Below are 57671 nucleotides of genomic sequence, written 5' to 3' on the forward strand. Positions count from 1 at the left end.
AGTCCCACCAACCCCGCCCACCCCGTCCCCGTAAGGTGAGCCGGACACCCGTCAACCGTTGTCCACAGCCGTGTCCACCGGCGTTCCCGGGCCGCCGGGGGGCCGCCGTCGTGCGAGGAGAGCCGTACCGTCATGGACCACAACGAGGCGCCCGCCTACCCGGTCGGGCTGCGGCTGGCCGGGCGGCGGGTCGTCGTGCTCGGCGGTGGACAGGTGGCGCAGCGGCGGCTGCCCCCGCTGGTGGCGGCCGGCGCCGACGTGCTGCTGGTCGCGCCGTCGGTCACCCCGTCCGTCGAGGGCATGATCACCGCCGGCGAACTGCGCTGGGAGCAGCGCGGTTACCGGCCCGGGGACCTGGCAGGCGCCTGGTACGCGGTCGTGGCCACCGACGACCCGGCCGCCAACGCCGCGGCCTCGGCGGAGGCCGAGGAACGCCGGGTCTGGTGCGTGCGCAGCGACGACGCGGCGGCGGCCACCGCCTGGACACCGGCCACCGGGCGCGGCGACGGCGTGACGGTCGCGGTGCTGACCGGCGGCGACCCGCGCCGGTCGGCGGCGGTGCGCGACGCGGTCCTGGAGGGGCTGCGGGACGGCACGCTGGCGGCGCCCCGGCACCGGTCGCGTACCGCCGGGGTGGCCCTGGTCGGCGGCGGTCCCGGCGACCCGGACCTCATCACGGTGCGCGGCCGGCGGCTGCTGGCCGAGGCCGACGTGGTCATCGCCGACCGGCTCGGCCCGCGTTCCCTGCTGGACGAACTGCCGCCGCACGTCGAGGTGATCGACGCGGCGAAGCTGCCGTACGGCCGGGCCATGGCGCAGGAGGCCATCAATGCGGCGCTGGTCGAGCACGCCCGGGCCGGCAAGGCGGTCGTGCGGCTCAAGGGTGGCGACCCGTTCGTCTTCGGGCGGGGCATGGAGGAGGTGCTGGCGCTGGCCGAGGCGGGCATCGCGTGCACGGTCGTGCCGGGCATCAGCAGCTCCGTCGCGGTGCCGGCCGCCGCCGGTATCCCGGTGACGCACCGCGGGGTCGCGCACGAGTTCACCGTGGTCAGCGGCCACGTCGCGCCCGACGACCCGCGGTCGCTGGTGGACTGGGCGGCGCTGGCCCGTTCGCGCGGCACGCTGGTGCTGCTGATGGCGGTCGGCAACGCCGCCGCCATCGCCGCCGCCCTCATCGCCCACGGCCGCGACCCCGGCACCCCGGCCGCCGTCGTCCAGGACGGCACCACCGAGACCCAGCGCCGCGTCGACGCCACCCTGGCCACCCTCGGCGCCACCGTCACCGCCGAGGCCGTGCGCCCGCCGGCGATCATCGTCATCGGCGACGTGGTCACCGTGGCCGGCGCCCCGGCGGGGCCCACCGCATCGCAGGAGGACGACCGTTCCCGTGGCTGAGCCGATCACCGTCGACGACCCCGCCGACCCGCGCCTGCACGACTACACCGGCCTGACCGACGTCGAACTGCGCCGCCGCCGCGAACCGGCCGAAGGACTGTTCATCGCCGAGGGCGAGAAGGTCATCCGCCGCGCCGGGCAGGCCGGTTACCCGATGCGCTCCATGCTGCTGTCGGCCAAGTGGGCCGGGCCGATGCGCGACGTCATCGAGGCCTCGCCCGCGCCGGTCTACCTGGTCGACCCGCAGCTGGCCGAACACGTCACCGGCTACCACGTGCACCGCGGCGCCCTGGCCTCCATGGGCCGCAAACCGTTGCCGGCCCCCGCCGAGGTGCTGTCCGGCGCCCGGCGGGTGGCGGTCATGGAGGCGGTCAACGACCACACCAACATCGGCGCGATCTTCCGCAGCGCCGCCGCCCTCGGCATGGACGCCGTGCTGCTCTCCCCGGACTGCGCCGACCCGCTGTACCGGCGGTCGGTGAAGGTGTCGATGGGCGCGGTCTTCTCCGTCCCCTACGCCCGGCTCACCGACTGGCCGCACGGCCTGGCGACGGTGCGCGAGGCGGGCTTCGAGGTGCTGGCCCTCACCCCGGCGGCCGGCTCCGTCCCGCTCGACGAGGTCGCCGCGCACCGGACGGACCGCGTCGCGCTGCTGCTCGGCGCGGAGGGCGACGGCCTCACCGCCCGCGCCATCGCCGCCGCCGACCGCCCGGTGCGCATCCCGATGGCGCACGGCATCGACTCGCTCAACGTGGGCGCGGCGGCGGCCGTCGCCTTCTACGCGGTCACCACCGGCCGGCCACCGGCCTGAACCGGCGCCGCCCGGCAGCACGCTGCCCGACCGGCGGTACGCGTTGACCGCCGGCACGTCTCGGCCGACGGTACGCGTCGACGCCGGCACGTCTCGGTCGGCGATACGTCCCCGACCGGCGGTACGTCCCCGGCCGTACGCCTGATGAGCCGTACGGCCCTGCGAGGCGTACGGCCCGACGGAGGCGTACTGCTGGACGGTGCCGCACCGCGGGCGCCGGCCGTACCGCCCGGCGCCCTACCGCTCCCTTCGTCCGCCGGTTCGCCGGGTCACGACTCCGGCGCGGGCGGTGGCAGTCGGACCGCGGCGGCCAGCAGTGCCCGGTGCCGGCCGGGCGTGCCCAGTGCCAGCTCGTCGGCCTTGGCCCGCTTGAGGTACAGGTGGGCCGGGTGCTCCCACGTCATGCCGATGCCGCCGTGCAACTGGACGCACTCCTCGGCCGCGTGCACCGCCACCCGCGAGCAGTACGCCTGCGCGACGCTCACCGCGACCGGCGCGTCCGGCGAGGAGACGGCCAGCGCGTCGGCGGCCGCCCGCGCCGCGGCCCGTGCCGAGACCACCTCCTGCCACAGGTCCGCCAGCCGGTGCTTGACCGCCTGGAACGAACCGACCACCCGGGCGAACTGCCGCCGCTCACCGAGGTAGGCCACCGTCATCTCCAGGCACCGCTCGGCCACCCCCAGCTGTTCGGACGCCAGCAGCCCCGCACCGGCCAGCAACCCGGCCTCCAGCGCCCGCGCCGCCGTCCCCGCACCGGCCACCGCCCGGCCGGCCGCGCCGTCGAACACCACATGGGCGACCGGCCGGGTGAGGTCCAGCGACACCACCGGTTCCACCCGCACCCCGGCCGCGCCCACCGGCACCTCGAAGAGCCCGGGGCCGTCCGGGCCGGTCGCCGGCACCAGCAGCACGCCGTCCGCCGACACGTCGGCCACGCTCGTCACCCGCCCGGTCAGCGCGCCGTCCGCGCCGGCCCGTACTGCCGCCGGGAACGCCGCGCCCGGCGTGGTCGTCAACGGCACCGCCACCGCGGCCGGCAGCTCACCGGCGGCGATCCGCTTCAGCGTCTGCGGCGCGTCGGCCACCGCGAGCACCGCCGTCGCCATCGCCACGCCCAGGAACGGCACCGGCGCCACCGCGCGGCCCAGCTCCTCCATGACGACGGCCAGTTCACGCGCCGACGCACCCTGGCCGCCGGCCTGCTCCGGCACCGTCAGCCCGGCCAGGCCCAGGTCGGCCGCCAGCCTGCGGTACAGCGCCATGTCGTACGGCTGCGCGCTCTCGCAGCGCGCCAGCACCGCGGCCGGCGGGCAGTGGTCGGCCAGTACGTCCCGCACTGCGGCGCGCAGGTCGTCCTCGACGTCGGAATACAGCAGATCGGGGGAGCCGGTCATCGGGGCAGGTCCTTCCAGGCGACGTCCTTGTCGTTACGCGGCTCGGCGGGCAGGCCCAGCACCCGCTCGGCGATGATGTTGCGCAGGATCTCCGACGTGCCGCCCTCGATCGAATTCCCCTTGGCCCGCAGATAGCGGTAACCGGCGTCCCGCCCGTAGAAGTCGACCTTCTCCGGCCGGACCATCGTCCAGTCCTCGTACCGCAGCCCGTCCTCGCCCAGCAGCTCCACCTCGAAGCCGCTGATCCGCTGGTTGAGCCCGGCGAACGCCAGCTTCAGCCCCGAACCCTCCGGGCCCGGCGCGCCGACCGCCAGCTGCTGGCGCACCCGCTCCGCGCCGAGCCGGGCGACCTCGGCCTCCACCCACAGCTCCAGCAACCGGTCGTGCAGCTGGAGGGTGCGCAGCTCCGGGCGTTCCCGCCAGACGGCCGCCGCGCGGGCGATCATGCCGCCCTCCCGGGGCAGCGGATTGCCGCCGATCGCCACCCGCTCGTTCATCAGCGTGGCCTGCGCGACCCGCCATCCGTCGCCCTCGTCGCCCAGCCGGTGCGCGTCCGGGATCCGGACCCCGGTCAGGAAGACCTCGTTGAACTCCGCCTCACCGGTGATCTGCCGCAGCGGCCGCACCTCGACGCCCGGCGCGGTCATGTCGCACACGAAGTACGTGATGCCGCGGTGCTTCGGCACGTCCGGGTCGGTCCGCGCGATGAGGATCGCCCAGCGCGCGGTGTGCGCGCTGGAGGTCCACACCTTCTGCCCGTCGACCACCCAGGTGTCGCCGTCCCGCACCGCCCGGGTCCGCAGCGAGGCCAGGTCGGAGCCCGCGCCCGGCTCGCTGAACAGCTGGCACCAGACCTCCTCGCCGGTCCACAGCGGCCGCAGGAACCGCTCCTTCTGCTCCGGCGTGCCGTACCGCAGGATGGTCGGCGCGGCCATGCCCAGGCCGATCCCGATCCGCTGCGGATCGTTGTCCGGGGCGCCGGCCGCGGCCAGCTCGGCGTCCGCCACCGCCTGGAGCGAGCGCGGCGCGCCCAGTCCGCCCAGCCCCACCGGGAAGTGCGCCCACGCCAGCCCCGCGTCGAACCGGGCCCGCAGGAACTCCGTCCGCTCCGTCACCGCCGGATCGTGCGCGGCCAGGAACTCCCGCACCCGCTCCCGCACCTCGTCCGGTCCCCACCCCGCTGAACCCGGACCTGTACCGCCGTCGTCCGTCGTCATCGCCGCGTCTCCTCTCCGGCGCCCGTGTCACCGATATCTAAGCAAGCGCTTGGAAACGTATCGCGATCGACGCTGGACACGCCAGACCTCGAACGGGTGAACGGTTGGGCGACGGGTGAACGGAGCGGGAGACGAGCCCGGAGAAGCCGCGGACGAACGCGCGAAGGGGCGGTGTCCCGGGGGGCGGGGGTGCTGGCGGGGGAGGGAGGGCGCCCCGGCGAGGCCGAAGACCGCGTCCCGGCGGGGAATGCGCCCGCATCCCGGTGAGGGCCGCCCCGGCGTACGCCGTCCGGGCCGCCCCGCCGGACGCCGTCCGGGCCGGTGTCAGGCGGTGGCCGGGCCGGTGTCGGGCGGAGGTCAGCGTCAGGCGGTGGCCGGGCCCTCGGCCGGCGCCGGAGCGTCGAGCTGCCGGCCGACCGGGATGCGGCCCGGGTGGCCCAGACCGCGTGACGGGCCCTGGCAGCCCTGGGCGACCGCGATGCCGAGGGCGACCAGCAGCGTCACCGTGACGAAGACGATGATCCGCTGTCGCAGCAGCCGGCGGTTCGGCCCGGGGCCGGGGCGGCGGCCGGCCGCCGTGCGCGGTACCGGGGTCCGCGGCGCGGGCGGGCGGGCCGCGGAACGGGCGGGCGTGCGGCCCGACCGGGGAGCCGGGGTGCGCTGCGCCGTGCCGGACGGCGCGGCGCGGCCGGAGCCGGCCTCCTGCCCGGCCCGCTGCTCGGTGTGCTGCTCGACGTAGCGGGCGGCCCGCTGCCCGGTCGGACGCTCCGGGTGCGGCCCCGCCGCCTTGGGCAGCACCGGGCCCTCCCGGCGCAGCGGGTCGGTGCCGCGGGCCTCCCGGGCGGCGATCTCCGCCAGCCGTTCGGCCAGCCGGGCGGTGTCCGGACGGTCCTCCGGCTCCTTGGCCAGGCACGCGTACACCAGCGGCGCCAGCGAGTCCGGCACGCCGCGCAGGTCCGGCTCCTCGTGCACCACCCGGTAGAGCATGACCTCCGAACTGCCCTGTCCGAACGGCGAGTCGGCGGCCGCCGCGTACGCCAGCGTCGCGCCGAAGGCGAACACGTCCGTCGCCGGGGTGACCGCCGCGCCGCGCACCTGCTCCGGCGCCAGGAAGCCGGGGGAGCCGACCGCGGTGCCCACGTGGGTCAAGGTGCTCGCCCCGGTCGCCCACGCGATGCCGAAGTCGATGATCCGCGGGCCCTTCGGCGACAGCAGGATGTTCGACGGCTTGAGGTCCCGGTGCACCACGCCCGCGTCGTGCACCGCCACCAGCCCCTCGGCCAGCGCGGCGCCGATCGAGGCGACCTCGGCGGCCGGCAGCGGGCCGTCGGCGCCCACCCGGTCGTACAGCGAGGGCCCCGGTACGTACTGCGTGGCGAACCACGGCCGTTCGGTCTCCAGGTCGGCGGCGACCAGCCGTGCCGTGCAGCCGCCGCGGATGCGCCGCGCCGCCGACACCTCGCGGGCGAACCGCTGCCGGAACTCCTGGTCCTCGGCCAGCTCCGGCCGGATCACCTTCAGCGCCACCCGCTGGCCCCGTTTGTCCGACCCCAGGTACACCACGCCCATGCCGCCGGCGCCGAGCCGCCGGTGCAGCCGGAACGAGCCGACGACACGCGGGTCCTCGCGCCGGAGCCGCATCATCGTCATGTTCTTCCCCTGGTTCCGGGTCCCGTGCTCATCGGGGACACGCCCCTCGCCGCCCGCCCTCGTCCGACTGACCGTGCCACAGCTTACGTACTGACCGCCCGTCGCGCGGCGAGGCGGCGCCCGCGACCAACCGTCGATTGTCAGTGCCGGGTGAGATCCTGGACACGTGGGGAGATTCCGCCGTACGGCCGGGGCGGAGCCTGCCCGCACACCTCATGGTTCCGTCCTGACAGGGGGATTGACGGCGTGAAAGGTGATCGCGTGGAGATAGTGGTGGACGCGGGTGACACCACCCGCACCTACGACATGGTGGCCACTCGTGCCGGACGGCGCGTGGAGACCGCGGTACGCCGCGGTGTGGTCGAGGTCAGCGAGGTGACGCGCAACGGAACCCCGGTGCGCACCGCCCGATTCATGGCGACCCGGGTCCTGGCCCTGGTCGAGCAGCCGGTGCCCAGGACCGGTCCGGACGAGCAGAAGGGGGCCGGCGCCGCCGCCTGACCCGGGGGTCTGTCAGGGTCCGGACCCCCGCGTGTCCACCCAGGGGAGTAGACGGGGGCCCGGCACGTCATCCTCGGGGAGGCCGCCCAAGCGGTACGCGGGCATGACGACGCCGGGCGCCCGTGCGCCTACCGTGGTGATCGAGCGGTGGACGACGGTTCTCGTCCCGCCGCGAACTGACCTACGGGGAGCAGCACGATGGCGGGCAGCACGGCGGCGACGCGCACGGTCGAACGAGTACGCGTCCTGACCGCAGCGGTACTGCCCGGCCCGCGCCGCGACAGCACCCGGCATCCGCTGGTGGCCGCCGCGATGGCGGTTCCCGTCGCCCTGCTGCTCGCCGTCGCCTGCGGCGGCTGGCACGCCATGGCGGTACAAGCGTCGTCCGTGGCCGGTCTGATGGGGCGCTGACGCGTCCCTCCGGTCCCGGGAGAGCGGCCCGGGCCGGGGCACCGGTACGAGACCCCGTGGGGACGGGGGCCGTCGGACGGCACGAGGCCCGGACACCGATCAGGTGGCCGGGCCTCGCCACATTCCCCGCGCGGCGGCCTCGCGCACCGGCCGGCCGCCCCGGTGACGGAAAGGACCAGGGCCCCCGCATCCGCGCACTGCGCGGGCGTGGGGGCCCTGGTCACTCGTGGACGATACTGGGATTGAACCAGTGACCTCTTCCGTGTCAGGGAAGCGCTCTCCCGCTGAGCTAATCGTCCGGGAGGTGGGTCGCTCGGACCCGGGTGGTGTACGCGATACTGGGATTGAACCAGTGACCTCTTCCGTGTCAGGGAAGCGCTCTCCCGCTGAGCTAATCGCGCGGGAAGGTCCTCGCGGACCTCGTGGACGATACTGGGATTGAACCAGTGACCTCTTCCGTGTCAGGGAAGCGCTCTCCCGCTGAGCTAATCGTCCGAGGTGGAGACGGGATTTGAACCCGTGTAGACGGCTTTGCAGGCCGTTGCCTCGCCTCTCGGCCACTCCACCAGCGTGGTGGTCCGAAGACCTCCATCGAGCGGACGACGGGATTCGAACCCGCGACCCTCACCTTGGCAAGGTGATGCTCTACCAACTGAGCCACGTCCGCATGCGCCGTGCTCCGGAGCCTCGTTTGCCCCGGCGACGTGTTGAACTCTAGCGGAATTCCGCTCCAGCTCAAATTCGTTTCCGCAGCACGGCCGGGTGTCCCGCGCGGAAGTCCCGGCCCGAGCAGCGGTGATCGGAGAGGATGACCACACCGGAACGACCGACCAGGGGGCGGAGCGACGGAGGCAGGACACCATGATGATCTGGGTCAACGGACGACTGCGTGAGGCGGCGGAGGCCACGGTCTCGGCGCTCGACCACGGACTGACGGTGGGGGACGGGGTGTTCGAGACTGTCAAGACGGTCGACGGCCGGCCGTTCGCCCTGGACCGGCACGTCGAACGGCTGGCCCGGTCGGCCCGCGGGCTCGGACTGCCGGAGCCGGACGCCGCCGAGGTGCGCCGCGCGGTGGCCGAGATCACCGCCGGCGACCCGCCGCCGCTGGGCCGGCTGCGGATCACCTTCACCGGCGGTGTCTCGCCGCTCGGCTCCGAACGCGGCCGGGAGGGCCCCACCCTGCTCGTCGCGCACGACCGGACCACCCGCCGCCCGGACAGCGCCGCGGTGGTCACCGTGCCGTGGACGCGCAACGAGAACGGCGCGCTGACCGGCCTGAAGACCACCTCCTACGGTGAGAACGTGCTCGCCCTGGCCCATGCCCACGCCCGTGACGCCTCCGAGGCGCTGTTCGCCAACACCCGCGGACGGCTGTGCGAGGGCACCGGGTCCAACGTGTTCGTGGTCATCGACGGCGAGCTCCTCACCCCGCCGCTGGACTCCGGCTGCCTGGCCGGCATCACCCGCCGCCTGGTCCTGGAGTGGACCGGCGCCCGCGAGGCCGACCTGCCGCTGAAGGCGCTGCGCGAGGCCGACGAGGTCTTCCTGACCTCCACCCTGCGCGACGTGCAGGCCGTCCACCGCATCGACGACCACGAGCCGCCCGCCGCCCCCGGGCCCGTCACCACGCGGGCCATGACCACCTTCGCCGAACGCGCCGCCGCAGAGGAGAACCCGTGACGACGACCTTGCGCCCCGCCGCCCCCGAGGAGACCGGCCCGGACGGGGCGCGGGCGCGTTCCTTCGTGGTCCGCGTCAACGGCCGGGAGGCGGGCCGGGTCCGGCTCACCACCGACCCCCGGCACGGCCCGCGGGTGGGGGTGATCGACGTGCTGGAGATCGACGAACCCGACCGCAGGCGCGGACGCGGCGCGGTCGCCGCGCTGGCCGCCGAGGAGGTGCTGCGCGGCTGGGGGTGCCGGCGGGCCCGCGCCGAGGTGCCCGCCGGGTCGCGGTACGGCCTGCGGCTGGCGGCCGCGCTCGGCTACCGCGAGGTCAACCGCCGCATGGTCAAGGCGCTCACCGCCCCCGCGCCGCAGCCGCCCGGCGGACTCGCGATACGCACGATGTCCCCGCAGGACTACCGCGCCTGGTTCACCCGCACCCGCGCCGACATCGTGCGCAAGTGGGCCGACGAGGGGCTGTCCCCGCAGCAGGCGGTGGCGCTCGCCGACGCCGACTACGCCACGCTGCTCCCGGACGGCCCCGGCACCGAGGGCACCGCGCTGCGCGTGCTGTCGCGCGACGGTGTCGACCTGGGATGGCTGTGGCTGCGGATCGCGCTGCCCGGCGGCGGCGCGGTGCTCCCATGGGTCTACCTGATCGAGATCGCCGCCGGTCAGCGCGGCCACGGCCACGGCCGAACCCTGATGCGGGTCGCCGAGGCCGAGTGCCTCGGGGCCGGCGCCGACAGCCTCGGCCTCAACGTCTTCACCGACAACGTCCCGGCGATGAGCCTGTACGCGTCACTGGGCTACCGGCCGACGACGCACGTCATGGACAAGCCGCTGACCTGACGGCCGGCCCCGGAGCCGTCGGCCGCTCCCGCGTCGGCTTCCGCCCTCAGCCGCTCCCGCTCCGGTGACGAGCCGCCGTGCGGGCGTGGGTCCCGGCTCAGGCGCGGCCCAGCAGCCGGTCGGCGATCTCCTCGATCCGTTCGCGCAGTCCTTCCATGCTCTGCCCGCCGTCCAGCCGTACGCCGTCGATCACGTACGTCGGGGTGCCGGTCACGCCGATCGCCCGGCCCTCGGCCTCGTCGGCGTCGACGGTGAGCATGTGCCGCCCGTCCACCAGCGCGGTGTCCAACTCCTCGGCGTCCAGGCCGACTTCCTGCGCGATCTTGACCAGGAGGCGCTGCCCGCCGGACGCCAGCTCCTCGGCGCGCGACAGCACCGCCTCGGTGAAGGGCCAGCCGGCACCCTGGGTGAACGCCTCCTCGGCGGCCTCGGCGGCGGGGTAGGCCTGGGCGTGCTTGGCCAGCGGGAAGTGCCGCAGCCGGATGTCGAGGGCGTCGCCGTACCGGGCCCGCAGCGCGCGCAGGTCCTCCAGCGAGGCGCGGCAGTCGGTGCACTGGAGTTCGCACCAGAACTCCAGGACGGCGGGGGAGGCGGCGTCGTTGCGCGGCGCGTCGTTCATGGGACCAGTCTCTCAACACCCGCGACCCGGTCCGCGCCGGTGCCGTTCCTCCGCCCCGGGCAGGAGGCGCCCCGGAGATGTCCCTGAACCCGACCCGTAGGGCATGGCCGCGAAGCCCGCGGCGAGGCAGGATGGAAGCAGGCGGGAGAGCCGGGCCGGTTCCCCCGCCACCGAACGCGAGGGGAATGCGATGTCCGTGAACGCCATGACGGCGACGCCGAGCGTGGGGAGGCCGCCGTGCTGACCGCGGTGGTGTGTGTCGCGCTGTCCGGCGCCGGACTCGCGGTGTCGCTGCTGACCGCCTGGCGCCGCCGGTTCCGCCGCGCGGTGAAGCTGGCCGCCGTCTCCCTGCTCCCCGTCGGCCTCTACCTGGCCGGCCTCATCACCCTGGGCGGCAGGATCGGCTCCGCGGTCGGCGGCTGGGCGGCGGACCTGGTCCTCAGGCCCACCGTCTGGCTGGGCTTCGCCGTCATCGCGGTGGCCGTCGTGCTGTACCTGGCCTCCCGCATCGGCGCCAAGCGCTCCGGCGGCCGGGACACCGGCGAGGGCCGGGCGGCGGTCCGTGGCGGCGCCGACGGTGCCGTGGCGCCGCGCTCCAGCGGTGCGGCGATATCGGCCGGCGGGTCCCCGGCGGCGGCCGGTGAGGGCAGGCGCGGCAAGAAGACGGCCGGCGCCGGCGCGGAGTTCGACGACGTCGAGGCGATCCTGCGCAAGCACGGCATCTGACGGCGGTCCCGGCCCGCGGCGCACCCGCCCGGGGCCGCCGGGACCCGGCGTTCGGCACGTCTCGGCAGGTGAGACGTCCTACACGTGTGTCGCAAACCACCCCAACGAGTGCGCGTGTCAGCGTCGTGGTCCGGGTCGGCTGCGCGATGATTCGGCTCGGTCACCCGGCCAACTCCCCTGTCGCACGCGGTACTTGGCGTGCCGTCGGATGGGGACGGTTGTGCGAGGGGACCTTCTGTCGAGTGATCACGAGATCATGACCCGTTAGGCCACGCACCACATGAACCACGAGCGCCGCGGGTGCCTCTACGCGCTCTCCCAGCCGCCCCTGATGGTCTTCCTCGGGGTGATCGGCAGCCTGCTGTTCTTCGGAGCCTGCTACGACCTGTTCGGCCTGTGAGGGCCGGCCCGGGAGGTAGCCCACGAGGGAACCCGCGAAGAAGCCCGAGAAGGAGCCTGCGATGGCATCCGCGAAGAGCCCGCGCGGAACCCGCGAAGAAAAGGGACCGGACGCGAACCGCCACCGCCGTCGCACGTGAGGTGCGCCGGCGATACCGGTTCGCGTCCGGGCTCTGGGGCGTGTCTTGTGGGTCAGGGTGGATCAGGGAGCGGCGTCCGGTGCGGTACAGGGCAAGGCGCCGGAGCGTCCCGATAGTTGGTTTTACCGGGGCGTTTCGGCAACGCCGCGATGTGCTGTGCCAGGCGTCGCGAGCCCGCCGGGATCCACAAGACACGCCCTGAGGCCCGCGGCCGTCCCCCCGAGTCAGGACGGTCGCGGGCGTCCGGTGCGGCTAGCTCTCCGCGAGGATGTGCGACAACTCGGTGTCGAGGTCGAAGTGGCGGTGCTCGGTGCCCGGGGGCACCGCGGCGTCCGTCCGCTTCAGGAACGACTCCAGGGCACGGGCCGGCGCCTCCAGCAGCGCCTCGCCCTCCGGGGAACTCAGCGCGATGCAGACGACGCCCTGGCCGTGGCTCCTGGATGGCCAGACCCGGACGTCGCCCGTGCCGGTGGGCCGATGCAGCCCCTCGGCGAGCAGGTCGCGGGCGAACACCCATTCGACCGTCTCTTCGGCTCCGGTGTGGAAGGTGGCGTGCACGGCGTAGGGATCGGCCGTGTCGTACCGCAGGCCCGCTGGAACGGGCAGTGAGGATTCGCTCGACACAACGAGGCGCAGGTGCAGCTCGCAGCTGACCGTGGTGTTCATAAGCGCCAGGGCCTTTCGCTCAGTGTGCGCTCGGGGATTCGCACGTCGGCGAAATCGACATGCCACCTGCGAGGACGTTGTAAACCCCTCTGACCGGTTTGTGAAACTTCTGGTACTTCGTTCGGACCATTGTCGGCCAGTGCTGGTGGGCCGGGCCGGTGACGAAACATTTTTCGCTGGTTTAGGTGGGAAAACACGTTCCGTCACCACCGCTGGCGCTGGGAAACCAATGGCCAAGGATCTGGCTCGATCCCACCCGGTCCTCCGGCGCCGCCGAATCCCGCCCCATGAGATACGCGAAGCCGCGCGAGGGGGTCGGCGAGGGCGTTGGCGAGGGCGTTCAGGACGGTGGCGACCGTGGTCACGAGCAGCCGCCGGCTTGCGGTAACGTTCTCTGCGCGGCCGAGTGATCGGCAGGCACCCGGGCGATTAGCTCAGTGGAAGAGCGCTTCGTTCACACCGAAGAGGTCACTGGTTCGAGCCCAGTATCGCCCACTCGACGACAGGCGACCCCTGTCCGCGGAAAGCGCGGACAGCGGTCGCCTCGTTGCATTTCGGCTCGGCTTCGCCTCGCCTTTGCGGGGGGCTTCGCCCACCCGCACCCCCCGTCCGCGTCTGCCGTGGTCGGCGGAGGCGTCCTCGCGCCAGTGCGGTGGTCGCTCTGGCGTTCACCGTGGTCACCGGGGGCGTCCTCGCACCGGTGCCTTGGCTCCAGGCTCCGTCTGCCGGCTCACCGGTGCCTCCTCGCACCGGTTCCGTGGTTCCCCGGCGTTCACCGTGCGCGGCGGGGGCATCCCCGCACCGGTGCCTGGTCACTCTGGCGTCTGCCGGGCTTCGGGGGATCGTTCGCGCGGCGGTGCCGTGGTCGCCGTGGCGTCTGCCGGATCACCGGAGGTGTCCCCGCGCCGGTTCCTGGGTTGCCCAGCGTTCACCGTGCTCACCGGTGCCTCCCCGCACCGGGTGCCATCGGCCCCACCCCGCTTCCCCCGCCCCGGAACCGTCCCCGTAACGCCGTTCCGGGCTTCGTCGCGGGGTCCGGGGGAAGGCGCCGCGTATGGACTGGCACCGGTATCGATTCCACAGTGTCTGGCGGCTGGACGCGGCGCCCCGCGAGGTCTACGCGGCGCTGGAACGCGCCGAGGACTATCCGCGCTGGTGGCCGCAGGTCCGCGGCGTCGGCCCGGCCCCCGCCCCTGCCCCCGGCGGCCCCGACACCTCCGCCGACCCCGACCGTGCCGACCCCGCTCCCGACCCCGCCGCTGAGGCCGGCGCCTCCGACCCCCGCCGTGGAGCCGACGGAGTCATCCGGTTCCGGTCGGTTCTGCCGTACGAGCTGGTGGTCACCGCGCGGGAGGCGCGGCGTGATCCGGCGGCCGGCGTGCTGGAGATCTCGATGGCCGGGGACCTGGAGGGCTGGGCGCGCTGGACGGTGTGCGCCGACGGGGCGGCCGGCAGCCGTGCGGTCTTCGACCAGGACGTGGTGGTGCGCAAACCCCTGATGCGGCGTCTGGCGCTGCCCGGGCGGCCGCTCTTCCGTCTCAACCACGCGCTGATGATGCGCGCCGGCCGCCGTGGCCTGCGGTCGTCGCTCGCCGCGCACGGCCCGCTGCGAAACGGTTTGTGGCCGAAGTCCCCCGCCATGTATCGTTCACGTCGTCCGGGCGATTAGCTCAGTGGAAGAGCGCTTCGTTCACACCGAAGAGGTCACTGGTTCGAGCCCAGTATCGCCCACTCGACGACAGGCGACCCCCGTCCGCGGAAAGCGCGGACGGGGGTCGCCTCGTTGTATTGCGGCTCGGCTTCGCCTCGCCTTTGCGGGGGGCTTCGCCCACCCGCACCCCCCGTCCGCGCACGCGTGGACGGCGGGGCGTCCTCGACGTCCTGCTCACCGCGTAGCACCCCCCGTCGGCGCACGCGTGGACGAGGTCGCCTCGTCGCGTTCGCGGCCCGCCTCGGTCACCCGGTAGCGCCGGGCCGGGGCCGGGTGGGAAACGAACTTCGCCCGTGGGGGGCGGTCTCGGTACGATTCGAGCGTGCGGCGTCAGCTGCCCGGCTGCGGAACGTCCGCAGGACATGAGTCAGGAGCCCTCCCGTGTCAGACCTCCGTGTGATCATCAAACGCGATTCGGCCGAGCCGGAAGAGCGGCTGGTGACTACGGGGACCACGGCCGCGGACCTGTTCGACGGCGACCGTTCCGTGGTCGCCGCCCGGGTGGCGGGTGTGCTGCGCGACCTGGCGCACCCGCTCGCCGACGGCGACGACGTCGAGCCGGTCGTCGTCAGCAGCGAGGACGGCCTCAACATCCTGCGGCACTCCACCGCCCACGTCATGGCCCAGGCCGTCCAGGAGCTCTTCCCGGACGCCAAGCTCGGCATCGGCCCGCCGATCAAGGACGGCTTCTACTACGACTTCGACGTCGAGCAGCCGTTCAACCCGGAGGACCTGTCGCGGGTCGAGAAGAAGATGCAGGAGATCGTCAAGCGCGGCCAGCGCTTCTCCCGCCGCCCGGTCACCGACGAGGCCGCCCGTGAGGAACTGGCCGCCGAGCCGTACAAGCTGGAGCTGATCGGCCTCAAGGGGTCGGCGGCCGACGCCGCCGAGGGCGCGTCCGCCGAGGTGGGGGCCGGCGAGCTGACCATCTACGACAACCTCGACGCGAAGTCCGGCGACCTGTGCTGGAAGGACCTGTGCCGCGGCCCGCACCTGCCGACCACCCGGTTCATCCCGGCGTTCAAGCTGATGCGTTCGGCCGCCGCGTACTGGCGCGGCAGTGAGAAGAACAAGCAGCTCCAGCGCATCTACGGCACCGCGTGGCCGACCCGCGACGAGCTGAAGGCGCACCTGGAGTTCCTCGCCGAGGCCGAGAAGCGCGACCACCGCAAGCTCGGCGCCGAACTCGACCTGTTCTCCATCCCGGAGGAACTCGGCTCGGGCCTGGCGGTCTTCCACCCCAAGGGCGGCATCGTCCGCAAGGAGATGGAGAACTACTCGCGGCTGCGGCACGAGGAGGCGGACTACGAGTTCGTCTACACCCCGCACCTGTCGAAGGCCGGGCTGTTCGAGACCTCCGGCCACCTGCCGCACTACGCGGACGTGATGTTCCCGCCGCTGGAGTTCGAGGGCCAGGACTACCGCCTCAAGGCGATGAACTGCCCGATGCACAACCTGATCTTCCGGGCCCGCGGCCGCTCCTACCGCGAACTGCCCCTGCGGCTCTTCGAGTTCGGCACGGTCTACCGGTACGAGAAGTCCGGCGTCGTGCACGGCCTGACCCGCGCGCGCGGCTTCACGCAGGACGACAGCCACATCTACTGCACCAAGGAGCAGATGCCGGAGGAACTGGACAGCCTGCTGACCTTCGTCCTCAACCTGCTGCGCGACTACGGGCTGTCCGACTTCTACCTGGAGCTGTCCACCCGCGACGACTCGCCCAAGTTCATCGGCGAGGACGCGGAGTGGGAGGAGGCCACCGAAACGCTGCGCACGGCCGCCGGGAAGCAGGGCCTGGAGCTCGTCATGGACCCGGGCGGCGCCGCCTACTACGGGCCGAAGATCTCCGTGCAGGCCCGGGACGCCATCGGCCGCACCTGGCAGATGTCCACGATCCAGGTCGACTTCCAGCAGCCCAAGCGGTTCCAGCTGGAGTACACCGCGGCCGACGGCTCCCGCCAGCAGCCGGTGATGATCCACCGGGCGCTGTTCGGCTCCATCGAGCGGTTCTTCGCCGTCCTGCTGGAGCACTACGCGGGCGCGTTCCCGGCCTGGCTGGCACCGGTGCAGGCCGTCGGCATCCCGATCGGCGACGCCCACGTGCCGTACCTCGCCGAGTTCGGCCGCCAGGCCAAGGCGCGCGGCCTGCGGTTCGAGGTGGACTCCTCCTCCGACCGCATGCAGAAGAAGATCCGCAACGCGCAGAAGAGCAAGGTGCCGTTCATGGTCATCGCCGGCGACGACGACATCGCGGCCGGCGCGGTCAGCTTCCGCTACCGCGACGGCACCCAGAAGAACGGTGTGCCCGTCGAGGAGGCGCTCGCCGAGATCGCCGACGCCGTCGAGCGCCGCGTCCAGGTCTGACCCGTTCGCGCCGGCCGCACCGGCCGTCGTCCTCCCGGCCCCCGCCGTCCTCAGGTTGTCAGGACGGCGGGGGCCGGTCCTCGTCCGGGACCGGCCCGGTGGCCTGGCGGAAGCGGTTGACCAGCCAGGAGGAGAACGTGCCCATGACCGCCCCCAGCAGGCCCAGGCCGGTCAGCATCACCGCCACCCCGATCACCCGGCCCCGGGTCGTCACCGGGAAGACGTCGCCGTAGCCGACCGCGGTCAGCGTCGAGCAGGCCCACCACACCGCGTCGCCGTAGCTGCGGATGGTGGCCCCCGGCGCCGCGTGCTCGACCTGGTAGACCGCCAGGCTCGCGGCGAACCCCAGCAGCACGGTGGTCAGCCCGGTGTAGACGATGACCTGGGCCTCCAGCGTCAGCCGCGGCGGCCCACCGCGCCGTTCCCGGGCCCTGGCGTACGTCTGCACCACCCGCAGCGGGCGCAGCAGCGGCAACGCCAGCACCACCAGGTCCAGCCACCGCGACCGCGCGAACGCCGGCCGGTCCCGGCTGAGCGCCAGCCGGGTCAGGTAGTCCGCCGCGAACAGCGCCCAGGCGGCCAGCAGCACCGCCAGCACCGCCAGCCGCACGTCCCGCGGCACCCCGGTCGCCAGCACCAGCACCGCGTACGCGCCCAGGTAGAGCGCCGACAGGGTCAGCAGCGGCATCGCGGTGCGCCGTTCCCACGCGCGTACCCGCGGATCGGAGTCCATCGCCCCAGCATCGCCCGGCCCCGGCGGGCACCGCCCCGGCGACACGCCCGGCGCCGCCGAAGCCATATGCTGCACACCATGACGACCAAGCCGGAGCAGCAGTTCGGTGTCGGCACGCCCGACGCCTTCCAGCGGCTGTGGACCCCGCACCGCATGGCGTACATCCAGGGGGAGAACAAGCCGACCGGCCCGGACGGCGGCGACGGCTGCCCGTTCTGCGCGATCCCGGCCAAGTCCGACGAGGACGGCCTGGTCCTGGCGCGCGGTGAGTCGGTCTACGCGGTGCTCAACCTGTACCCGTACAACGGCGGCCACCTGATGGTCGTGCCCTACCGGCACGTCGCGGACTACACCGACCTCGACCTCGCCGAGACCGCCGAACTCGGCGAGCTGACCAAGCAGGCGATGACCGCGCTGCGGTCGGCCTCCGGCGCGCACGGGTTCAACATCGGCATGAACCAGGGCTCGGTGGCCGGCGCCGGGATCGCCGCCCACCTGCACCAGCACGTGGTGCCGCGCTGGGGCGGCGACACCAACTTCATGCCGGTCGTCGGCCACACCAAGGTGCTGCCCCAACTGCTCGCCGACACCCGCCGGATGCTCGCCGAGCACTGGCCGGCGTGACGTACGGCTGGCGCCGAACGTCCGGGTGACGCCCGGCGTGCCGACGTCCCGACATGCGACGGCCGGGACCCCCGCGGGGGTCCCGGCCGTCGTACGTGCGGGCGTCAGGCGCTGTAGTTGTCCGGGGTGCCGGGTTCGGCCGACTGGACCGCACCGCTGAGGCTCATCGCGCGGCTGGAGAACATCGTGGTGTCCACCCCGTTGTCGCGCAGCACCGCCAGCGTCGCCGCGTGCACCGCGTGCAGCACCGGCGTGGCGGTGCGCGTCACGTCGTCCGTCATGAAGCGGTGCTGCCACGGCTTGTCCGCCCAGGCGTGCCGCAGGCCGAACGGCTCCGGCAGCGACAGGCTGCCGCCCAGGTGCTCCAGGGGTTTGGGGAACCAGGTCAGCGGCGCGCGCGCGGCCAGCCGGACCACCTCGGTGGTGCTCATCAGCGGCAGCTTGACCGTGCGGGTCTCCCAGAACTTCACGCTCTTCTGCACCGACTTCGTCGGCGCGCTGGGCTTGGCCAGGAACGCGCCGTTGATCGGCCCGAGCGCGTAGCCGGACACCTCGACGCGCAGCGTGTTGGCCAGGATGCTCACCGAGGTCATCATCGTGATGATCAGCTGACCGTCCCACAGGGTGAACTGCACGCCCACGTAGTGCCGGTCACCCGAGCCCAACCCGTGCTCGTTGCATATCCGCTGTATCTCGTAGTCCTTGACCGTGAAGCCCTCGACGATGTCGCCGGTCGGACGGGTGACGGCGCCGGCGTTCTCGCCGACCGCGCGCACCACCCAGTGCCGCACCGCCGGCCGGGGGAAGCCGGGGGCGTGCAGCTGGCTGCGGTCCAGGTCGCGCAGCTTGTCGTGGATGTGGCGGGCCACGTCCCAGGGACGGAACCGGTTGAAGTCCTTGCCGTCGGCGGGCACCAACTGCTCCGCCATCTGCCACACGCCCCAGCGCGGGCCCATGCCGAGGATGCCCTTGGGGCCGGCGTAGAACACCACGTTGCTGGCCTGCTCACGGGCCAGTTCCACCAGCGACTGCCGCAGCGCGTCGGCCCGCTTGTCGGTGGGGTTGCGCGGCACCGCCTGCGGGATCTTCGCGCCCAGGTTGGGCCCCGACAGCGAGGAGGACCAGCGGTTCCGCAGGTCCAGCGCGGTCTTCTCGCAGATCTGCTTGGCGATGAACCAGCCGGCCACCGGCAGCAGCAGCAGCACCCGCAGGTACAGCGCCACCACCCCGGAGAACGGCGGATGCCACGCCAGCAGCGCCGCGAGACCGGCCACCACCGCCAGCACCGCGCCGCCCAGCAGCCCGTCCCACTGGCTCTTCTTGCGCGTCACCGTCTTGCGCAGCTGGAACGCCGCCAGCCACAGCAGCACCCCCGGCAGGAACAGCAGGCCGCACACCACCATCACCGTGGTGAGGCGGGCGTCGCGCTGCTTGCGGATCCGGCTGGCCGCCAGGCAGTGCTCCACCACGGTCTGCGGGTCCATGCCGAACGACTGCACCATCTGCTTGTGGCCGCCGCCGATCATCCGCTTTTCCAGCGCGTGGGAGAACGCCTCACCCAGGTCCGGCTCGAACAGCGACAGCCGGCCCGCCTTGACGCTGACGCCGGTCAACTTGTCGATCAGGGCGGTCATCGGACCGTCCCGGTACGCGGCCGACGACAACGCCTGGGTCGCCGCCGTCTCACCGTCCGAACCGGTCAGCGGCACCTGCGCGCCCGGGCTGAAGTCGAACTCCACGCCCGAGTAACCGGAAATCGACACTGACGCCCCCAACTCCTTCGGTTCACCGGGTGCACGGCCCGAACCGCCGTCCGGCCACCGTCCGATCGGGTAACCAGCGTATCCGGACGGTGACCGAACCGTCAGCGGTGCGTCGACAACTGGACAGCGCGGCAACCCGGTTGACGAGTCGTGCGTTCGAAGAAGGCGATACCCGGCCGAAGGGCCCCGGACTCCTCCCGCGACGTGCCGACCGCCCGCGGCGGCCCCGCAGCGCCGGCGCGCCCGCCCGTGTCCCGCTCTCCCCCCACGGCACGTCCCGTTCTCCACCGAACGGATGAACGGCGTCAACGGCCCGGTACCCGGCGCGCAACTCACCCACGCGATCCGCTTACCCCCGGCGCCACCCGCCGACCGCGCCGCCACCGTGTCCCACCGCCCCCGGGAACAGCCGCACCGGCCGCGGAACCGGCACCGCAGCAGCCACCGCACCGGCACCGCAGCAGCCACCGCACCGGGGCCGTGGGGCCGGCGGGCGGTGACGGCGGAGCCCGCGGGGCCGGGGCGTTCGTACGACGCCGCGCGGCCGCCCGTACGCCGTACCGGGCACGCCCGCCACGGCGCCCCGGCGGGCGTGACTACGATGGGGCGGCTGGGGGCCACCGGGGTCCTTGAGCGTCACCGACCCGTCGGGAAGGCCATGCTGAACAAGTACGCGCGTGCTTTTTTCACGCGTGTCCTCACACCGTTCGCCGCCATGCTGCTGCGGAAGGGGGTGAGTCCCGACGCGGTCACCCTGATCGGTACCGGAGGCGTGATCGCCGGCGCGCTGGTCTTCTACCCCTGGGGACACTTCTTCTGGGGCACCGTCGTCATCACGCTGTTCGTCTTCTCCGACCTGGTCGACGGCAACATGGCCCGCCAGGCCGGCCGCTCCAGCCGCTGGGGCGCGTTCTTGGACTCCACCCTCGACCGGGTGGCCGACGGTGCGATCTTCGGCGGCCTCGCCCTGTGGTACGCGGGCGGCGGTGACAGCCTCCTGATGTGCGCGGTCGCCATCTTCTGCCTCGCCAGCGGCCAGGTCGTCTCGTACACCAAGGCCCGCGGTGAGGCGATCGGCCTGCCGGTCGACGTCAACGGGCTGGTGGAACGGGCGGAACGGCTGGTCATCACCCTCGTGCTGTGCGGCTTCTCCGGCCTGCACATGTTCGGCGTGCCGTACATCGACATCCTGCTGCCCATCGGCCTGTGGGTGGTCGCCGTCGGCAGCGCGGTCACCCTGGTCCAGCGGGTCGTCACGGTGCGCCGCGAGTCCGCCGAGGCCGACGCCGCCGACCGTGACCGGGAGGGCCACCCCGCGTGAACGAGCGTCTGACCGACACCCTGTACGCGGCCGGCTGGGGCGCGGTCAAGCGCCTGCCGGAACCGGCCGCCACCGCCCTGGGCCGCGGCATCGCCGACACCGTCTGGCGCCGCCGCGGCAAGGGCGTGCTGCGCCTGGAGGCCAACCTGGCCCGGGTGGTGCCGGACGCCTCCCCGCAGCGGCTGGCCGAGCTGTCCCGGGCCGGCATGCGCTCCTACCTGCGGTACTGGATGGAGTCCTTCCGGCTGCCCACCTGGAGCAAGCAGCGGGTCCGCGACGGCTTCACCGCCGAGGGCCTGCACCACCTGACCGAGGGACTGGCCCGCGGCAAGGGCGTCGTACTGGCCCTGCCGCACATGGCCAACTGGGACCTGGCCGGCGCCTGGGTCACCACCAAGCTGGAGGTCCCGTTCACCACCGTCGCCGAACGCCTCAAGCCCGAGAGCCTCTACGACCGGTTCGTCGCCTACCGCGAGGGCCTGGGCATGGAGGTGGTGCCGCACACCGGCGGCTCGGCGTTCGGCGCGCTGGCCCGCCGCCTGCGGGCCGGCGGCCTGGTCTGCCTGGTCGCCGAACGCGACCTGTCCGCCACCGGCATCGAGGTCGACTTCTTCGGTGAACGCACCCGGATGCCGCCGGGACCTGCCCTGCTCGCGCTGCAGACCGGCGCGCTGCTGCTGCCGGCCACCCTGTGGTACGACGACTCGCCGGTCATGCACGGCCGCATCCACCCGGCCGTCGAGGTGCCCGCCGAGGGCACCCGGGCCGTGCGGGCCGCCGCCATGACCCAGGCGGTCGCCGACGTCTTCGCGCTCGGCATCGCCGAGCACCCGCAGGACTGGCACATGCTCCAGCGGCTGTGGCTGTCCGACCTGACCCCGCGCGAGGCGCGGGACGGCACGGCGCCGCCGGCGGGCTCCCCCGCGCCGCCGTCCGGCACCACCGGGCCGGCCGGATCGGAGACCGCGTGAGGATCGGGATCGTCTGCCCGTACTCCTGGGACGTGCCCGGCGGCGTCCAGTTCCACATCCGGGACCTCGCCGAACACCTCATCGCCCTCGGCCACGAACTGTCGGTCCTCGCCCCGGCCGACGACGACACCCCGCTGCCGCCGTACGTCGTCTCGGCCGGCCGCGCGGTGCCCGTGCCCTACAACGGCTCGGTGGCCCGGCTCAACTTCGGCTTCCTGTCCGCCGCCCGGGTGCGCCGCTGGCTGCACGACGGCGCGTTCGAGGTCATCCACATCCACGAGCCCGCCTCCCCGTCGCTCGGCCTGCTGGCCTGCTGGGCCGCGCAGGGGCCGATCGTGGCCACCTTCCACACCTCCAACCCGCGCTCGCGGGCCATGATCGCCGCCTACCCGATCCTCCAGCCCGCCCTGGAGAAGATCCGCGCCCGCGTCGCCGTCAGCGAGTACGCCCGGCGCACCCTCGTCGAACACCTCGGCGGCGACGCCGTCGTCATCCCCAACGGGGTCGACGTCGGCTTCTTCGCCGGCGCCGCCCCCGAGCCCCGCTGGCAGGGCACCGCGGACGCGCCGACCATCGGGTTCATCGGCCGCATCGACGAACCCCGCAAGGGCCTGCCCGTCCTGATGCGCGCCCTGCCGCGGATACTCGCCGCCCGCCCCGGCGCCCGGCTGCTGGTGGCCGGCCGCGGCGACACCGAGGAGGCGCTGTCCGGCCTGCCCCGGCAGCTGCACGGCCAGGTCGAGTTCCTCGGCATGGTCAGCGACGAGGACAAGGCCCGCCTGCTGCGCAGCGTCGACGTCTACGCCGCGCCCAACACCGGCGGCGAGAGCTTCGGCATCATCCTCGTCGAGGCCATGTCGGCCGGCGCACCGGTGCTCGCCAGCGACCTCGACGCGTTCCGCCAGGTCCTCGACCAGGGCGCGGCCGGCGAACTGTTCCCGGTCGAGGACGCCGACGCGCTGGCCGACGCCTGCCTGCGGCTGCTCGGCGACCCCGACCGGCTCGCGGCGCTGCGCGAGACCGGCAGCCGCCACGTGCGGCGGTTCGACTGGTCGGTGGTCGGCGCCGAGATCCTGTCGGTCTACGAGACCGTGACCGACGGCGCCTCCCGGGTCGCCGCCGACGAGCGCACCGGCCTGCGGGCCCGTTTCGGCGGAGCGCGGCCATGACGGCCCGGGCCCGCCGGTAGCGTTGCCCCCCGTGACGTTCACTCTGCTGTGGATCGCGGCCGCCCTCGTCCTGCTCGGGATCTACCTGAGCTGGACGGCGGGCCGCCTGGACCGGCTGCACGCCCGGATCGACGCCGCGCGCGCCGCGCTGGACGCCCAGTTGCTGCGCCGGGCCTCGGTCGCCCAGGAACTGGCCACCTCCGGGGTGCTGGACCCGGCCGCGTCCATCGTGCTGTACCAGACCGCGCACGCCGCCCGGCAGGCCGAGGACGAGCAGCGCGAGGTCGCCGAGAGCGAACTGAGCCAGACGCTGCGCGCGGTCTTCGCCGAGCCCGGCACCGTCGGGGCGGTCCAGGACGCCCCCGGCGGCCCGGAGGCCATCGGCGAGCTGACCTCCGCGGTCCGCCGCACCCCGATGGCCCGGCGGTTCCACAACGACGCGGTGCGCGCCGCCCGGGCCGTCCGGCGGCACCGCGTGGTGCGCTGGTTCCGGCTGGCCGGCCACGCGCCGTTCCCGCTGGCGTTCGAGATGGACGACGAGCCCCCCACCACCCTCACCGCCGACGGCACCCCGCGCTGACCTGCGCGGGGACCGGGCCCCGGGCGGCGGGCAGCGGTTCGCGGCGCCGGGCGCCACCGGCCGCGGGACCTGGCCGCACCGGCGCTGAGCCGCACCGGCACCGGCCGCACCCTCCGCCGCACCGGCACCGGCCGCACCGGCGCCCGGCCGAACCCTCCGCCGACCTCCGCCGCACCGGCGCCCAACCGCACCGGCACCCCCAAAACCCCCGCCCCGCCCCGCCCGCACCCGGAGCCGATCGGTCCACTCGATGCCGATTGGCCCTTGCCCGGTCGGCGGTGCGTCGGGTTTCGTCAGGTACGACAGCGCGGACCGGTACGGACCGTTCGCTGACCGGCGAGGCCCCTGGGGCACGACCCGGGGCACGGCCCGAGGGGGACGACCCGAGCGGCCCTGCCGGGCTTCGCCGTACTGATGCACCGATGTCCCCCGATATCCAGCCCGATGTCCAGCGAGTGAGGTCACCCCGTGTCCACCACGCCCACCAGCACGTCCGACAACGCGCCCGAGACCGGCACCGCGCGCGTCAAGCGCGGTATGGCCGAACAGCTCAAGGGCGGCGTGATCATGGACGTCGTCACCCCCGAGCAGGCCAAGATCGCCGAGGACGCCGGCGCCGTCGCGGTCATGGCGCTGGAGCGGGTGCCCGCCGACATCCGCAAGGACGGCGGCGTCGCGCGGATGTCCGACCCGGACATGATCGACGGCATCATCGCCGCCGTCTCCATCCCGGTCATGGCCAAGTCCCGCATCGGCCACGTCGTCGAGGCCCAGGTCCTGCAGGCCCTCGGCGTCGACTACATCGACGAGTCCGAGGTCCTCACCCCGGCCGACGAGGTCAACCACAGCGACAAGTGGGCGTTCACCACCCCCTTCGTCTGCGGCGCCACCAACCTCGGCGAGGCCCTGCGCCGCATCGCCGAGGGCGCGGCCATGATCCGCTCCAAGGGCGAGGCCGGCACCGGCAACGTCGTCGAGGCGGTCCGCCACATGCGCCAGATCAAGGGCGACATCGGCCGGCTGCGCGCGCTGGACAACAACGAGCTGTACGCCGCCGCCAAGGAGCTGCGCGCCCCCTACGAGCTGGTCAAGGAGGTCGCGGCGCTCGGCAAGCTGCCCGTCGTGCTCTTCAGCGCCGGCGGCGTGGCCACCCCGGCCGACGCCGCGCTGATGATGCAGCTCGGCGCCGAGGGCGTCTTCGTCGGCTCCGGCATCTTCAAGTCCGGCGACCCGGCCCGGCGTGCCGCCGCCATCGTCAAGGCCACCACGTTCCACGACGACCCCAAGGTCATCGCGGACGTCTCGCGCGGCCTGGGCGAGGCCATGGTCGGCATCAACTGCGACGTGCTGCCCGAGTCCGAGCGCTACGCCAACCGCGGCTGGTAGTCCCCGCTCACCGATGGGCAGGCCACCGCGCCTGCCCATCGGCGTCTCCCCGCACGACCGCCCGCCGGCCGCCTCCCGCGCCCGGCCGGGCGCCCGCCCACCCCCGGAAAGAGGCCACCCCGTGCCCAGCAACCCCACCGTCGGCGTCCTCGCCCTCCAGGGCGACGTACGGGAACACCTGGCCGCCCTGACCGCGGCGGGCGCCGAGGCCGTCACGGTGCGCCGCCCCGCCGAGCTCGCGGCGGTCGACGGCCTGGTCATCCCGGGCGGCGAGTCCACCACCATGTCCAAGCTGGCCGTCGCCTTCGGCATGCTGGCGCCGCTGCGCGACCGGGTCCGGGCCGGCATGCCCGCCTACGGCTCCTGCGCCGGCATGATCATGCTCGCCGACAAGATCCTCGACGGCCGCGACGACCAGGAGACCGTCGGCGGCATCGACATGACCGTGCGCCGCAACGCCTTCGGCCGGCAGAACGAGTCGTTCGAGGCCGCGGTGGCCATGACCGGGGTGGACGGCGACCCGGTCGAGGGCGTCTTCATCCGCGCCCCCTGGGTGGAGTCGGTGGGCGCCGGCGTCGAGGTGCTGGCGCGACTGGCCGACCACACCGTCGTCGCGGTGCGCCAGGGCCACCTGCTGGCCACCTCCTTCCACCCGGAGCTGACCGGCGACCAGCGCGTCCACCGGCTCTTCACCGATCTGGTGAGAAGTTCGCGGGCGTGATCCCGGTAGGATCGGTCGTTGTTGGTGAGCAAGTCTGGTGACGTGAAGGAGACAGGCAGATGTCCGGCCACTCTAAATGGGCTACGACCAAGCACAAGAAGGCCGTGATTGACGCCAAGCGCGGCAAGCTCTTCGCGAAGCTGATCAAGAACATCGAGGTCGCCGCCCGCACCGGCGGATCCGACCCGGACGGCAACCCGACCCTCTTCGACGCCATCCAGAAGGCCAAGAAGAGCTCGGTGCCCAACAAGAACATCGACAGCGCCGTCAAGCGCGGCGCGGGCCTGGAAGCCGGCGGCGCCGACTACCAGACGATCATGTACGAGGGCTACGGCCCCAACGGTGTCGCGGTGCTCATCGAGTGCCTCACCGACAACCGCAACCGCGCCGCCTCCGAGGTCCGCGTCGCCATGACCCGCAACGGCGGCTCGATGGCCGACCCCGGCTCGGTGTCGTACCTGTTCCACCGCAAGGGCGTCGTCATCGTCCCCAAGGGTGAACTCGGCGAGGACGACGTGCTCGGCGCGGTCCTGGACGCCGGCGCCGAAGAGGTCAACGACCTCGGCGAGTCCTACGAGGTCATGAGCGAGGCCACCGACCTGGTGCCGGTCCGCAAGGCCCTCCAGGAAGCCGGCATCGACTACGACTCGGCCGACGCCAACTTCGTCCCCACCATGCAGGTGGAACTGGACGAGGACGGCGCCCGCAAGATCTTCAAGCTGATCGACGCGCTGGAGGACAGCGACGACGTGCAGAACGTCTTCGCCAACTTCGACATCTCCGACGAGGTCATGGAGCAGGTCGAGGCCTGACGGCCACGCGCGACCGGACACGATGCGGCGGGCCGGCGGGGGACCCACCCCGCCGGCCCGCCGCGTTCTGCCGCGATGTCGGTGCCGCCCGATAGCCTGCTCGAACAGCGTTGGAACGGGGAACCGTTACGGGGAAGGAGCGGCACCGTGCGGGTGCTCGGCGTGGACCCAGGACTCACCCGGTGCGGGGTCGGAGTGGTGGAGGGCATGGCCGGCCGTGCCCTGACCATGCGCGGTGTCGGCGTCATCCGCACCCCCGCCGACCTGCCGGTGCCCGACCGCCTGGTGCTGATCGAACGCGGCCTGGAGAGCTGGCTGGAGGAGTACCGGCCCGAATACGTCGCCGTGGAGCGGGTGTTCGCCCAGCACAACGTGCGCACCGTGATGGGAACGGCGCAGGCCAGCGCCGTCGCCATGCTGTGCGCCGCCCGCCGCGGCCTGCCCGTCGCCCTGCACACCCCCAGCGAGGTCAAGGCCGCCGTCTCCGGATCGGGCCGCGCCGACAAGGCCCAGGTCGGCGCCATGGTCACCCGGCTGCTGCGGCTCGACGCCCCGCCCAAACCGGCCGACGCCGCCGACGCGCTGGCCCTGGCCATCTGCCACATCTGGCGCGCCCCCGCCACCAACCGCCTGCAACAGGCCGTCCTGGCCGCCAAGGAGTCCCGCACGTGATCGCCTCTGTCAACGGACCGGTCGCCGCCCTCGCCCCGGAAAGCGCCGTCGTCGAGGTGGGCGGCCTCGGCGTGCTCGTGCAGTGCTCGCCCGGCACCCTGGCCGGACTGCGGCTCGGCGAGGCCGCCCGCCTGTACACCTCCCTCGTCGTCCGCGAGGACTCCCTGACCCTGTACGGGTTCGCCGACGAGGACGAGCGGCAGGTCTTCGAACTGCTCCAGACCGCCAGCGGCGTCGGCCCCCGGCTGGCCCAGGCGATGCTCGCCGTGCACGCCCCCGACACGCTGCGCACCGCGGTCGCCACCGGGGACGAGAAGGCGCTCACCGCCGTCCCGGGCATCGGCAAGAAGGGTGCCCAGCGCCTGCTGCTGGAGCTGAAGGACCGCCTCGGCGCCCCCCGCGGCGGCGCCGTCCGCCCGGCCGCCGCCAACCGGCCCGACTCCTGGGCCGAGCAGTTGCACGCCGCGCTCACCGGCCTCGGCTACCAGCCCCGCGACGCCGACGAGGCCGTCGCCGCCGTCACCCCGCAGGCCGAGGCGGCCGGCCGGCCCGACGTCGGCGCCCTGCTGCGCGCCGCCCTGCAGACCCTCAACCGCGCCCGCTGACCGTAAGGCACACCCACGTGAACCCCTACGACCCCGCCGCCGACGACGACACCGACGGCACCGACCGGCTGGTCGGCCCGGCGGCCGACGGCGAGGACCAGGCGGTCGAGGCCGCGCTGCGCCCCAAGGACCTCGGCGAGTTCGTCGGCCAGGAGAAGGTCCGCCAGCAGCTCGACCTGGTGCTCAGGGCCGCCCGGCAGCGCGGCGCCACCGCCGACCACGTCCTGCTGTCCGGCGCCCCCGGCCTGGGCAAGACCACGCTGTCGATGATCATCGCCGCCGAGATGGGCGCCCCGATCCGCATCACCTCCGGCCCCGCCATCCAGCACGCCGGCGACCTCGCCGCGATCCTGTCCTCGCTCCAGGAGGGCGAGGTGCTCTTCCTCGACGAGATCCACCGGATGTCCCGGCCGGCCGAGGAGATGCTCTACATGGCGATGGAGGACTTCCGGGTCGACGTCATCGTCGGCAAGGGCCCCGGCGCCACCGCCATCCCGCTGGAACTGCCGCCGTTCACCCTGGTCGGCGCCACCACCCGGGCCGGCCTGCTGCCGCCGCCGCTGCGCGACCGGTTCGGTTTCACCGGCCACATGGAGTTCTACGCCCCCGCCGAACTCGAACGCGTCATCCACCGCTCCGCCGGACTGCTCGACGTCGTCATCGACCCGGTCGGCGCCGCCGAGATCGCCGGCCGCTCGCGCGGCACCCCCCGGATCGCCAACCGGCTGCTGCGCCGGGTGCGCGACTACGCCCAGGTGCGGGCCGACGGCCGGATCACCCGCGAGGTCGCGGCCGGCGCGCTGGAGGTCTACGAGGTCGACGCCCGCGGCCTGGACCGGCTGGACCGCGCGGTGCTCGACGCGTTGTTGCGGCTGTTCAACGGGGGACCGGTGGGACTGTCGACGCTGGCGGTGGCCGTGGGGGAGGAGCGCGAGACGGTGGAGGAGGTGGCCGAGCCGTTCCTGGTGCGCGAGGGGCTGCTGGCGCGTACTCCGCGTGGCCGCGTCGCTACTCCGGCGGCCTGGACGCATCTCGGTCTGACCCCGCCCGCGGCCGCTCCGGCCCGTGCGCAGCAAGGCTTGTTCGGCCCCTGACGGCGCGGGTACTCGCGGCCGGTGGAACCCGGGTGCCATGCTGGGCGTTGTTCCCAAGGTGTGGGTTCGCCTAGACTCCGCCGATGCCCTCTCTAAACGGACGGCGCGTCACCCGCACACACCCCCTGTAGTCCAGGCCGCACCCCCGGTGGCCATGCGAAGGAACCTCCCCGCTGTGAATACCACCATGCTCCTCCCCATCGTCCTGATCATCGGCCTGATGCTGCTGATGACCCGCTCGGCCAAGAACAAGCAGCGTCAGGCGACGCAGATGCGCGACCAGATGCAGCCCGGCTCCGGTGTCCGGACCATCGGCGGCCTGGTCGCCCGGGTCAAGGAGATCCGCGACTCCACGGTCCTGCTCGAGGTCGCCCCCGGCACGCACTGCGTCTACACCAAGCAGGCCGTCGCCACGGTGCTCAGCGAGGAGGAGTACGACCGGCTCGTCAACAACGACGTGCCGCTCACCTTCGACGACTCCGAAGAGGCCACCGTCGACGGTGCCGCCTCCGACGAGGAGCCGAAGAAGATCGACCTCGGCAAGTCCGAGCCCGCCGACGACACCGACGAGCCCGCCGTCATGGCGGCCGAGTCCGGCGTCCCGGCGCAGGTCCAGGAAGCCGGGAAGAAGTAGCGCACAGCTCCAGGTCATAGGCTCCGGAGTTCAACGCACACTGCGCGGCCGTACGACGGCTGATCCCCGTATCACCCCGTACGTACGGCACTTCGGTACGCCCTCATCATTCGTGGCCGTCCGGCGTGGCCTCGCCCGCCCGGAACGGTGTGGACAGGGAGAAACGAGAAGGTGGCAGCAGCCAAGAAGGGACGCAGGTCCCCGGGTGCCGACGGGTATCCCGGTCGTGCGCTGGCGATCATCCTGGTCGCGCTGGTCGCGCTGGCGTCGGCGATGTTCATCTCGAACAACAAGACACCCCGGCTGGGCATCGACCTGGCCGGCGGTACCGAGATCACGCTGACGGCCAAGAACAACCCGGGCCAGCCCAACTCGATCAACAAGACCAACATGAACACCGCCGCCGACATCATCGGCAAGCGGGTCAACGGTCTTGGTGTCTCGGAGGCGGGGGTGCAGACGCAGGGCAGCAAGAACATCGTCGTCGACATCCCCAAGGGCACGAACACCCAGCAGGCGGAGAAACTGGTCGGCACCACCGCCCAGCTGTACTTCCGCCCGGTGATCACCCTGGCGGCCGGCTCGCCGCAGCCCGCCACCACCCCCTCGCCGTCCACCTCGGGCAAGGCCACCCCCTCCGGCGCTCCCAGCGCGTCGACCAGCGGAAAGCCGGCCCCCGGGTCCACCGCCAAGCCGACCGCCACCCCGTCGGCCAGCGCCACCACCCAGGGCCGCGCGGTCACCAGCGCCCTCCAGGCGGCACCGGCCACCGGTTCCTCCGGCGCGCCCACCGCCCCGGCGATCACCGCGCCGACCCCGGCCGCGACCGCCACCGGCGCGGCCACCCCGCCGCCCAGCACCGGCAGCGGCACGACCGTGGCGCCCGACCCGAAGGCCGAAGCGGCGTTCACCGCGCTCAACTGCTCCAACAAGAAGCAGGCGGCCAACGCCGGCTACGGGGCCAAGCCGACCGACCAGATCGCGGTGTGCAGCCAGGACGGCAGCACCAAGTACCTGCTCGCCCCGGTCGCGGTCTCCGGCAAGGACGTCTCCAGCGCCCAGTCGGTCTACGACACCCAGACCGGCGCCGGCTGGATCGTCACCCTCGGGTTCGACTCCACCGGCAACAGCCAGTTCGCCAAGGTCACCGGCCAGCTCGCCAGCCAGCAGGCGCCGAACAACGAGTTCGCCATCGTGCTGGACAACCAGGTCGTCTCCTCGCCCTCGGTCTCCTCCGCGATCACCGGCGGCTCGGCGCAGATCTCCGGCAGCTTCACCCAGCAGTCCTCCGAGGACCTGGCCAACGTGCTGTCCTACGGCGCGCTGCCGCTGTCGTTCAACATCTCCACCGTCACCACCGTCTCCCCGCAGCTCGGCGGTGAGCAGCTGCACGGCGGCCTGATCGCCGGCGCGGTCGGCCTGGTGCTCGTGGTGCTGTACCTGCTGGCGTACTACCGCGGCCTGAGCTTCATCGCGGTGCTCAGCCTCGTGGTCTCCGCGGCGCTGACCTACGCGATCATGGCGCTGCTCGGCGCGGCCATCGGCTTCGCCCTGAGCCTGCCGGCGGTCTGCGGCGCCATCGTGGCCATCGGTATCACCGCCGACTCCTTCATCGTCTACTTCGAACGGGTCAGGGACGAGCTACGGCACGGCCGAAGTCTCGGTCCGGCGGTGCAGCGGGCCTGGCCCCGGGCCCGGCGCACCATCCTGGTCTCCGACTTCGTCTCCTTCCTCGCCGCCGCGGTGCTCTACATCTGCTCGGTCGGCGACGTGAAGGGCTTCGCGTTCACCCTGGGCCTGACCACCGTCCTCGACGTCGTCGTGGTCTACCTGTTCACCAAGCCGCTGCTGACGATCCTGGCCCGCCGCCCGTTCTACTCGGACGGTCACAAGTGGTCCGGTCTCAACCCGGAGAGCGTCGGCTTCAACGCGCCGCTGCGCCGGGTCCGCCGCCAGGCTCGTACCGAAGTCAAGGAGGCCTGATGTCCCGGCTCGGCAAGCTCAGCCACCGGTTGCACCGCGGTGAGCTGTCGCTGGACGTCGTCGGCAAGCGCCGCCGCTACTACGCGGTCTCCCTGCTCATCGTCGTCGTGGCGGTCGTCGGCCTGGCGGTCAACGGCCTGAACAAGGGCATCGACTTCTCCGGCGGCGCGTCCTTCACCACGCCGAAGACCTCGATCTCCATCGCGCAGGCCGAGAGCAAGACCAAGGCGCTGCTGACCGGCGACCACGACGTCGTCGCGCAGAAGCTCGGCACCGGCGGCATGCGCATCCAGGTCAGCGGGATCGACAACACCACCGCGAACAACGTGCGCGGTGACCTGGCGAAGGACCTCGGCGTGTCCGCCGACTCCATCTCGCCGCAGGTGGTCGGCCCCAGCTGGGGTCAGGAGGTCACGCAGAAGGCCGAACTCGGCCTGGTGATCTTCATGGTCCTGGTGGTCATCTACCTGGCCATCGCCTTCGAGTGGCGGATGGCCATGGCCGCCCTGATCGCGCTGGTCCACGACCTGGTCATCACCATCGGCGTCTACGCCCTGGTGGGCTTCGAGGTCACCCCCGGTACGGTCATCGGCCTGCTGACCATCCTGGGTTACTCCCTCTACGACACCGTCGTGGTCTTCGACGGCCTGAAGGAGACGACCCGCGGTATCACCGGCCAGACCCGGTTCACCTACACCGAGCTGGCCAACCGCAGCCTCAACATGACCCTGGTGCGTTCGATCAACACCAGCGTCGTGGCCCTGCTGCCGGTCGCCGCGCTGCTGTTCGTCGGTGGCGGGCTGCTCGGCGCGGGCATGCTCAACGACATCGCGCTCGCGCTGTTCGTCGGCCTGGCCGCCGGTGCCTACTCGTCGATCTTCATCGCCACCCCGCTGGTCGCCACCCTCAAGGAGGCCACGCCGGAGATGAAGGCGCTGGCCAAGCGGGTCAGGACCAAGCGGGCCAGGGCCGAGCGCGACGGGATCGACCTCGACGCCGAGGAACCGCGGGACGCCGCAGAGCAGGACGACGAGGACGAGCCGGCCGAGGCCGCCGCGGGCACGCTGGGCGGCCAGCGCCGCCAGCCGTCCTCCCGCGACCGCGGTCGCGGCCGTCCGTCCGGCAAGCGCCGCTGACCAGGGGAGGGGACCCACTGATGACCACTGTGGAAAGTACCGGGGCCGCACTGAGCGACCTGCTGCTCAGCCGGATCCGCGACGTGGCGGACTACCCGAAGCCGGGCGTGATGTTCAAGGACATCACCCCGCTGCTCGCCGACCCCGAGGCGTTCTCCGCCCTGGTCGACGCCCTCGCGGCGCTGTGCCGGGAACGCGGCGCCGACAAGGTCGTCGGCCTGGAGGCCCGCGGCTTCATCCTGGGCGCCCCCGCGGCGGCCAGGGCGGGCCTGGGCTTCGTCCCGGTGCGCAAGGCGGGCAAGCTGCCCGGCGCGACCTTCGGGCAGACCTACGAGCTGGAGTACGGCACCGCCGAGATCGAGGTGCTCACCGACGCCTTCGTCCCCGGTGACAAGGTCATCGTCATCGACGACGTGCTGGCCACCGGCGGCACCGCCGAGGCGGCGCTGGAGCTGGTCCGGCGGGCCGGCGGCGAGGTCGTGGGCCTGGCCGTGCTGCTGGAGCTCGGCTTCCTCGGCGGCCGCGACCGGCTGGCCAAGGCCCTGGGCGACGCCCCGCTGGACGCCCTGATCGCCGTCTGAGGCCCTCCTGAGGCCGCTGGACGCCCGCAGGAGCCCGCGCGGCGCCTGATGTCCCGTCCCCATCGCGGGGCCGCTCCGCACCCCGGAGCGGCCCCGCGAGTGCGTTCCCGGCCGGTATCCCGCCCGGTGCCCGCATGGCCCCGCGGGACGCGCCGCGCCGCCGTGCCCGGCACCTCGATACCATGGGAGCCGGACCCGTACCGGGACCGGACCCGTGGGATGGAGTGCCGTTGCCAGACGAGGCCCAGCCGCTCACCGCCAGGGATGCCAGCGATGGGGACCCGGCGGCGCCCGAGCAGGAGACCGCAGCGCCGCCGCAGGCCGAAACGCCGGCGGCCGGCGAAGCCGAGCGCCCGGCCGGGTCCACCGCCGCGCCCACCCCGGCGCCCGCGGCACTGACCCCCGTGCGGTCCGCCACCTCCTCCAGCCGGGTCCGCGCCCGGCTGGCCCGGCTCGGTGTGCAGCGGCAGAGCCCCTACAACCCGGTGCTGGAGCCGTTGCTGCGCATCGTCCGCAGCAACGACCCGAAGATCGACTCCGCCGGGCTGCGGCAGATCGAGCGCGCCTACCAGGTCGCCGAACGCTGGCACCGCGGCCAGAAGCGCAAGAGCGGCGACCCGTACATCACCCACCCGCTGGCCGTCACCACCATCCTCGCCGAGCTGGGCATGGACCCCGCGACGCTGATGGCCGGCCTGCTGCACGACACGGTGGAGGACACCGAGTACGGCCTCGACACCCTGCGGCGCGACTTCGGCGAGCAGGTCGCGCTGCTGGTCGACGGCGTCACCAAGCTGGACAAGGTCAAGTTCGGCGAGGCCGCGCAGGCCGAGACGGTGCGCAAGATGGTCGTCGCGATGGCCAAGGACCCGCGGGTGCTGGTCATCAAGCTCGCCGACCGGCTGCACAACATGCGCACCATGCGGTTCCTCAAGCGCGACAAGCAGGAGAAGAAGGCCCGCGAGACGCTGGAGATCTACGCCCCGCTGGCGCACCGGCTGGGCATGAACACCATCAAGTGGGAGTTGGAGGACCTGGCGTTCGCCATCCTCTACCCCAAGATGTACGACGAGATCGTCCGGCTGGTCGCCGAACGCGCCCCCAAGCGCGACGAGTACCTCGCCGTCGTCACCGACCAGGTCCAGCAGGACCTGCGGGCGGCCCGCCTGAAGGCCACCGTCACCGGCCGGCCCAAGCACTACTACAGCGTCTACCAGAAGATGATCGTACGGGGACGCGACTTCGCCGAGATCTACGACCTGGTGGGCATCCGGGTCCTGGTCGACACCGTCCGCGACTGCTACGCGGCGCTGGGCACCATCCACGCGCGGTGGAACCCGGTGCCGGGGCGGTTCAAGGACTACATCGCGATGCCCAAGTTCAACATGTACCAGTCGCTGCACACCACGGTGATCGGCCCCAGCGGCAAGCCCGTCGAGCTGCAGATCCGCACCTTCGACATGCACCGCCGGGCCGAGTACGGCATCGCCGCGCACTGGAAGTACAAGCAGGAGGCGGTGGCCGGCGCCTCCAAGGTCCGCAGCGACGCGCCCAGGTCGGCGAAGGCCGACGACGCCGTCAACGACATGGCGTGGCTGCGGCAGCTGCTGGACTGGCAGAAGGAGACCGAGGACCCCGGGGAGTTCCTGGAGTCGCTGCGCTTCGACCTGTCGCGCAACGAGGTCTTCGTCTTCACCCCCAAGGGCGACGTCATCGCGCTGCCGGCCGGCGCCACCCCGGTCGACTTCGCCTACGCCGTCCACACCGAGGTCGGCCACCGCACGATAGGCGCCCGGGTCAACGGCCGCCTGGTGCCGCTGGAGTCCACCTTGGACAACGGCGACCTGGTCGAGGTCTTCACCTCCAAGGCGCCCGGTGCCTCGCCGTCCCGCGACTGGCTCGGCTTCGTGAAGTCCCCGCGGGCCCGCAACAAGATCCGCGCCTGGTTCTCCAAGGAGCGCCGCGACGAGGCGATCGAGCAGGGCAAGGACGCCATCGCCCGCTCGATGCGCAAGCAGAACCTGCCCATCCAGCGGGTGCTGACCGGCGACTCGCTGGTCACCCTCGCCCACGAGATGCGCTACCCCGACATCTCCGCGCTCTACGCGGCGATCGGCGAGGGCCACATCACCGCGCAGTCGGTGGTCGGCAAGCTCGTCGAGGCGCTCGGCGGTGAGGAGGGCGCCACCGAGGACATCGCCGAGATCACCACCCCGCCGCGCGGCCGCACCCGCCGCCGCTCGGCCGGCGACCCCGGCGTCATCGTCAAGGGCGAGCGGGACGTGTGGGCCAAGCTGTCGCGCTGCTGCACCCCGGTGCCCGGCGATCCGATCATCGGATTCGTCACCCGCGGCAACGGCGTCTCGGTGCACCGGGCCGACTGCGTCAACGTCGACTCCCTCTCCCAGCAGCCGGAACGCGTCATCGAGGTCGAGTGGGCCCCCACCCAGTCCTCGGTCTTCCTGGTCGCCATCCAGGTCGAGGCGCTCGACCGCTCCCGCCTGCTGTCCGACGTCACCCGGGTGCTGTCCGACCAGCACGTCAACATCCTGTCCGCCGCCGTCCAGACCTCCCGCGACCGGGTCGCCACCTCCCGCTTCACCTTCGAGATGGGCGACCCCAAGCACCTCGGCCACGTCCTGAAGGCGGTCCGCGGTGTCGAGGGCGTCTACGACGTCTACCGGGTGACCTCCGGCCGCCAGCGCTGACCGGCCGGCCGGAGCCCGTCCCGCCGGCCGCCGGCCACCGCGGCCGCCAACCGTCCCGCACGACGGCCCGGCCCCGCACACGGCTCCGCCCCGGCACGGAACCCGTGCCGGGGCGGACGCCGGTGCGAACCGCGGGCGGCGGTGTCAGCCGCCGAACTCCTCCAGCCCCTTCAGCGCCTGGTCCAGCAGCGCCTGGCGGCCCTCCAGCTCACGGGTGAGCTTGTCCGCCCGGGCGGTGTTGCCCGCCGAGCGGGCCGTCTCGATCTGCGCGGACAGCTTGTCGACCGCCGCGCGCAGCGCCCCGGTCAGCCCCTCGGCGCGGGCCCGCGCCTCCGGGTTGGTGCGGCGCCACTCCGACTCCTCGGCGTCCTGCAGCGCGCGCTCCACGGCGTGCATCCGCCCCTCGACCTGCGGCCGGGCGTCGCGCGGCACGTGGCCGACGGCCTCCCACCGCTCGTTGAGCGAACGGAACGCCGCCCGGGCCGACTTCAGGTCCGAGATCGGCAGCAGCTTCTCCGCCTCGGCGGCCAGCCCCTCCTTCACCGCCAGGTTCGCGCCCTGCTCGGCGTCGCGCTCGGCGAACACCTCCGAGCGCGCGGCGAAGAAGACGTCCTGCGCGCCGCGGAAGCGGTTCCACAGCTCGTCCTCGGACTCGCGCTGCGCCCGCCCCGCCGCCTTCCAGTCCGCCATCAGCTCGCGGTAACGGGCCGCGGTGGCCGCCCACTCGGTGGACGACGCCAGCGACTCCGCCTCGACCGCCAGCTTCTCCTTCACCCGGCGGGCGTCGTCGCGCTGCGCGTCCAGCGACGCGAAGTGCGCCTTGCGCCGCTTGGAGAACACCGACCTGGCGTGGCTGAAGCGGTGCCACAGCTCGTCGTCGGACTTGCGGTCCAGCCGCGGCAGCCCCTTCCAGGTGTCCACCAGCGACCGCAGCCGCTCACCGGCCACCCGCCACTGCTCGCTCTCGGCCAGCTGCTCGGCCTCGGTGACCAGCTGCTCCTTGGCGGTGCGCGCCTCGTCGCCGGCCTTGGCCCGCTCCGCCTTGCGCTTCTCGCGACGCTCCTCGACCTGTCCGACCAGCTTGTCCAGCCGGGCCTCCAGCGCCGCCAGGTCACCGACGGCGTGCGCCCCGGTCACCGTGGAGCGCAGGTGGTCGATGGCGGCCGTGGCGTCCTTCGACGACAGGTCGGTGGTCCGTACCCGGCGTTCGAGGAGGCCGATCTCGACGACCAGGCCGTCGTACTTGCGCTGGAAATAGGCCAGCGCCTCGTCGGGGGAGCCCGCCTGCCACGAGCCGACCTCCCGCTCGCCGTCGGCCGTCCGCACGTACACGGTCCCCGTCTCGTCGACGCGTCCCCACGGGTCGCTGCTCACAGCGCCTCCTCCACGTGATGCCCGGCCGTCGCACGGGGCGGGCATCGTCCACAGTTTCTCCGGGCTGGGCTCGCCCGACCGGTCCCACCTGCCGCTTCGTCCGCCGAAGCCGGACCCGGCGGCGGCCGCCGGTGCGGGAACCCTCTACAACGCCAACATAGGCGAGAGGTGCCCCGGCTGTCCTGCCCCGGCCCCGGCGGATTTCCCCCGGGGCCGGGCAGGTGGTCACGAGGCGGTCATCGTCGCCTTGTTGATCACCACCGTGGCGTTGGGCGCGCCGTCGCCGGCGCCGGTCGACTCCCCGTCCTTGGCGATCTTCGCCAGCACCTTCATGCCGGTCGCGTCGATGGTGCCGAACGGGGTGTAACTGGGCGCCAGCGGGCTGTCCTTGTACACCAGGAAGAACTGGCTGCCGCCCGAGTGCGCCGAACCGGTGTTGGCCATCGCCACGGTGCCCGCCGGGTAGGTCACCGAACCCTTGGCGTTGGCCTTGCCGAACGCCTTCAGGTTCTCGTCCGGGATGGTGTACCCCGGGCCGCCGGAGCCGTTGCCCTTCGGGTCGCCGCACTGCAGGACGTAGATGTTGGCCGTGGTGAGCCGGTGGCACTTGGTGTGGTCGAAGAACCCCTGGCCGGCCAGGAAGGCGAAGGAGTTGACCGTGTGCGGCGCCTTCGCCGCGTTCAGCTTCAGGCCGATGTCGCCGCAGGTGGTGGCCAGCTTCAGCGTGTAGGACTTGCCGGCGTCGATGGTCATCGCCGGCTCGGTCTTCCACTGCTTCGTGGTGGGCGAACCGGCGGCCGGTGCCGCGCACGGGTCCGGCTTCGGCTTGCCCGTGGCGCTCGGCGACGGCGTCACCGACGGCGTCGGCGTGGCGCCCGCCGCGTCCGCCTTCGGGCCGGAGCTGTCGCCCAGGCCGGTCGAGGCCCAGGCCGCGCCGCCCGCCGCCAGGATGACGACGACCGCGCCGGCGATCCACACGTTGCGCTTGCGTGACTTGCTTCGCTGCCGTGTACGGCGTTGCTGCTGACGCTCGAACTTCTCGCGCGCGAGCTGGCGCCGCCGCTGCTCCTTGCTGACCACTTCAGCCTCTCCCCGGGTCCGGTGGAGCGCGAATGCCGCCATTCGCGTCGTTAGCCGGTGACAATACGGGTTGGCCCGGGTCGCGCGTGGGCCGGTAGGCTCACGATCACGGAAAAATTCCCGCGGGCCGGCCGCCGCCGGACCCGCCGGCGCCGCCTCGGCGGTCCGCCGCCGACCGAAGGACGAACGTGCTCATTGCCGGGTTCCCCGCCGGGGTGTGGGGCACTAACTGCTACGTGGTCGCTCCCGCAGCCGGCGAGGAGTGCGTGATCGTCGACCCCGGGCACAACGCGGCCCGCGGTGTCGAGGAGACGCTCGCCAAGTACCGCCTCAAGCCGGTCGCCGTCGTCGTCACCCACGGCCACATCGACCATGTCGCCTCGGTCGTCCCGGTCTGCGGCGCGCACGGCGTGCCCGCCTGGATCCACCCCGAGGACCGCTACATGATGAGCGATCCGGAGAAGGCCCTCGGCCGCTCCATCGGCATGCCGCTCATGGGCGAGCTGTCCATCGGCGAACCGGACGACGTCAAGGAGCTGACCGACGGTGCGGTGCTGCCCCTCGCCGGCCTGGAGCTGTCCGTCGCGCACGCGCCGGGCCATACCGGGGGGTCGGTGACCTTCCAGCTGCCCGAGACCGCCGACGTCCCGTCGGTGCTGTTCTCCGGGGACCTGCTGTTCGCCGGCTCCATCGGACGTACCGACCTGCCCGGCGGGTCCCACGCCGCGATCCTGCGATCGCTGGCCCGGGTGTGCCTGCCGCTGGACGACTCGACCGTGGTGCTCTCCGGCCACGGTGCCCAGACCACCATCGGCCGCGAACGCGCCACCAACCCCTTCCTGGGCGAGCTGGCCCGCGGCGACGGGCCCGGTTCGCCGGCCCCGCGACGAGGAATGTGACGAGAGAACCCCCGTTGAACACCTTCTCCGCCCCCAAGGGCACCTACGACCTGCTCCCGCCGGAGTCGGCCGCCTTCCTCGCGGTCCGCGAGGCGCTGGCCGCGCCGCTGAAGCGGTCCGGCTACGGCTACGTGGAGACCCCCGGCTTCGAGGACGTCAAGCTCTTCTCCCGCGGCGTCGGGGAGTCCACCGACATCGTGACCAAGGAGATGTACACCCTCACCACCAAGGGCGGCGACGAGCTGGCGCTGCGCCCCGAGGGCACCGCGTCCGTGCTGCGCGCCGCCCTGGAGGCCAACCTGCACCGCGGCCCGCTGCCGGTGAAGCTGTGGTACTCCGGCTCCTACTACCGCTACGAGCGGCCGCAGGCCGGCCGCTACCGGCACTTCTCCCAGGTCGGGGCCGAGGCGCTGGGCGCCGAGGACCCGGCGCTGGACGCCGAGCTGATCATCCTCGCGGTGGACGCCTACCGCTCGCTGGGCCTGCGGGACTTCCGGCTGCTGCTCAACTCGCTGGGCGACAAGGAGTGCCGCCCGGTCTACCGCGCCGCGCTCCAGGAGTACCTGCGCGGCCTCGACCTGGACGAGGAGACCCGCGCCCGGATCGAGATCAACCCGCTGCGGGTGCTGGACGACAAGCGCGAGCAGGTGCAGCGGCAACTGGCCGGCGCGCCGCGGATCAGCGACCACCTGTGCGACGCCTGCCGCGAGTACCACGACCAGGTGCGCGAGCTGCTGACGGCGGCCGACATCACGTTCGAGGACGACGTGAAGCTGGTGCGCGGCCTGGACTACTACACCCGCACCACGTTCGAGTTCGTCCACGGCCGTCTCGGCTCGCAGTCCGCGGTCGGCGGCGGCGGGCGCTACGACGGGCTGTCGCAGATGCTCGGCGGCCCCGAACTGCCCTCCGTCGGCTGGGCGCTGGGCGTGGACCGCACGGTGCTGGCGCTGAAGGCCGAGGGCATCGAGCTGCCGTCCGCCGGCCGCACCGACGTCTTCGCCGTCCCGCTGGGCGAGCAGGCCCGGCGCGCGCTGTTCGGCGTGGTCACCGAACTGCGCCGGCAGGGGGTGTCCGCCGACTTCGCCTTCGGCGGCAAGGGCCTGAAGAACGCGATGAAGTCCGCCAACCGTTCCGGCGCCCGGTTCGCCGTCATCGCCGGCGAGCGCGACCTGGCCGACGGCGAGGTCCAGCTGAAGGACCTCGAAAGCGGCGAGCAGACCTCCGTCGCGCTGGAGACGGTCGCCGCGACGCTGCGCGAACGGCTGCTCTGACCGGTCCGCCCGTCACGGGCCGGGAAATCCCCGGGTGTGCGTCAACTTACGCGGTGTTGACTCACCCTCCGGCAGGCTGGGTGATCGCTCCCGGCGGACATTCGTATGACTGGTCGCGGGTGCACAATGTTGAACCGGCGCCTACCGTTCCGCGGCGGTGCCGTGCAGGCTGGCAGACGACGCACCCAGGACACGGCCACGGAAGGCGACATGACGACTACGGTGCAGGACGACGACACGCGCAGCGACGCGGAGAGCGGGCAGGCGGACGGCCTGTTCGGCGCGGGCCGGGGCTACGCGATCCTGCTGGTGATCTGCGGCGCCCTGGGCCTGCTGGCCGCCTGGATCATCACCATCGACGAGTTCCACCTGTACCAGAACCCGTCCTACGTCCCCGGGTGCAGCATCAACCCGATCATCTCCTGCGGCAACATCATGAAGAGCGCGCAGGCCAAGGTCTTCGGCTTCCCCAATCCGATGATGGGCCTGGTCGCCTACCCGGTGGAGATCGGCGTCGGCATGGCCCTGCTGGGCGGCGCCCGGTTCCGCCCGTGGTTCTGGCGGGGGCTCCAGGCCGGCACGCTGCTCGGCACGATCTTCGTCACCTGGCTCCAGTTCGAGTCGCTCTACAGCATCGGCTCGCTGTGCCCGTGGTGCATGGTCGCCTGGGTCGGCACGATCACCGCGTTCTGGTACACGCTGGTCCACAACGTCCGCACCCGCGTCATCCCGGCCCCGACGGCGGTACGCAACCTGCTGCTGGAGTTCCACTGGGCGGTCCTGGTGCTGTGGTTCGGTGTGATCATCATGCTGATCCTGATCCGCTGGTGGTCCTACTGGTCGACGCTCATCTGACCCGGCCGTTCCACGACGGGCCGCCCGGCCGACCGCCGGGCGGCCCGTTCGCGTTCGCGGCGGGCCGTCGCCGGTACGCACGCGGCAGGTCGGGGCCGTTACTACGTACGGGGCGTGCCGGGGCCGTTACGCACGCGGCGGGCCGCGTTGTCGGTGCGGTGATCTAGGCTTCGACCCGTGGAGCCCGACCTGTTCACCGCCGCCGCCGAGGAACGCCAGGAGCGCGAACCCGGCGGCAGCCCGCTCGCCGTGCGGATGCGTCCGCGTACCCTCGACGACGTCGTGGGCCAGGGCCATCTGCTCGGCCCCGGCTCCCCGCTGCGCCGGCTGGTCGGTGAGGGCGCCGGCGGTCCGGCGGGCCCGGCCTCCGTCATCCTGTGGGGCCCGCCCGGCACCGGCAAGACCACGCTGGCCTACGTCGTCAGCCACGCCACCAAGCGGCGGTTCGTGGAGCTGTCGGCCATCACCGCCGGCGTCAAGGAGGTCCGCGCGGTCATCGAGAGCGCGCGGCGCGAGTCGGGCGCCTACGGCCGCGAGACGCTGCTGTTCCTCGACGAGATCCACCGCTTCAGCAAGGCCCAGCAGGACTCGCTGCTGCCCGCGGTGGAGAACCGCTGGGTCACCCTGATCGCGGCCACCACCGAGAACCCGTACTTCTCCATCATCTCGCCGCTGCTGTCCCGGTCGCTGCTGCTGACCCTGGAGGCGCTCACCGAGGACGACATCCGCGGTCTGCTGCACCGGGCGCTGGCCGACCCGCGCGGGCTGGACGGCGCGGTGGAACTGGCCGACGACGCCGAGGCGCACCTGCTGCGGATCGCCGGCGGGGACGCGCGCCGGGCGCTGACCGCGCTGGAGGCCGGCGCGGGCTCGGCGCTGGCCCAGGGCGAGGAGCGCCTGACGCTGGCCGCCCTGGAGGCCGCGGTCGACCGCGCGGCGGTGCGGTACGACAAGGACGGCGACCAGCACTACGACGTGGCCAGCGCGCTGATCAAGTCCATCCGCGGCTCCGACGTCGACGCCGCGCTGCACTACCTGGCCCGGATGGTGGAGGCCGGTGAGGACCCGCGGTTCATCGCGCGGCGCCTGATGATCTCCGCCAGCGAGGACATCGGCATGGCCGATCCGCAGGCGCTGCCGCTCGCGGTGGCCGCCGCGCAGGCGGTGGCGATGATCGGCTTCCCGGAGGCGGCGATCACCCTGTCCCACGCGGTGATCGCGCTGGCACTGGCCCCCAAGTCCAACGCGGCGGTCACCGCGATCACCGAGGCGACGGCCGACGTCCGCAAGGGCCTGGCCGGCCCGGTCCCGCCGCACCTGCGCGACGCGCACTACCAGGGCGCCGGCAAGCTCGGCCACGGCTCGGGCTACCAGTACCCGCACGACCTGCCCGGCGCGATCGCCGCCCAGCAGTACGCCCCGGACGCCGTCCACGGCAAGCGGTACTACCACCCCACCCGCTACGGCGCCGAGGCCCGCTACGCCGACGTGGTCGAACGCGTCCGGGAACGGCTGGCGGGGGAGTAGGGGCGCGGGCGCGTGGGGGGCGATCGGCTGCGGGGGCCGATCGCTCCGGGGGAACCGGCTGCCCGCCGCGTCCAGCTACGGCCGCCGTGCCCGGCGCCCGCTCCGGCTGCCCGCCGCAACCGCGTCCCCGCCGCGCCCGTACCTTCCCCGGCCGTCGGCTGCGGGGGGACGCCCGCTCCGGCTGCCCGCCGCAACCCGCGCCCCCGCCGCGCCCGCACCCTCCCCGGCCACCCGCCACCCCGCCGCGCCCGGCCCTCGCCCGGCCCTCGCCCGGTCCACCTCCGTTCCGCGCCCGGTCCGCGTTCGGCCGCGCCCGCGTCCCCGCCGTCCCGCCCCCTCAGCCCTGACCGGCGGCCTCGCGGGCCTGGCCGAACAGCGCGTGCAGGGCGTGGCGCAGTCCCGCCACGCCGTCCACCGGGGCGGGGAAGGCGAAGCGGGCGTCGAAGGTGCCGCCGGTGCCGGTGCCGGTGAAGCGGACCCGCAGGCCGCCGCGGTCCAGGGCCACCGGCACCGCGGCGCCGGGGCCGGTGCGGGCGTCGGCGCAGCCGGCCAGCGCGCCGAGCCGGGTCACCTCGTCGCCGTGGGCCGCGGCCAGATGCTGGAGCAGTTCCGCCTCGTGCGCGGCCAGCGGGTCGGGGGCCGCCCCGGCGGACTCGGGCGGGGCGGGGGGGGGGGGCGCCCCCCCACAGGTCGTCGACCGACATCCCGCCGGCCTCCAGCCGCAGCCAGCCGCCGTCCGCCCGCTCCCGGCACGGGGTCAGCCAGCCGGCCACCGAGGCCCGGCCGCGGATCCGGGCCGCCACCGCGACCGGCGCCACGTCCGTGATCTCCAGCACGCCGGCCAGTTCGCCGTCGTGCGCGCGGGCCGCCGCGCGGACCGCGGGGGAGCCGGCCGGCAGCCGCAGCAGCACGTCGCCGGCCGGGTCCACGGCCCGTTCCAGCGGCACCATCAGGTAGGGGTCCGCGCTGTTCAGGCCGGGAATGACCAGCACGGACGACGAGTTGCCCTCCACGAGGGTTCGCACGCGCCCGGCCGCCGCCGGCGGTCCGGACGCGGGGTCTTCCCCGGGACGCGGCCGGTGGTCCGCGCGCCGGCGACCGGCCGCCCGCACGGTGTGGTCGCTGCCGGACGGCATGGGGTTCCCGGGTCGAAGCATGCGATCTCCTCCGCTAAGGTAAGCCTTACCTAACTTACATGGAGGTCCGGAGAACGTGAACCAGTCGCGTCCCAAGGTCAAGAAGTCGCGCGCGCTCGGCATCGCGCTGACCCCCAAGGCCGTCAAGTACTTCGAGGCCCGTCCCTACCCGCCGGGCGAGCACGGCCGCGGCCGCAAGCAGAGCAGTGACTACAAGGTCCGGCTGCTGGAGAAGCAGCGGCTGCGCGCCCAGTACGACATCAGCGAGACCCAGATGCGCCGGGCCTACGACCGCGCGTCCAAGGCCGGCGGCAAGACCGGCGAGGCGCTCATCGTCGAGCTGGAGCGCCGGCTCGACGCGCTCGTGCTGCGCTCCGGACTGGCCCGCACCGTCTACCAGTCCCGGCAGATGGTCGTGCACGGCCACATCGAGGTCAACGGCCGCAAGGTCGACCGGCCTTCCTTCCGGGTCCGCCCCGACGACGTGGTGGCGGTGCGCGAACGCTCCCGCGACAAGACCCCGTTCCAGGTCGCCAGGGCCGGCGGCTGGGCCGGCGCGGGCGAGACCCCGCGCTACCTCCAGGTCAACCTCGACGCGCTGGCGTTCCGGCTGGACCGCGCGCCCAACCGCCGCGAGGTGCCGGTCATCTGCGACGAGCAGCTCGTCGTCGAGTACTACGCCCGCTGATCGCGCGCCGGCCGGCCGTCGCCGGCCCCGCCCGTGCTCGCGGCCCCGCCCGCGCTCCCGGCACCGCCGACATCCGGCGGTGCCGGTCCGCGTTCCGGGCCCCGCCGCGCCGGTCCGGGACGCCCGGACGCCCGGCCGCGCGCCGCACCGCGCCGCGCGGGTAACTCGGTACGAGGAGCCACCCCGGGCGCGATAGGGTCGGACACCTCCCGCCCGCGTGTTGCCGGACCGCACCGCGAGCGGTCCACGACCGACGTGACCCTAGGAGCCAGCAGTGTCCGGTGGAGAGGTGGCCGGCCTCATCGTGGCCGTCTTCTGGGCGATCCTCGTGTCCTTCCTCGCCGTCGTGCTGGTCAGACTCGCGCAGACGCTGCGCCGGGCCACCGAACTCGTCGCCGGCGTCACCGAACAGGCCGTACCGCTGCTCGGTGAGGCCACCGCCGCCGTCCGCGCCGCGCACGCCCAGCTCGACCGGGTCGACACCATCACCGCCGACGTGCAGGAAGTCACCGCCAACGCCTCCGCGCTGGCCGGCACCGTCGCCACCACCTTCGGCGGCCCGCTGGTGAAGGTCGCCGCCTTCGGCTACGGAGTGCGCCGCGCGATGGGCCGCCCGGCCCCCGGTGAGGCGCCCGCCGCCCGCGACGGCGCCGGCCGGGTGAGCCGCACGGTGATCGCCGGGGCCGCGCGGGCCGGCGGCCGGCGCGGATTCCGCCGTACCCGAGGGAAGGGCTGACCGACATGTTCCGCCGTCTTTTCTGGTTCGCCGCCGGCGCGTCCACCGGAGTGTGGGCCACGGTCAAGGTGAACCGGGCGGTCCGCCGCCTGACCCCCGGGGGCCTCGCCGCCACCGCGGCCGACCGGGCCACCGAACTCGGCGCCCGCGCCCGGCGGTTCGCCCTCGACGTCCGCACCGGCATGACCGAGCGCGAGGCCGAACTCGGCGAGGCGCTCGGCATCGAACCGGCCGCCGGCCCCGCCCAACTGCCCGGGCAGCGACCGCAGATCGCCGTCACGCGACACCCGCACAACCAGTCGTACAACCAGAAAGAGGGCCACTGATGGAGTCGGCAGAAATCCGCAGGCGCTGGCTGCGCTTCTTCGAGGAGCGCGGGCACACGGTCGTGCCGTCCGCGTCGCTCATCGCGGACGACCCGACCCTGTTGCTGGTCAACGCGGGCATGGTGCCGTTCAAGCCGTACTTCCTCGGTGAGGTCAAGCCGCCCGCCCCGCGCGCCACCAGCGTGCAGAAGTGCGTGCGCACCCCCGACATCGAAGAGGTCGGCAAGACCACCCGGCACGGCACGTTCTTCCAGATGTGCGGCAACTTCTCCTTCGGCGACTACTTCAAGGAAGGCGCCGCGAAGTTCGCCTGGGAGCTGCTCACCTCCGCGCAGGACGACGGCGGTTACGGCCTCGACCCCGAGAAGCTGTGGATCACCGTCTACGAGGACGACGACGAGGCCGAGACCATCTGGCGCGACCAGGTCGGCGTCCCGGCCGAGCGCATCCAGCGGCTGGGCAAGAAGGACAACTTCTGGTCCATGGGCGTACCCGGCCCCTGCGGCCCGTGCTCGGAGATCAACTACGACCGGGGCCCGTCCTTCGGCGCCGAGGGCGGCCCGGCCGTCAACGACGAGCGCTACGTGGAGATCTGGAACCTGGTCTTCATGCAGTACGAGCGCGGCGCCGGCGACGGCAAGGAGGACTTCCCGATCCTGGGGGACCTGCCCGCCAAGAACATCGACACCGGCCTCGGCCTCGAACGCCTCGCGATGATCCTGCAGGGCGTGCGGAACATGTACGAGACCGACACCCTGCGGGTCGTCATCGACAAGGCCACCGAGCTGACCGGCGTCCGCTACGGGCAGGCCCACGAGTCCGACGTGTCGCTGCGGGTGGTCTCCGACCACATCCGCACCTCCGTCATGCTGATCGGCGACGGCGTCACCCCCGGCAACGAGGGCCGCGGCTACGTGCTGCGCCGCATCATGCGCCGCGCCATCCGCAACATGCGGATGCTGGGCGCCACCGGTGAGGTCGTCGCCGAGCTGGTCGGCGTGGTGCTCGCCACGATGGGGCAGCAGTACCCCGAGCTGCTGACCGACCGCAAGCGGATCGAGACGGTCGCCCTCGGTGAGGAGGCCGCCTTCCTCAAGACCCTCAAGACCGGCACCAACATCCTGGACACCGCTGTCAGCGACACCAAGGCGGCCGGTTCCGGCGTGCTCGCCGGCGACAAGGCGTTCCTGCTGCACGACACCTGGGGCTTCCCCATCGACCTCACCCTGGAGATGGCCTCCGAGCAGGGCCTGAGCGTCGACGAGGAGGGCTTCCGGCGCCTGATGCGCGAGCAGCGCGACCGCGCCAAGGCCGACGCCCGCGCCAAGAAGCAGGGCCACGCCGACCTGTCCGCCTACCGCGAGGTCGCCGACAACGCCGGCAGCACCGTCTTCACCGGCTACACCGACGACCGCACCGAGTCCACCGTGGTGGGCCTGCTGGTCGACGGCCTGCCCGCCCCGGCCGCCAGCGAGGGCGACGAGGTCGAGGTCGTACTGGACCGCACCCCGTTCTACGCCGAGGGCGGCGGCCAGCTCGCCGACGCCGGCCGCATCCGGCTGGACAGCGGCGCGGTCATCGAGATCCGCGACGTGCAGAAGCCGGTGCCCGGCGTCTACGTGCACAAGGGCGTCGTCCAGGTCGGCGAAGTCACCCTCGGCGCCACCGCGCACGCCGCGATCGACCTGGTGCGCCGCCGGGCCATCGCCCGCGCCCACTCCGCCACCCACCTCACCCACCAGGCGCTGCGCGACGCCCTGGGCCCCACCGCCGCCCAGGCCGGCTCGGAGAACTCCCCCGGCCGCTTCCGCTTCGACTTCGGCTCGCCCGCCGCCGTCCCCGGCGCCGTGCTGTCCGACGTGGAGCAGAAGATCAACGAGGTGCTGGCCCGCGAACTCGACGTCACCGCCGAGGTGCTGCCGATCGCCGAGGCCAAACGGCAGGGCGCCATCGCGGAGTTCGGCGAGAAGTACGGCGAGCACGTGCGCGTCGTCACCATCGGCGACTTCTCCAAGGAGCTGTGCGGCGGCACCCACGTCGCCAACACCGCCCAGCTCGGCCTGGTCAAGCTGCTCGGCGAGTCCTCCATCGGCTCCGGCGTCCGCCGGGTCGAGGCGCTGGTCGGCGTGGACGCCTACAAGTTCCTCGCCCGCGAGCACACCCTGGTCTCCCAGATCACCGACCTGGTCAAGGGCCGCCCCGAGGAGCTGCCGGAGCGCATCTCCGGGGTGCTGGGCCGGCTGCGCGAGGCGGAGAAGGAGATCGAGCGGTTCCGCGCCGAGAAGGTGCTGGCCGCCGCCGGCGGTCTCGCCGACGGCGCCGAGGACGTCAAGGGCGTCGCCCTGGTCACCGGCCAGGTCCCGGACGGCACCGGCGCCGACGACCTGCGCAAGCTGGTCCTCGACGTCCGCCAGCGGGTCGGCGGCGCCGGCCGGGCCGCCGTCGTCGCCCTGTTCACCGTGGCCGGCGGCCGTCCGCTGACCGTCGTCGCCACCAACGAGGCCGCCCGCGAACGCGGCGTCAAGGCCGGCGAGCTGGTCCGCGCCGCCGCCAAGACCCTCGGCGGCGGCGGCGGTGGCAAGGACGACGTCGCCCAGGGCGGCGGCAGCAACCCGGACGCCGTCGGCGAGGCCGTCGAGGCCGTCCGCCGGCTGGTCGCCGACAAGGCCTGACCGCCCGCAGCACGACCCCGGTACCGGGGGCCGCCCCGCGCGGCCCCCGGCACCGGGTCACCGGGCGGCCGCCGCGCGGCCCCTGCACCGCCCAGTGGCACGCACCGCCCAGCACACGCACCGCCCAGCACACGCACCGTCAGCAAGCCGCGCCGCCCAGCAAGCCGCCGCCCAGCAGAGCCGCACCGCCCAGCAGAGCCGCACCGTCAGCAGGGCGCACCGCCCGGTACAGCGCACCGCCCGGTACAGCGCACCGTCAGCACAGCGCGCCGGAACCACGAGAGGACCCCGCCATGCGACGCGGCCGCCGTATCGCCGTCGACGTCGGCCAGGCCCGGATCGGGGTCGCCTCCTGCGACCCCGACGGCCTGCTCGCCACCCCGGTGGAGACCGTTCCCGCCAAGGACGCCCCGGCCGCCCGGCGCCGGATCAGGGCCATCGTCGAGGAGTACGAGCCCATCGAGGTCGTCGTCGGCCTGCCGCGCTCGCTCAGCGGCAACGAGGGCCCGGCCGCCGCCAAGGCCCGCGCCTTCGCCGCCGATGTGGCGAAGATCATCGCTCCGCTGCCGGTGCGGCTGGTCGACGAACGCATGTCCACCGTCACCGCCACCCACGGCCTGCGCGCCTCCGGCGTCAACTCCCGCAAGGGGCGGGCCGTTGTGGACCAGGCGGCCGCCGTGGTCATCCTGCAGAGCGCCCTGGAGACCGAACGCGTCTCCGGCCGCCCGCCCGGCGAGACCGTCGAAGTGGCCATCTGATCGCGGTACGGTAACGTTCCGCGCCGGAAGAGGCGGCGCCCCACCGGCCGCGCGGCCCCGCCGACCGTAACCGCCCCGCGTTCCCAGGAGTCCCATGACCGACTACGGGCCCGGCCACGGCAATGGGTGGCAACCCGAGCCATGGCACCCTGACGACCCGCTCTTCGGGGACCAGGGCTGGGACGGCGGTCAGCAGCAGCACCAGCAGCAGCAACACCCGCAGCAGCACCAGCAGACCGAGGGCTGGGACCCGTACGCCCAGCAGCAGGGCTGGTCCAACGGGCCGGAACCGCAGGGCTACCCGGCCGGCCAGGAACAGCAGGGGTATCCGGCGCAGCAGTACCCGCAGGCCCAGGTGCCGCAGCAGGGCTACCCCGACCCCGGCTACCCGCAGGGCTACCCGGCCGCCCCGGACCCCTACCTCGACGGCACCGGCCAGCAGCAGTGGCAGGGCGGCCAGGGCTACCCCGACCAGACCTACGGCTGGGACGTCCAGGCCCAGCAGCCCCAACCGGGGTACGACACCGGCCAGTTCACCACCGGCTACGGCCAGGGCTACGGCAACGACGTCTACGCCCCGGACGGCTACGGCGGCGACCCCTACGGCAACAACGCGTACGCCACCGGGCAGTTCACCGCCTACGACACCGGCACCGCGACCGGCTGGGACACCGCCGCCGGTTACGACCAGACGGCCGCCCCGCCCGTCCAGGCCCCGGCACCGGTGCCCGAGCAGCGCACGCCGCCGGCCGCCACCGCGCCGCCCGCGCCGCCGGTGCCGCGCAAGCCCGTCGAGGCCGTACCCGACGAGGACTGGAACCCGTTCGGCGAGGAGGACGCCGAGGAGAACCACCCGTTCTTCACCCGCGGCTCCGACGCCGACGACGCGGACGAGGAGTACGAACGCCGCCGCCCGCGTGATGACGACGACGATGACGACGACCGTCCCCGCGCCGCCAAGGGCCGCACCAAGGGCAAGGGCGGCAAGGGCAAGGACAAGCGCGGCGGCACCAAACGCCGCAGCGGCTGCGCCTGCCTGGCGGTCGTCGTGGTCCTGGGCGGCGGGGTCGCCGGGGGCGGGTACGCCGCGTACACCTACTACCGCAACCACATCATGCCGCCGCCGGACTGGGCCGGCACCGGAACCGGCACCGTGCAGGTCAGCGTCCCGGACTCCTCCACCCTCGCCCGCATCGGCAACATCCTCAAGCAGCAGGGCGTGGTCCGCAGCGTCGACGCCTTCACCAAGGCGGCCGGCGACAACCCCAAGGCGGCCGGCATCCAGGGCGGCATCTACCTGCTGCACCGGCACATGTCCGCCGCCGACGCGGTCGCCATGATGCTCGACCCCACCGCGCAGAGCGCCGTGATCATCCACGAGGGCTGGCGGGCGGTGCAGATCTACGCCGCGCTCGACAAGCAGCTGGGCCTGAAGAGCGGCAGCACCCTGGCGACGGCCAAGGCCACCAACCTCGGCCTGCCGTCCTGGTACCACGGCAAGAACGCCGAGGGCTTCCTCTTCCCGTCCAAGTACAGCGCCGCCAAGGGCAGCAAGGCCGGCGCGATACTCCAGCAGATGGTCCAGCGCGCCGACGCGGAGTTCACCGCCGACGGGCTCACCGCGCAGGCCGCCAGGATCGGCAAGTCGCCCTACCAGATCCTGGTCATCGCCAGCCTCATCCAGGCCGAGGCCCAGCAGCCGCAGGACTTCGGCAAGGTCTCCCGGGTCATCTACAACCGCCTCCAGCAGAACATGGCCCTCGGCTTCGACTCCACCATCAACTACGCCAAGGGCCGCTCCACCCTCGACACCACCGACGCCGACACCCAGTACGCCTCCCCGTACAACACCTACCTGCACAAGGGCCTGCCGCCCGGGCCGATCGACAACCCCGGGCACGAGGCGATCGAGGCGGCGCTGCACCCCACCGCCGGCCAGTGGCTGTACTTCGTCACCGTCAAGCCCGGCGACACCCGGTTCGCGGTGACCGCGGCCCAGCACCAGCACAACGTCGACCTGTTCAACGAGTACCAGCGGGAGCACGGCGGCTGATGACCACCACCCCCCAGCGGCGCGCGGCGGTCCTCGGCTCGCCCATCGCCCACTCGCTCTCCCCGGCGCTGCACCGCGCCGCCTACACCGCCCTCGGCCTGACCGGCTGGAGCTACGGACGGCACGAGGTCGACGAGGCCGCGCTGCCCGCCTTCATCGACCGGCTGCGCACCGAACCGGCGGCCGGCTGGGCGGGCCTGTCGCTGACCATGCCGCTCAAACGCGCCGTCATCCCGCTGCTGGACCGGGTCGGCGCGCCGGCCGCGGCCGTCCAGGCGGTCAACACCGTCGTGGTCGCCGCCGACGGCACCCTGGACGGCACCAACACCGACATCCCCGGCCTGGTCAACGCCCTGCGCGACAGCGGCGTCACCCGCGTCCCGTCCGCCGCGGTGCTCGGCGCCGGCGCCACCGCCTCCTCCGCGCTCGCCGCCCTGGCCGGCCTGTGCGACGGGGACGTCACCATCTACGTCCGCGGCCCGGCCCGCGCCGCCGAGATGCGCGCCTGGGGCGAGCGGCTCGGCGTCCCGGTGGTCGTCGCCCCCTGGGAGCGGGCCGCGCGGGCCCTCGACGCGCCGCTGGTGATCGCCACCACCCCGGCCGGCGCCACCGACGCGCTCGCCGCCGCCGTCCCCGCCGCGCCCGGCACGCTGTTCGACGTGCTCTACGAACCGTGGCCCACCGCGCTGGCCGCCGCCTGGGCCGCCCGCGGCGGTGCCGTCCTCGGCGGCCTGGACCTGCTGGTGCACCAGGCGGTGCTCCAGGTGGAGCTGATGACCGGCCGCGTTCCCGGCCCGCTGGCGGCGATGCGCGCGGCCGGGCTGGCCGCGTCGGCGGCCCGCTGACCGGCAAGGTCGAGTCCGATCACTGGACTGGTGCCCGCCGGGCCGCCCCCGCGTGGGAGGATCGGTCTCGTCAGGTGGACGGGCGGCACGAAGGGGAAGACCGTTGAGCAGGTTGCGCTGGCTGACGGCCGGGGAGTCACACGGTCCGGCCCTGGTCGCCACGCTGGAAGGACTCCCGGCCGGGGTGCCGGTCACCACCGACCTGGTCGCCGACGCGCTGGCCCGCCGCCGGCTCGGCTACGGCCGCGGTGCCCGGATGAAGTTCGAACGCGACGAGGTCACCTTCCTCGGCGGCGTCCGGCACGGCCTCACCCTCGGCAGCCCGGTCGCGGTGATGATCGGCAACACCGAGTGGCCCAAGTGGGAGAAGGTCATGGCGGCCGATCCGGTCGACCCGGACGAACTCGCCCAGCTGGCCCGCAACGTGCCGCTGACCCGGCCGCGGCCCGGCCACGCCGACCTGGCCGGCATGCAGAAGTACGGCTTCGACGAGGCCCGCCCGATCCTGGAACGCGCCTCCGCCCGGGAGACCGCCGCCCGGGTCGCGCTCGGCGCGGTGGCCCGCTCCTACCTCAAGGAGACCGCCGGCATCGAGCTCGTCAGCCACGTGGTGGAACTCGGCGCCGCCAAGGCCCCGTACGGCGCGGTGCCGGTGCCCGGCGACGCGGGGCGGCTGGACGCCGACCCGGTGCGCTGCCTGGACAGCGACGCCAGCGACGCGATGGTCGGCGAGATCGACCAGGCCCACAAGGACGGCGACACCCTCGGTGGCGTCGTGGAGGTGCTGGCCTACGGCGTGCCGGTGGGCCTGGGCTCCCACGTGCACTGGGACCGCCGGCTGGACGCCCGGCTGGCCGCCGCGCTCATGGGCATCCAGGCGATCAAGGGCGTCGAACTCGGCGACGGCTTCGACCTCGCCCGGGTGCCCGGCTCCCAGGCGCACGACGAGATCCTCACCGGCCCGCAGGGCATCCACCGCGGCGGCGGCCGCTCCGGCGGCACCGAGGGCGGCCTGTCCACCGGCGAACTGCTGCGGGTGCGGGCCGCGATGAAGCCCATCGCCACCGTCCCGCGCGCCCTGGCCACCGTCGACGTGTCCACCGGTGAGGCCGCCCAGGCCCACCACCAGCGCTCCGACGTCTGCGCGGTCCCGGCGGCCGGCATCGTCGCCGAGGCCATGGTCGCCCTGGTGCTGGCCGACGCCGTCGCCGAGAAGTTCGGCGGCGACAACGTGGTCGAGACCCGCCGCAACGTGCGCGGCTACCTCGACGCCATGGTGATCCGGTGACCGGCCCAGCCGCCGGCTCCGGCCCCGCGGTCGTCCTGGTCGGCCCGCCCGGCGCCGGCAAGACCACCGTCGGCCGCGCGCTGGCCGGCCGGCTCGGCACCGGCTACCGCGACACCGACGCCGACATCGTCACCGCCGAGGGCCGGGAGATCTCCGACATCTTCGTCGAGGACGGCGAGGAGCACTTCCGCGCCCTGGAGCGCGCCGCCGTCACCGCGGGCCTGACCGGGCACACCGGCGTGCTGTCGCTGGGCGGCGGCGCGATCATGGACGCCGGCACCCGCGCGCAGCTCGCCGGACTGCCGGTGGTCTTCCTCGACGTCTCCCTCGCCGACGCGATCCGCCGGGTCGGCCTGGACGCGCCGCGCCCGCTGCTGGCGGTCAACCCCCGGGCCCGCTGGCGCGAGCTGATGGAGCAGCGCCGGCCGCTGTACACCGAGGTGGCCCGCGTGCTGGTGTCCACCGACGGCCGTACCCCCGAGGACGTCGCCGACGAGATCCTTCATGTACTGGAGTTGACGAAGGCATGAGCGAGCACCAGCCGATCCGGATCACGGTCGGCGGCAGTGCGGGCAGCGCGCCGTACGACGTCCTGGTCGGGCGCTGGCTGCTGGGCGAACTGCCCGCGGTGATCGGCCCCGACGCCCGGCGCGTCGCGGTCCTGCACCCCGAGGCGCTGGCTGCCACCGGTGAGGCGATCCGCGAGGACCTGGCCGCCCAGGGGTACGAGGCGATCGCCGTCCAGCTGCCCAACGCCGAGGAGGCGAAGGCGGTCGAGGTCGCCGCGTACTGCTGGAGCGTGCTGGGCCAGACCAAGTTCACCCGCGGTGACGTCGTGGTCGGTGTCGGCGGCGGCGCGACCACCGACCTGGCCGGGTTCGTGGCGGCCACCTGGCTGCGCGGCGTGCGCTGGATCGCGGTGCCGACCACCGTGCTGGGCATGGTGGACGCCGCGGTCGGCGGCAAGACCGGCATCAACACCGCGGAGGGCAAGAACCTGGTCGGCGCCTTCCACCCGCCGGCCGGCGTGCTGTGCGACCTGGACGCGCTGGAGTCGCTCGCGGTCAACGACTACATCGGCGGCCTCGCCGAGGTCATCAAGGCCGGCTTCATCGCCGACCCGGTCATCCTCGACCTGATCGAGGCCGATCCGCAGGCCGCCCGCACCCCGGCCGGCCCGCACACCGCCGAGCTGATCGAGCGGTCCATCCGGGTCAAGGCCGAGGTCGTCTCGCAGGACCTGAAGGAGTCCGGCCTGCGCGAGATCCTCAACTACGGCCACACCCTGGCGCACGCCATCGAGAAGAACGAGCGCTACACCTGGCGGCACGGCGCGGCCGTCTCGGTCGGCATGGTCTTCGCCGCCGAACTGGGCCGGCTGGCCGGCCGCCTCGACGACGCCACCGCCGACCGGCACCGCGCGGTGCTGGAGTCCGTCGGCCTGCCGCTGACCTACCGCGGCGACCAGTGGCCGCGGCTGCTGGAGAACATGAAGGTCGACAAGAAGTCCCGCGGCGACCGGCTGCGGTTCATCGTGCTCAACGGGCTGGGCAAGCCGGTCGTCCTGGAGAGCCCCGACCCGGCCGTGCTGGTCGCCGCCTACGGGGAGGTCTCGCGGTGACCCGCCCGGTGTGGGTGCTCAACGGCCCCAACCTCGGCCGCCTCGGCAGCCGGGAGCCGGACGTCTACGGCTCCACCTCCTACGCGGCGCTGACCGAACGCTGCCGGGCGCTCGGCGCCGAGCTGGACTTCGCCGTCGAGGTCCGCGAGACCAACGACGAGGGCGAACTGGTGCGCTGGCTGCACGCCGCCGCGGACGGATCGATTCCGGTCGTTCTCAACCCCGGCGCGTTCACCCACTACTCGTACGCGCTGCGCGACGCCGCCGCCCAGCGCACCGCGCCGCTGATCGAGGTGCACATCTCCAACCCGTACGCCCGCGAGGAGTTCCGGCACACCTCGGTGATCGCCGCGGTGGCCAGCGGCACCATCGCCGGTTTCGGCATCGGCTCCTACCTGCTGGCGCTGCGTTCGCTCGCCGCCGAACAGGGCTGATCCGGCCGTCCACCGGTTCAACAACCGCGGGCCGGGGCGGTACCGTTCGGTATCGACGACCGGCCCGCGGGCCCGGGCGCGCACGGATGACCATCGGCACGAGACGGAGCAGGCCGAGATGCAGCACGCTGTGGGGGCGCCGCCGCCACCGCCCCACGGCCCGGCAGGGGGACCCGACGGCTGGATACCCCCGGTGCCCCCGGGCGGACCCGCCCCCGTCCCGCCACCGCCCCCGGCCCCGGGACAGCACTGGCCCGCGCAGCCGGCCGGTCCGCCGGTGCCGGCCAACGCGACCGGCAGCTTCCCGCTGCCGCCCTCCGCGCCGGTGCACCTGCCGCCGCCCGCGCCGGCCCCGGGGCCGATGACCGGCCCGCCGGCCGTGCTCCCGGGCCCGGTCGCGGTGCTGCTGATCGGCCCGGCCGGCGCCGGCAAGACCACGCTGGCGCGTTACTGGGCCGACCACCGCGGGGTGCCGACCGCGCACATCAGCCTCGACGACGTGCGCGAGTGGGTGCGCTGCGGTTTCGCCGACCCGCAGTCCGGCTGGAACGAGCACTCCGAGGCCCAGTACCGGCTGGCCCGCCGCACCTGCGGCTTCGCCGCCCGCAACTTCCTGGCCAACGGCATCTCCTGCATCATCGACGACGCGGTCTTCCCCGACTGGCCGGTGGTCGGCCTCGGCGGCTGGAAGCGGCACGTCGGCCCCGGCCTGCTGCCGGTGGTGCTGCTGCCCGGCCTGGAGGTGGTGCTGGCCCGCAACGCCGCCCGCTCCGGCAACCGCCGGCTGCCCGACGAGGAGGTCGCCCGCATCCACGGCCGGATGGCCGGCTGGTACGGCTCCGGGCTGCCGATCATCGACAACTCCCAGCTCGACGTGCCCGCCGCCGCCGAGGCCCTCGACCAGGCGGTACTGCGCGCGGCGTCCGGGGCCCCGGCGCGCTGAGGGTCGCGGGCGGAGGTGGCCGCGGTCGGCTGCCCGCAGCGCTTCCCGGTGCGTTGGTCCCGGGCGGTACGTGGCCGCGGCCGGCCGCCCGGCCCGCTCCCCGGCGCGTTGGCGGGCCCGGGCGGTTCGCAGCCGCGGCCCGCTCCCCGGCCGCCGACGGCCGCCGCCGCGTACCCGTCCGGCCCCCTCCGGCGGGTCGTCGCCGCCGGCAGGCCGTACGCTCGCGGCATGTCCGAGGTGCACGCTTCCCGCCGGGCGCGGCTGCGCGAGCGGTGCGCGGCCGCAGGCACGTCGGCGGCCCTGGTCTCCCGGCCCGCGAACATCCGCTACCTGGCCGGCTGGGCGCCGCCCGGCGCGGCCCTGCTGCTCGCGCCGGGCGGCGACGTCCTGGTCCACCCCCGGCCGACCGCGGCCGCCCCGCACGACGGGGAACCGCCGCGCGACCTGCGGCGGGTGGTGCTGGAGGGGACCGACGGCGACCCGGTGGTGGCCGCCGCCGACCTGGTGCGCGAACTGGGCGCCGACAGCCTGGCGGTCGAGGAGCACCACCTGACCGTGGTGCGGCACCGCGCGGTGGCGTCGGTCGCGCCGGGGGTGCGGCTGGCCGGTCTGGGCCGGGCGGTGGAGCAGTTGCGGCTGGTGAAGGACGACGAGGAGATCGCGGCGCTGCGGGTCGCCGCCGAGATCACCGACCAGGCGCTGGGGGAGTTGCTGGAGTCGATCCTGGTGGGCCGCACCGAACGCCACCTGGCGCTGGAGCTGGAGCGCCGGCTGGTCGACCACGGCGCCGACGGACCGGCGTTCGCCACGTGTGTCGGCACCGGACCGCACTCCGGGGCGCCGCGGCACGTGCCGACCGACCGGCGGGTGGAGGAGGGCGACTTCCTGACCGTGTGTCTGGGCGCCGACTACCACGGGTACCGGTGCGAGGTGGGCCGGACGTTCGTCATCGGCAGCGCGCCGGCCGACTGGCAGGTCGAGTTGTACGACGTGGTGTTCGCCGCCCAGCGGGCCGCCCGGGAGGCGCTGGCACCCGGTGTGGCCTGCCGCGACGTGGACCGGGCGGCCCGTCAGGTGCTGGAGCGCGCCGGGCTGTGCGAGGCGGCCGCGGCGTCGACCGGGCACGGGGTGGGACTCGAAATCGAC

Annotated in this window: 52 protein-coding genes and 7 tRNA genes (1 of these 59 running past the window's edge); 44 read left to right on the forward strand and 15 right to left on the reverse strand. The window is 73.6% G+C overall.

Features of this window, described 5'->3' with window-relative positions:
• Positions 1–132: 132 nt before the first annotated feature.
• Together cobA and POF43_RS18255 are read left to right on the forward strand one after the other, a co-directional pair.
• Positions 133–1395 carry a uroporphyrinogen-III C-methyltransferase gene (gene cobA, locus POF43_RS18250; RefSeq protein WP_271317470.1) on the forward strand — a complete coding sequence of 421 codons (1263 nt, stop codon included), beginning with the start codon at positions 133–135 and terminating at the stop codon, positions 1393–1395.
• Positions 1388–2206, forward strand: coding sequence for a TrmH family RNA methyltransferase (locus POF43_RS18255; protein WP_271325082.1), 819 nt, complete (start codon positions 1388–1390; stop codon positions 2204–2206). Before cobA ends, POF43_RS18255 begins: the two co-directional genes overlap by 8 nt.
• A 269-nt stretch (positions 2207–2475) precedes the next feature.
• Here POF43_RS18255 and POF43_RS18260 read toward each other — a convergent pair whose 3' ends face one another.
• From POF43_RS18260 to POF43_RS18270, 3 genes are all read right to left on the reverse strand, one after another.
• The gene (locus POF43_RS18260; RefSeq protein WP_271317468.1) at positions 2476–3600 is read right to left on the reverse strand and encodes an acyl-CoA dehydrogenase family protein; all 1125 of its coding nucleotides are present in this window, start codon (positions 3598–3600) and stop codon (positions 2476–2478) included.
• Complete coding sequence (locus POF43_RS18265; protein WP_271325083.1) at positions 3597–4817, reverse strand: acyl-CoA dehydrogenase family protein; 1221 nt, start codon at positions 4815–4817, stop codon at positions 3597–3599. Before POF43_RS18265 ends, POF43_RS18260 begins: the two co-directional genes overlap by 4 nt.
• Before the next feature lie 363 nt (positions 4818–5180).
• Positions 5181–6467, reverse strand: coding sequence for a serine/threonine-protein kinase (locus POF43_RS18270; protein WP_271324261.1), 1287 nt, complete (start codon positions 6465–6467; stop codon positions 5181–5183).
• 246 nt (positions 6468–6713) lie between these two features.
• On the opposite strand from POF43_RS18270, the gene POF43_RS18275 reads away from it, so the two are divergent.
• Positions 6714–6968, forward strand: coding sequence for a DUF8836 family protein (locus POF43_RS18275; protein ID WP_271316164.1), 255 nt, complete (start codon positions 6714–6716; stop codon positions 6966–6968).
• A gap of 198 nt (positions 6969–7166) precedes the next feature.
• Positions 7167–7379 carry a hypothetical protein gene (locus POF43_RS18280; protein ID WP_271316163.1) on the forward strand — a complete coding sequence of 71 codons (213 nt, stop codon included), beginning with the start codon at positions 7167–7169 and terminating at the stop codon, positions 7377–7379.
• A gap of 227 nt (positions 7380–7606) precedes the next feature.
• Here POF43_RS18280 and POF43_RS18285 read toward each other — a convergent pair.
• The 5 genes from POF43_RS18285 to POF43_RS18305 all read right to left on the reverse strand — a co-directional run bounded on the left by POF43_RS18285 (position 7607) and on the right by POF43_RS18305 (position 8046).
• Positions 7607–7678: transfer RNA gene (locus tag POF43_RS18285), tRNA-Val, on the reverse strand.
• Between the two features lie 30 nt (positions 7679–7708).
• Positions 7709–7780 (reverse strand) — tRNA-Val (locus POF43_RS18290).
• A 22-nt stretch (positions 7781–7802) separates the two neighbouring features.
• Positions 7803–7874 (reverse strand) — tRNA-Val (locus tag POF43_RS18295).
• A 1-nt stretch (position 7875) separates the two neighbouring features.
• Positions 7876–7946 (reverse strand) — tRNA-Cys (locus POF43_RS18300).
• Positions 7947–7973: 27 nt separating this feature from the next.
• Positions 7974–8046: transfer RNA gene (locus POF43_RS18305), tRNA-Gly, on the reverse strand.
• Positions 8047–8240: 194 nt separating this feature from the next.
• Between POF43_RS18305 and POF43_RS18310 the strand changes: the two genes are divergently transcribed.
• Both POF43_RS18310 and POF43_RS18315 read left to right on the forward strand, forming a co-directional pair.
• A complete protein-coding gene (locus POF43_RS18310; protein ID WP_271316162.1) occupies positions 8241–9062 on the forward strand; it encodes an aminotransferase class IV in 822 nt (273 codons plus the stop codon).
• Positions 9059–9898: a GNAT family N-acetyltransferase gene (locus tag POF43_RS18315; RefSeq protein ID WP_271316161.1), complete on the forward strand. Its 840-nt coding sequence runs from the start codon at positions 9059–9061 to the stop codon at positions 9896–9898. The genes POF43_RS18310 and POF43_RS18315 overlap by 4 nt, the downstream gene beginning before the upstream one ends.
• Positions 9899–9995: 97 nt before the next feature.
• Here the strand turns inward: POF43_RS18315 and POF43_RS18320 are convergent, their stop codons facing one another.
• Positions 9996–10517, reverse strand: coding sequence for a DsbA family protein (locus POF43_RS18320; RefSeq protein ID WP_271324262.1), 522 nt, complete (start codon positions 10515–10517; stop codon positions 9996–9998).
• 237 nt (positions 10518–10754) lie between these two features.
• On the opposite strand from POF43_RS18320, the gene POF43_RS18325 reads away from it, so the two are divergent.
• Complete coding sequence (locus POF43_RS18325; protein ID WP_271324263.1) at positions 10755–11243, forward strand: hypothetical protein; 489 nt, start codon at positions 10755–10757, stop codon at positions 11241–11243.
• Positions 11244–12034: 791 nt separating this feature from the next.
• On the opposite strand, the gene POF43_RS18330 is transcribed toward POF43_RS18325, so the two are convergent.
• Positions 12035–12448, reverse strand: a complete 414-nt coding sequence (locus tag POF43_RS18330; protein WP_003959770.1) for an SsgA family sporulation/cell division regulator — start codon at positions 12446–12448, stop codon at positions 12035–12037.
• A 423-nt stretch (positions 12449–12871) separates the two neighbouring features.
• On the opposite strand from POF43_RS18330, the gene POF43_RS18335 reads away from it, so the two are divergent.
• From POF43_RS18335 to thrS, 4 genes are all read left to right on the forward strand, one after another.
• A tRNA-Val gene (locus POF43_RS18335) sits at positions 12872–12943 on the forward strand.
• A gap of 559 nt (positions 12944–13502) precedes the next feature.
• Positions 13503–14117, forward strand: coding sequence for an SRPBCC family protein (locus POF43_RS18340; RefSeq protein WP_282704652.1), 615 nt, complete (start codon positions 13503–13505; stop codon positions 14115–14117).
• Positions 14108–14179 (forward strand) — tRNA-Val (locus POF43_RS18345). Before POF43_RS18340 ends, POF43_RS18345 begins: the two co-directional genes overlap by 10 nt.
• 361 nt (positions 14180–14540) lie before the next feature.
• Complete coding sequence (gene thrS, locus POF43_RS18350; protein ID WP_271324787.1) at positions 14541–16523, forward strand: threonine--tRNA ligase; 1983 nt, start codon at positions 14541–14543, stop codon at positions 16521–16523.
• A gap of 58 nt (positions 16524–16581) precedes the next feature.
• Here thrS and POF43_RS18355 read toward each other — a convergent pair whose 3' ends face one another.
• Positions 16582–17256, reverse strand: coding sequence for a potassium channel family protein (locus tag POF43_RS18355; protein ID WP_271315568.1), 675 nt, complete (start codon positions 17254–17256; stop codon positions 16582–16584).
• Positions 17257–17322: 66 nt separating this feature from the next.
• On the opposite strand from POF43_RS18355, the gene POF43_RS18360 reads away from it, so the two are divergent.
• Positions 17323–17880 (forward strand): HIT family protein, encoded by a 558-nt coding sequence (locus POF43_RS18360; protein ID WP_271315569.1) that lies wholly within the window; start codon positions 17323–17325, stop codon positions 17878–17880.
• A gap of 104 nt (positions 17881–17984) precedes the next feature.
• Here POF43_RS18360 and POF43_RS18365 read toward each other — a convergent pair whose 3' ends face one another.
• Positions 17985–19643, reverse strand: a complete 1659-nt coding sequence (locus tag POF43_RS18365) for an AbeC-like domain-containing protein (protein WP_271324786.1) — start codon at positions 19641–19643, stop codon at positions 17985–17987.
• 658 nt (positions 19644–20301) lie between these two features.
• Between POF43_RS18365 and pgsA the strand changes: the two genes are divergently transcribed.
• From pgsA to POF43_RS18440, 15 genes are all read left to right on the forward strand, one after another.
• A complete protein-coding gene (pgsA, locus tag POF43_RS18370; protein ID WP_271315571.1) occupies positions 20302–20964 on the forward strand; it encodes a phosphatidylinositol phosphate synthase in 663 nt (220 codons plus the stop codon).
• Positions 20961–21935, forward strand: coding sequence for a phosphatidylinositol mannoside acyltransferase (locus POF43_RS18375; RefSeq protein ID WP_271315572.1), 975 nt, complete (start codon positions 20961–20963; stop codon positions 21933–21935). Before pgsA ends, POF43_RS18375 begins: the two co-directional genes overlap by 4 nt.
• Positions 21932–23104, forward strand: a complete 1173-nt coding sequence (locus POF43_RS18380) for a glycosyltransferase family 4 protein (protein ID WP_271315573.1) — start codon at positions 21932–21934, stop codon at positions 23102–23104. The genes POF43_RS18375 and POF43_RS18380 overlap by 4 nt, the downstream gene beginning before the upstream one ends.
• A gap of 31 nt (positions 23105–23135) precedes the next feature.
• The gene (locus POF43_RS18385) at positions 23136–23684 is read left to right on the forward strand and encodes a hypothetical protein (RefSeq protein WP_271315574.1); all 549 of its coding nucleotides are present in this window, start codon (positions 23136–23138) and stop codon (positions 23682–23684) included.
• Between the two features lie 468 nt (positions 23685–24152).
• Positions 24153–25070, forward strand: coding sequence for a pyridoxal 5'-phosphate synthase lyase subunit PdxS (gene pdxS, locus POF43_RS18390; protein WP_271313602.1), 918 nt, complete (start codon positions 24153–24155; stop codon positions 25068–25070).
• 121 nt (positions 25071–25191) lie between these two features.
• The gene (gene pdxT / locus POF43_RS18395; protein WP_271313603.1) at positions 25192–25791 is read left to right on the forward strand and encodes a pyridoxal 5'-phosphate synthase glutaminase subunit PdxT; all 600 of its coding nucleotides are present in this window, start codon (positions 25192–25194) and stop codon (positions 25789–25791) included.
• Between the two features lie 59 nt (positions 25792–25850).
• Complete coding sequence (locus POF43_RS18400) at positions 25851–26603, forward strand: YebC/PmpR family DNA-binding transcriptional regulator (RefSeq protein ID WP_271313604.1); 753 nt, start codon at positions 25851–25853, stop codon at positions 26601–26603.
• A gap of 147 nt (positions 26604–26750) precedes the next feature.
• The gene (gene ruvC, locus POF43_RS18405; protein ID WP_271313605.1) at positions 26751–27275 is read left to right on the forward strand and encodes a crossover junction endodeoxyribonuclease RuvC; all 525 of its coding nucleotides are present in this window, start codon (positions 26751–26753) and stop codon (positions 27273–27275) included.
• On the forward strand, positions 27272–27880 hold the full coding sequence (gene ruvA / locus POF43_RS18410) for a Holliday junction branch migration protein RuvA (protein ID WP_271313606.1): 609 nt from the start codon (positions 27272–27274) through the stop codon (positions 27878–27880). Before ruvC ends, ruvA begins: the two co-directional genes overlap by 4 nt.
• A gap of 17 nt (positions 27881–27897) precedes the next feature.
• Positions 27898–28974 (forward strand): Holliday junction branch migration DNA helicase RuvB, encoded by a 1077-nt coding sequence (ruvB, locus tag POF43_RS18415; protein WP_271313607.1) that lies wholly within the window; start codon positions 27898–27900, stop codon positions 28972–28974.
• Positions 28975–29149: 175 nt separating this feature from the next.
• A complete protein-coding gene (gene yajC, locus POF43_RS18420; RefSeq protein ID WP_271313608.1) occupies positions 29150–29608 on the forward strand; it encodes a preprotein translocase subunit YajC in 459 nt (152 codons plus the stop codon).
• Positions 29609–29779: 171 nt separating this feature from the next.
• On the forward strand, positions 29780–31591 hold the full coding sequence (gene secD, locus POF43_RS18425; protein ID WP_271313609.1) for a protein translocase subunit SecD: 1812 nt from the start codon (positions 29780–29782) through the stop codon (positions 31589–31591).
• Entirely contained in the window at positions 31591–32727 is a 1137-nt protein-coding gene (secF, locus tag POF43_RS18430) for a protein translocase subunit SecF (RefSeq protein ID WP_271322872.1), read from the forward strand. The genes secD and secF overlap by 1 nt, the downstream gene beginning before the upstream one ends.
• 20 nt (positions 32728–32747) lie before the next feature.
• Positions 32748–33308: an adenine phosphoribosyltransferase gene (locus POF43_RS18435; protein ID WP_271313611.1), complete on the forward strand. Its 561-nt coding sequence runs from the start codon at positions 32748–32750 to the stop codon at positions 33306–33308.
• Between the two features lie 230 nt (positions 33309–33538).
• Positions 33539–36016, forward strand: a complete 2478-nt coding sequence (locus POF43_RS18440) for a RelA/SpoT family protein (protein ID WP_271313612.1) — start codon at positions 33539–33541, stop codon at positions 36014–36016.
• Between the two features lie 144 nt (positions 36017–36160).
• On the opposite strand, the gene POF43_RS18445 is transcribed toward POF43_RS18440, so the two are convergent.
• The gene (locus tag POF43_RS18445; protein ID WP_271322873.1) at positions 36161–37390 is read right to left on the reverse strand and encodes a DUF349 domain-containing protein; all 1230 of its coding nucleotides are present in this window, start codon (positions 37388–37390) and stop codon (positions 36161–36163) included.
• A gap of 225 nt (positions 37391–37615) precedes the next feature.
• A complete protein-coding gene (locus tag POF43_RS18450; RefSeq protein WP_271313614.1) occupies positions 37616–38470 on the reverse strand; it encodes a peptidylprolyl isomerase in 855 nt (284 codons plus the stop codon).
• Between the two features lie 188 nt (positions 38471–38658).
• Between POF43_RS18450 and POF43_RS18455 the strand changes: the two genes are divergently transcribed.
• From POF43_RS18455 to POF43_RS18470, 4 genes are all read left to right on the forward strand, one after another.
• A complete protein-coding gene (locus POF43_RS18455) occupies positions 38659–39369 on the forward strand; it encodes an MBL fold metallo-hydrolase (protein ID WP_271313615.1) in 711 nt (236 codons plus the stop codon).
• Positions 39370–39383: 14 nt separating this feature from the next.
• The gene (hisS, locus tag POF43_RS18460; protein WP_271313616.1) at positions 39384–40643 is read left to right on the forward strand and encodes a histidine--tRNA ligase; all 1260 of its coding nucleotides are present in this window, start codon (positions 39384–39386) and stop codon (positions 40641–40643) included.
• A gap of 210 nt (positions 40644–40853) precedes the next feature.
• Complete coding sequence (locus POF43_RS18465; RefSeq protein ID WP_271313617.1) at positions 40854–41498, forward strand: vitamin K epoxide reductase family protein; 645 nt, start codon at positions 40854–40856, stop codon at positions 41496–41498.
• Between the two features lie 177 nt (positions 41499–41675).
• A complete protein-coding gene (locus POF43_RS18470) occupies positions 41676–43025 on the forward strand; it encodes a replication-associated recombination protein A (RefSeq protein WP_271313618.1) in 1350 nt (449 codons plus the stop codon).
• A gap of 337 nt (positions 43026–43362) precedes the next feature.
• Here POF43_RS18470 and POF43_RS35155 read toward each other — a convergent pair whose 3' ends face one another.
• Positions 43363–43596 (reverse strand): DUF2470 domain-containing protein, encoded by a 234-nt coding sequence (locus POF43_RS35155; RefSeq protein ID WP_372516067.1) that lies wholly within the window; start codon positions 43594–43596, stop codon positions 43363–43365.
• Between the two features lie 641 nt (positions 43597–44237).
• Here POF43_RS35155 and rpsD point away from each other — a divergent pair.
• From rpsD to POF43_RS18540, 13 genes are all read left to right on the forward strand, one after another.
• Positions 44238–44849: a 30S ribosomal protein S4 gene (gene rpsD / locus POF43_RS18480; RefSeq protein WP_271314758.1), complete on the forward strand. Its 612-nt coding sequence runs from the start codon at positions 44238–44240 to the stop codon at positions 44847–44849.
• A 274-nt stretch (positions 44850–45123) separates the two neighbouring features.
• Positions 45124–45585: a DUF948 domain-containing protein gene (locus tag POF43_RS18485; protein ID WP_271314759.1), complete on the forward strand. Its 462-nt coding sequence runs from the start codon at positions 45124–45126 to the stop codon at positions 45583–45585.
• 5 nt (positions 45586–45590) lie between these two features.
• Positions 45591–45911: a DUF6167 family protein gene (locus POF43_RS18490; RefSeq protein WP_271314760.1), complete on the forward strand. Its 321-nt coding sequence runs from the start codon at positions 45591–45593 to the stop codon at positions 45909–45911.
• Positions 45911–48583: an alanine--tRNA ligase gene (gene alaS / locus POF43_RS18495; protein WP_271323546.1), complete on the forward strand. Its 2673-nt coding sequence runs from the start codon at positions 45911–45913 to the stop codon at positions 48581–48583. Before POF43_RS18490 ends, alaS begins: the two co-directional genes overlap by 1 nt.
• A gap of 293 nt (positions 48584–48876) precedes the next feature.
• Positions 48877–49341: a Holliday junction resolvase RuvX gene (ruvX, locus tag POF43_RS18500; RefSeq protein ID WP_271314762.1), complete on the forward strand. Its 465-nt coding sequence runs from the start codon at positions 48877–48879 to the stop codon at positions 49339–49341.
• A 94-nt stretch (positions 49342–49435) separates the two neighbouring features.
• Positions 49436–51394, forward strand: a complete 1959-nt coding sequence (gene mltG / locus POF43_RS18505) for an endolytic transglycosylase MltG (RefSeq protein ID WP_271323547.1) — start codon at positions 49436–49438, stop codon at positions 51392–51394.
• Positions 51394–52239: a shikimate dehydrogenase gene (locus POF43_RS18510; RefSeq protein WP_271323548.1), complete on the forward strand. Its 846-nt coding sequence runs from the start codon at positions 51394–51396 to the stop codon at positions 52237–52239. The genes mltG and POF43_RS18510 overlap by 1 nt, the downstream gene beginning before the upstream one ends.
• 103 nt (positions 52240–52342) lie before the next feature.
• Entirely contained in the window at positions 52343–53527 is a 1185-nt protein-coding gene (gene aroC, locus POF43_RS18515; RefSeq protein ID WP_271323549.1) for a chorismate synthase, read from the forward strand.
• Positions 53524–54057 carry a shikimate kinase gene (locus POF43_RS18520; protein ID WP_271323550.1) on the forward strand — a complete coding sequence of 178 codons (534 nt, stop codon included), beginning with the start codon at positions 53524–53526 and terminating at the stop codon, positions 54055–54057. Before aroC ends, POF43_RS18520 begins: the two co-directional genes overlap by 4 nt.
• Entirely contained in the window at positions 54054–55148 is a 1095-nt protein-coding gene (aroB, locus tag POF43_RS18525) for a 3-dehydroquinate synthase (protein WP_271323551.1), read from the forward strand. Before POF43_RS18520 ends, aroB begins: the two co-directional genes overlap by 4 nt.
• On the forward strand, positions 55145–55582 hold the full coding sequence (gene aroQ / locus POF43_RS18530; RefSeq protein ID WP_271314768.1) for a type II 3-dehydroquinate dehydratase: 438 nt from the start codon (positions 55145–55147) through the stop codon (positions 55580–55582). The genes aroB and aroQ overlap by 4 nt, the downstream gene beginning before the upstream one ends.
• A 118-nt stretch (positions 55583–55700) precedes the next feature.
• Positions 55701–56525, forward strand: coding sequence for an AAA family ATPase (locus POF43_RS18535; RefSeq protein ID WP_282698940.1), 825 nt, complete (start codon positions 55701–55703; stop codon positions 56523–56525).
• 228 nt (positions 56526–56753) lie between these two features.
• Positions 56754–57671, forward strand: partial view of an aminopeptidase P family protein gene (locus POF43_RS18540; RefSeq protein ID WP_271313200.1) — the 5' portion only. 189 nt of this gene lie beyond the right edge of the window; 918 of the gene's 1107 nt are visible here — the first part of the coding sequence; it begins with the start codon at positions 56754–56756; its stop codon lies beyond the right edge, outside the window.

The organism is Streptantibioticus silvisoli, assembly GCF_027947535.2.
Classification (GTDB): domain Bacteria; phylum Actinomycetota; class Actinomycetes; order Streptomycetales; family Streptomycetaceae; genus Streptantibioticus_C; species Streptantibioticus_C silvisoli.

What these genes read in the sequence shown, in the direction of transcription:
- cobA (WP_271317470.1), top strand. Translation starts at nt 133, where the DNA reads ATGGACCACAACGAGGCGCCCGCCTACCCGGTCGGGCTGCGGCTGGCC.
- POF43_RS18260 (WP_271317468.1), bottom strand. Translation starts at nt 3,600, where the DNA reads ATGACCGGCTCCCCCGATCTGCTGTATTCCGACGTCGAGGACGACCTG.
- POF43_RS18265 (WP_271325083.1), bottom strand. Translation starts at nt 4,817, where the DNA reads ATGACGACGGACGACGGCGGTACAGGTCCGGGTTCAGCGGGGTGGGGA.
- POF43_RS18270 (WP_271324261.1), bottom strand. Translation starts at nt 6,467, where the DNA reads ATGACGATGATGCGGCTCCGGCGCGAGGACCCGCGTGTCGTCGGCTCG.
- POF43_RS18280 (WP_271316163.1), top strand. Translation starts at nt 7,167, where the DNA reads ATGGCGGGCAGCACGGCGGCGACGCGCACGGTCGAACGAGTACGCGTC.
- POF43_RS18310 (WP_271316162.1), top strand. Translation starts at nt 8,241, where the DNA reads ATGATGATCTGGGTCAACGGACGACTGCGTGAGGCGGCGGAGGCCACG.
- POF43_RS18320 (WP_271324262.1), bottom strand. Translation starts at nt 10,517, where the DNA reads ATGAACGACGCGCCGCGCAACGACGCCGCCTCCCCCGCCGTCCTGGAG.
- POF43_RS18330 (WP_003959770.1), bottom strand. Translation starts at nt 12,448, where the DNA reads ATGAACACCACGGTCAGCTGCGAGCTGCACCTGCGCCTCGTTGTGTCG.
- POF43_RS18340 (WP_282704652.1), top strand. Translation starts at nt 13,503, where the DNA reads ATGGACTGGCACCGGTATCGATTCCACAGTGTCTGGCGGCTGGACGCG.
- POF43_RS18355 (WP_271315568.1), bottom strand. Translation starts at nt 17,256, where the DNA reads ATGGACTCCGATCCGCGGGTACGCGCGTGGGAACGGCGCACCGCGATG.
- POF43_RS18360 (WP_271315569.1), top strand. Translation starts at nt 17,323, where the DNA reads ATGCTGCACACCATGACGACCAAGCCGGAGCAGCAGTTCGGTGTCGGC.
- pgsA (WP_271315571.1), top strand. Translation starts at nt 20,302, where the DNA reads ATGCTGAACAAGTACGCGCGTGCTTTTTTCACGCGTGTCCTCACACCG.
- POF43_RS18400 (WP_271313604.1), top strand. Translation starts at nt 25,851, where the DNA reads ATGTCCGGCCACTCTAAATGGGCTACGACCAAGCACAAGAAGGCCGTG.
- secF (WP_271322872.1), top strand. Translation starts at nt 31,591, where the DNA reads ATGTCCCGGCTCGGCAAGCTCAGCCACCGGTTGCACCGCGGTGAGCTG.
- POF43_RS18435 (WP_271313611.1), top strand. Translation starts at nt 32,748, where the DNA reads ATGACCACTGTGGAAAGTACCGGGGCCGCACTGAGCGACCTGCTGCTC.
- POF43_RS18465 (WP_271313617.1), top strand. Translation starts at nt 40,854, where the DNA reads ATGACGACTACGGTGCAGGACGACGACACGCGCAGCGACGCGGAGAGC.
- POF43_RS18490 (WP_271314760.1), top strand. Translation starts at nt 45,591, where the DNA reads ATGTTCCGCCGTCTTTTCTGGTTCGCCGCCGGCGCGTCCACCGGAGTG.
- alaS (WP_271323546.1), top strand. Translation starts at nt 45,911, where the DNA reads ATGGAGTCGGCAGAAATCCGCAGGCGCTGGCTGCGCTTCTTCGAGGAG.
- ruvX (WP_271314762.1), top strand. Translation starts at nt 48,877, where the DNA reads ATGCGACGCGGCCGCCGTATCGCCGTCGACGTCGGCCAGGCCCGGATC.
- mltG (WP_271323547.1), top strand. Translation starts at nt 49,436, where the DNA reads ATGACCGACTACGGGCCCGGCCACGGCAATGGGTGGCAACCCGAGCCA.
- POF43_RS18510 (WP_271323548.1), top strand. Translation starts at nt 51,394, where the DNA reads ATGACCACCACCCCCCAGCGGCGCGCGGCGGTCCTCGGCTCGCCCATC.
- aroB (WP_271323551.1), top strand. Translation starts at nt 54,054, where the DNA reads ATGAGCGAGCACCAGCCGATCCGGATCACGGTCGGCGGCAGTGCGGGC.
- POF43_RS18535 (WP_282698940.1), top strand. Translation starts at nt 55,701, where the DNA reads ATGCAGCACGCTGTGGGGGCGCCGCCGCCACCGCCCCACGGCCCGGCA.